This window comes from Streptomyces sp. NPDC000878 (assembly GCF_053599695.1).
The window spans coordinates 1-52,436 of the sequence record NZ_JBSFMT010000073.1; the positions used below are offsets into that span (position 1 = coordinate 1).

At 71.1% G+C, this 52,436-nt stretch carries 53 protein-coding genes; 24 read left to right on the top strand and 29 right to left on the bottom strand.

Translation table 11 applies throughout. From position 1 onward, the window contains the following. Window positions 1–79: 79 nt before the first annotated feature. Window positions 80–613: an ATP-binding protein gene (locus ACWDR4_RS40505; protein ID WP_450415998.1), complete on the bottom strand. Its 534-nt coding sequence runs from the start codon at window positions 611–613 to the stop codon at window positions 80–82. Window positions 614–734: 121 nt separating this feature from the next. Between ACWDR4_RS40505 and ACWDR4_RS40510 the strand changes: the two genes are divergently transcribed. Further along, entirely contained in the window at window positions 735–2,447 is a 1,713-nt protein-coding gene (locus ACWDR4_RS40510) for an FAD-dependent monooxygenase (protein WP_450416000.1), read from the top strand. Here ACWDR4_RS40510 and ACWDR4_RS40515 read toward each other — a convergent pair. Further along, entirely contained in the window at window positions 2,410–3,462 is a 1,053-nt protein-coding gene (locus ACWDR4_RS40515; protein ID WP_450416002.1) for an SGNH/GDSL hydrolase family protein, read from the bottom strand. The two genes, ACWDR4_RS40510 and ACWDR4_RS40515, sit on opposite strands and share 38 nt — an antisense overlap. 150 nt (window positions 3,463–3,612) lie before the next feature. Here ACWDR4_RS40515 and ACWDR4_RS40520 point away from each other — a divergent pair, with 150 nt between their 5' ends. Continuing rightward, entirely contained in the window at window positions 3,613–5,004 is a 1,392-nt protein-coding gene (locus tag ACWDR4_RS40520; RefSeq protein WP_450416003.1) for a cystathionine beta-synthase, read from the top strand. 379 nt (window positions 5,005–5,383) lie between these two features. On the opposite strand, the gene ACWDR4_RS40525 is transcribed toward ACWDR4_RS40520, so the two are convergent. The 5 genes from ACWDR4_RS40525 to ACWDR4_RS40545 form a co-directional block, all read right to left on the bottom strand. Next, window positions 5,384–5,833 (bottom strand): hypothetical protein, encoded by a 450-nt coding sequence (locus tag ACWDR4_RS40525; RefSeq protein ID WP_450416005.1) that lies wholly within the window; start codon window positions 5,831–5,833, stop codon window positions 5,384–5,386. Between the two features lie 110 nt (window positions 5,834–5,943). After that, the gene (locus tag ACWDR4_RS40530; RefSeq protein ID WP_450416057.1) at window positions 5,944–6,879 is read right to left on the bottom strand and encodes an ABC transporter substrate-binding protein; all 936 of its coding nucleotides are present in this window, start codon (window positions 6,877–6,879) and stop codon (window positions 5,944–5,946) included. 37 nt (window positions 6,880–6,916) lie between these two features. After that, window positions 6,917–7,579 carry an ABC transporter permease gene (locus ACWDR4_RS40535; RefSeq protein ID WP_450416006.1) on the bottom strand — a complete coding sequence of 221 codons (663 nt, stop codon included), beginning with the start codon at window positions 7,577–7,579 and terminating at the stop codon, window positions 6,917–6,919. A 1-nt stretch (window position 7,580) separates the two neighbouring features. After that, window positions 7,581–8,222: an ABC transporter permease gene (locus ACWDR4_RS40540; RefSeq protein WP_450416008.1), complete on the bottom strand. Its 642-nt coding sequence runs from the start codon at window positions 8,220–8,222 to the stop codon at window positions 7,581–7,583. Continuing rightward, complete coding sequence (locus ACWDR4_RS40545) at window positions 8,219–9,289, bottom strand: ABC transporter ATP-binding protein (protein ID WP_450416059.1); 1,071 nt, start codon at window positions 9,287–9,289, stop codon at window positions 8,219–8,221. The genes ACWDR4_RS40540 and ACWDR4_RS40545 overlap by 4 nt, the downstream gene beginning before the upstream one ends. A 153-nt stretch (window positions 9,290–9,442) precedes the next feature. Between ACWDR4_RS40545 and ACWDR4_RS40550 the strand changes: the two genes are divergently transcribed. The 3 genes from ACWDR4_RS40550 to ACWDR4_RS40560 all read left to right on the top strand — a co-directional run bounded on the left by ACWDR4_RS40550 (window position 9,443) and on the right by ACWDR4_RS40560 (window position 12,921). Continuing rightward, window positions 9,443–11,020: an aromatic amino acid ammonia-lyase gene (locus ACWDR4_RS40550; protein WP_450416009.1), complete on the top strand. Its 1,578-nt coding sequence runs from the start codon at window positions 9,443–9,445 to the stop codon at window positions 11,018–11,020. Between the two features lie 329 nt (window positions 11,021–11,349). Beyond that, a complete protein-coding gene (locus ACWDR4_RS40555; protein ID WP_450416060.1) occupies window positions 11,350–12,225 on the top strand; it encodes a MurR/RpiR family transcriptional regulator in 876 nt (291 codons plus the stop codon). A 102-nt stretch (window positions 12,226–12,327) separates the two neighbouring features. Beyond that, window positions 12,328–12,921, top strand: coding sequence for a hypothetical protein (locus ACWDR4_RS40560; RefSeq protein WP_450416011.1), 594 nt, complete (start codon window positions 12,328–12,330; stop codon window positions 12,919–12,921). A gap of 30 nt (window positions 12,922–12,951) precedes the next feature. Here ACWDR4_RS40560 and ACWDR4_RS40565 read toward each other — a convergent pair whose 3' ends face one another. The 5 genes from ACWDR4_RS40565 to ACWDR4_RS40585 form a co-directional block, all read right to left on the bottom strand. Then, window positions 12,952–13,326: a hypothetical protein gene (locus tag ACWDR4_RS40565; RefSeq protein WP_235478158.1), complete on the bottom strand. Its 375-nt coding sequence runs from the start codon at window positions 13,324–13,326 to the stop codon at window positions 12,952–12,954. 26 nt (window positions 13,327–13,352) lie between these two features. After that, a complete protein-coding gene (locus ACWDR4_RS40570; protein ID WP_450416012.1) occupies window positions 13,353–13,865 on the bottom strand; it encodes a roadblock/LC7 domain-containing protein in 513 nt (170 codons plus the stop codon). A 34-nt stretch (window positions 13,866–13,899) separates the two neighbouring features. After that, window positions 13,900–14,775 carry a transcriptional regulator gene (locus ACWDR4_RS40575; RefSeq protein ID WP_450416014.1) on the bottom strand — a complete coding sequence of 292 codons (876 nt, stop codon included), beginning with the start codon at window positions 14,773–14,775 and terminating at the stop codon, window positions 13,900–13,902. Next, window positions 14,772–15,197: a hypothetical protein gene (locus ACWDR4_RS40580; RefSeq protein ID WP_450416015.1), complete on the bottom strand. Its 426-nt coding sequence runs from the start codon at window positions 15,195–15,197 to the stop codon at window positions 14,772–14,774. Before ACWDR4_RS40580 ends, ACWDR4_RS40575 begins: the two co-directional genes overlap by 4 nt. A 242-nt stretch (window positions 15,198–15,439) precedes the next feature. Further along, window positions 15,440–16,852 carry a diaminopimelate decarboxylase gene (locus ACWDR4_RS40585; protein WP_450416016.1) on the bottom strand — a complete coding sequence of 471 codons (1,413 nt, stop codon included), beginning with the start codon at window positions 16,850–16,852 and terminating at the stop codon, window positions 15,440–15,442. Between the two features lie 115 nt (window positions 16,853–16,967). Here ACWDR4_RS40585 and hutU point away from each other — a divergent pair, with 115 nt between their 5' ends. The 4 genes from hutU (at window position 16,968) to hutI (ending at window position 22,667) form a co-directional block, all read left to right on the top strand. Beyond that, window positions 16,968–18,632, top strand: coding sequence for a urocanate hydratase (hutU, locus tag ACWDR4_RS40590; RefSeq protein ID WP_450416018.1), 1,665 nt, complete (start codon window positions 16,968–16,970; stop codon window positions 18,630–18,632). A gap of 176 nt (window positions 18,633–18,808) precedes the next feature. Further along, window positions 18,809–20,020 (top strand): allantoate amidohydrolase, encoded by a 1,212-nt coding sequence (locus ACWDR4_RS40595; protein WP_450416019.1) that lies wholly within the window; start codon window positions 18,809–18,811, stop codon window positions 20,018–20,020. Beyond that, a complete protein-coding gene (locus ACWDR4_RS40600; RefSeq protein WP_450416020.1) occupies window positions 20,017–21,363 on the top strand; it encodes a formimidoylglutamate deiminase in 1,347 nt (448 codons plus the stop codon). Before ACWDR4_RS40595 ends, ACWDR4_RS40600 begins: the two co-directional genes overlap by 4 nt. Before the next feature lie 47 nt (window positions 21,364–21,410). Continuing rightward, window positions 21,411–22,667 (top strand): imidazolonepropionase, encoded by a 1,257-nt coding sequence (hutI, locus tag ACWDR4_RS40605; protein WP_450416022.1) that lies wholly within the window; start codon window positions 21,411–21,413, stop codon window positions 22,665–22,667. Between the two features lie 9 nt (window positions 22,668–22,676). On the opposite strand, the gene ACWDR4_RS40610 is transcribed toward hutI, so the two are convergent. The 3 genes from ACWDR4_RS40610 to ACWDR4_RS40620 all read right to left on the bottom strand — a co-directional run bounded on the left by ACWDR4_RS40610 (window position 22,677) and on the right by ACWDR4_RS40620 (window position 26,330). Next, the gene (locus ACWDR4_RS40610) at window positions 22,677–23,558 is read right to left on the bottom strand and encodes a hypothetical protein (RefSeq protein WP_450416023.1); all 882 of its coding nucleotides are present in this window, start codon (window positions 23,556–23,558) and stop codon (window positions 22,677–22,679) included. Between the two features lie 116 nt (window positions 23,559–23,674). Next, window positions 23,675–25,249 (bottom strand): ricin-type beta-trefoil lectin domain protein, encoded by a 1,575-nt coding sequence (locus ACWDR4_RS40615; RefSeq protein ID WP_450416024.1) that lies wholly within the window; start codon window positions 25,247–25,249, stop codon window positions 23,675–23,677. Window positions 25,250–25,424: 175 nt separating this feature from the next. Further along, complete coding sequence (locus ACWDR4_RS40620; RefSeq protein ID WP_450416062.1) at window positions 25,425–26,330, bottom strand: RNA polymerase sigma factor SigF; 906 nt, start codon at window positions 26,328–26,330, stop codon at window positions 25,425–25,427. Between the two features lie 269 nt (window positions 26,331–26,599). Here ACWDR4_RS40620 and ACWDR4_RS40625 point away from each other — a divergent pair, with 269 nt between their 5' ends. The 6 genes from ACWDR4_RS40625 to ACWDR4_RS40650 all read left to right on the top strand — a co-directional run bounded on the left by ACWDR4_RS40625 (window position 26,600) and on the right by ACWDR4_RS40650 (window position 31,956). Beyond that, window positions 26,600–26,986, top strand: a complete 387-nt coding sequence (locus ACWDR4_RS40625) for an STAS domain-containing protein (protein ID WP_450416025.1) — start codon at window positions 26,600–26,602, stop codon at window positions 26,984–26,986. A gap of 147 nt (window positions 26,987–27,133) precedes the next feature. Further along, on the top strand, window positions 27,134–27,619 hold the full coding sequence (locus tag ACWDR4_RS40630; protein WP_389352782.1) for an ATP-binding protein: 486 nt from the start codon (window positions 27,134–27,136) through the stop codon (window positions 27,617–27,619). A 169-nt stretch (window positions 27,620–27,788) separates the two neighbouring features. After that, window positions 27,789–28,535: an LPXTG cell wall anchor domain-containing protein gene (locus ACWDR4_RS40635; RefSeq protein WP_450416026.1), complete on the top strand. Its 747-nt coding sequence runs from the start codon at window positions 27,789–27,791 to the stop codon at window positions 28,533–28,535. Window positions 28,536–28,565: 30 nt separating this feature from the next. After that, complete coding sequence (locus ACWDR4_RS40640) at window positions 28,566–29,417, top strand: hypothetical protein (protein ID WP_450416027.1); 852 nt, start codon at window positions 28,566–28,568, stop codon at window positions 29,415–29,417. Next, the gene (locus ACWDR4_RS40645) at window positions 29,414–30,616 is read left to right on the top strand and encodes a hypothetical protein (RefSeq protein ID WP_450416028.1); all 1,203 of its coding nucleotides are present in this window, start codon (window positions 29,414–29,416) and stop codon (window positions 30,614–30,616) included. The genes ACWDR4_RS40640 and ACWDR4_RS40645 overlap by 4 nt, the downstream gene beginning before the upstream one ends. Window positions 30,617–30,660: 44 nt before the next feature. Beyond that, window positions 30,661–31,956: a hypothetical protein gene (locus ACWDR4_RS40650; RefSeq protein WP_450416064.1), complete on the top strand. Its 1,296-nt coding sequence runs from the start codon at window positions 30,661–30,663 to the stop codon at window positions 31,954–31,956. Between the two features lie 83 nt (window positions 31,957–32,039). Here ACWDR4_RS40650 and ACWDR4_RS40655 read toward each other — a convergent pair whose 3' ends face one another. The 3 genes from ACWDR4_RS40655 to ACWDR4_RS40665 form a co-directional block, all read right to left on the bottom strand. Continuing rightward, window positions 32,040–32,204: a hypothetical protein gene (locus ACWDR4_RS40655; RefSeq protein WP_450416030.1), complete on the bottom strand. Its 165-nt coding sequence runs from the start codon at window positions 32,202–32,204 to the stop codon at window positions 32,040–32,042. Continuing rightward, a complete protein-coding gene (locus ACWDR4_RS40660; RefSeq protein ID WP_450416031.1) occupies window positions 32,201–32,365 on the bottom strand; it encodes a hypothetical protein in 165 nt (54 codons plus the stop codon). Before ACWDR4_RS40660 ends, ACWDR4_RS40655 begins: the two co-directional genes overlap by 4 nt. A 273-nt stretch (window positions 32,366–32,638) precedes the next feature. Next, the gene (locus tag ACWDR4_RS40665) at window positions 32,639–34,135 is read right to left on the bottom strand and encodes an oligopeptide:H+ symporter (RefSeq protein WP_450416033.1); all 1,497 of its coding nucleotides are present in this window, start codon (window positions 34,133–34,135) and stop codon (window positions 32,639–32,641) included. Window positions 34,136–34,471: 336 nt separating this feature from the next. Here ACWDR4_RS40665 and ACWDR4_RS40670 point away from each other — a divergent pair, with 336 nt between their 5' ends. Beyond that, complete coding sequence (locus tag ACWDR4_RS40670) at window positions 34,472–35,149, top strand: response regulator transcription factor (protein ID WP_318320350.1); 678 nt, start codon at window positions 34,472–34,474, stop codon at window positions 35,147–35,149. 143 nt (window positions 35,150–35,292) lie between these two features. After that, window positions 35,293–36,567, top strand: coding sequence for an ATP-binding protein (locus ACWDR4_RS40675; RefSeq protein ID WP_450416034.1), 1,275 nt, complete (start codon window positions 35,293–35,295; stop codon window positions 36,565–36,567). A gap of 144 nt (window positions 36,568–36,711) precedes the next feature. On the opposite strand, the gene ACWDR4_RS40680 is transcribed toward ACWDR4_RS40675, so the two are convergent. Continuing rightward, entirely contained in the window at window positions 36,712–37,281 is a 570-nt protein-coding gene (locus ACWDR4_RS40680) for a GtrA family protein (RefSeq protein ID WP_450416036.1), read from the bottom strand. 144 nt (window positions 37,282–37,425) lie between these two features. Between ACWDR4_RS40680 and ACWDR4_RS40685 the strand changes: the two genes are divergently transcribed. The 4 genes from ACWDR4_RS40685 to ACWDR4_RS40700 all read left to right on the top strand — a co-directional run bounded on the left by ACWDR4_RS40685 (window position 37,426) and on the right by ACWDR4_RS40700 (window position 40,649). After that, window positions 37,426–38,568: a 5-(carboxyamino)imidazole ribonucleotide synthase gene (locus ACWDR4_RS40685; protein ID WP_450416037.1), complete on the top strand. Its 1,143-nt coding sequence runs from the start codon at window positions 37,426–37,428 to the stop codon at window positions 38,566–38,568. Then, window positions 38,565–39,122, top strand: a complete 558-nt coding sequence (purE, locus tag ACWDR4_RS40690) for a 5-(carboxyamino)imidazole ribonucleotide mutase (RefSeq protein ID WP_450416038.1) — start codon at window positions 38,565–38,567, stop codon at window positions 39,120–39,122. Before ACWDR4_RS40685 ends, purE begins: the two co-directional genes overlap by 4 nt. A gap of 5 nt (window positions 39,123–39,127) precedes the next feature. Next, the gene (locus ACWDR4_RS40695) at window positions 39,128–40,306 is read left to right on the top strand and encodes a dipeptidase (RefSeq protein WP_450416065.1); all 1,179 of its coding nucleotides are present in this window, start codon (window positions 39,128–39,130) and stop codon (window positions 40,304–40,306) included. A 127-nt stretch (window positions 40,307–40,433) separates the two neighbouring features. After that, a complete protein-coding gene (locus ACWDR4_RS40700) occupies window positions 40,434–40,649 on the top strand; it encodes a DUF397 domain-containing protein (RefSeq protein ID WP_450416039.1) in 216 nt (71 codons plus the stop codon). A 237-nt stretch (window positions 40,650–40,886) separates the two neighbouring features. On the opposite strand, the gene ACWDR4_RS40705 is transcribed toward ACWDR4_RS40700, so the two are convergent. Both ACWDR4_RS40705 and ACWDR4_RS40710 read right to left on the bottom strand, forming a co-directional pair. Continuing rightward, window positions 40,887–41,279: a hypothetical protein gene (locus ACWDR4_RS40705; protein WP_450416041.1), complete on the bottom strand. Its 393-nt coding sequence runs from the start codon at window positions 41,277–41,279 to the stop codon at window positions 40,887–40,889. A 36-nt stretch (window positions 41,280–41,315) separates the two neighbouring features. After that, window positions 41,316–42,170, bottom strand: a complete 855-nt coding sequence (locus tag ACWDR4_RS40710) for a helix-turn-helix domain-containing protein (RefSeq protein WP_450416042.1) — start codon at window positions 42,168–42,170, stop codon at window positions 41,316–41,318. Window positions 42,171–42,566: 396 nt separating this feature from the next. On the opposite strand from ACWDR4_RS40710, the gene ACWDR4_RS40715 reads away from it, so the two are divergent. Beyond that, a complete protein-coding gene (locus tag ACWDR4_RS40715) occupies window positions 42,567–43,715 on the top strand; it encodes a dipeptidase (protein ID WP_450416043.1) in 1,149 nt (382 codons plus the stop codon). A 22-nt stretch (window positions 43,716–43,737) separates the two neighbouring features. Here ACWDR4_RS40715 and ACWDR4_RS40720 read toward each other — a convergent pair whose 3' ends face one another. Continuing rightward, window positions 43,738–44,142, bottom strand: a complete 405-nt coding sequence (locus tag ACWDR4_RS40720; RefSeq protein WP_450416044.1) for a VOC family protein — start codon at window positions 44,140–44,142, stop codon at window positions 43,738–43,740. 43 nt (window positions 44,143–44,185) lie between these two features. Continuing rightward, on the bottom strand, window positions 44,186–44,545 hold the full coding sequence (locus tag ACWDR4_RS40725) for a VOC family protein (RefSeq protein ID WP_450416045.1): 360 nt from the start codon (window positions 44,543–44,545) through the stop codon (window positions 44,186–44,188). Window positions 44,546–44,655: 110 nt separating this feature from the next. Between ACWDR4_RS40725 and ACWDR4_RS40730 the strand changes: the two genes are divergently transcribed. Together ACWDR4_RS40730 and ACWDR4_RS40735 are read left to right on the top strand one after the other, a co-directional pair. Then, complete coding sequence (locus ACWDR4_RS40730; protein ID WP_450416046.1) at window positions 44,656–45,165, top strand: CGNR zinc finger domain-containing protein; 510 nt, start codon at window positions 44,656–44,658, stop codon at window positions 45,163–45,165. Window positions 45,166–45,229: 64 nt separating this feature from the next. Next, complete coding sequence (locus ACWDR4_RS40735; RefSeq protein WP_450416048.1) at window positions 45,230–45,694, top strand: nuclear transport factor 2 family protein; 465 nt, start codon at window positions 45,230–45,232, stop codon at window positions 45,692–45,694. Window positions 45,695–45,700: 6 nt separating this feature from the next. Here the strand turns inward: ACWDR4_RS40735 and ACWDR4_RS40740 are convergent, their stop codons facing one another. The 6 genes from ACWDR4_RS40740 to ACWDR4_RS40765 all read right to left on the bottom strand — a co-directional run bounded on the left by ACWDR4_RS40740 (window position 45,701) and on the right by ACWDR4_RS40765 (window position 52,089). Further along, window positions 45,701–46,468, bottom strand: a complete 768-nt coding sequence (locus ACWDR4_RS40740; protein ID WP_450416049.1) for a cupredoxin domain-containing protein — start codon at window positions 46,466–46,468, stop codon at window positions 45,701–45,703. After that, on the bottom strand, window positions 46,465–46,974 hold the full coding sequence (locus tag ACWDR4_RS40745; protein WP_450416051.1) for a hypothetical protein: 510 nt from the start codon (window positions 46,972–46,974) through the stop codon (window positions 46,465–46,467). The genes ACWDR4_RS40740 and ACWDR4_RS40745 overlap by 4 nt, the downstream gene beginning before the upstream one ends. 133 nt (window positions 46,975–47,107) lie before the next feature. Continuing rightward, a complete protein-coding gene (locus ACWDR4_RS40750) occupies window positions 47,108–48,208 on the bottom strand; it encodes a cupredoxin domain-containing protein (protein ID WP_450416052.1) in 1,101 nt (366 codons plus the stop codon). A gap of 27 nt (window positions 48,209–48,235) precedes the next feature. Continuing rightward, the gene (locus tag ACWDR4_RS40755) at window positions 48,236–49,603 is read right to left on the bottom strand and encodes a copper resistance CopC/CopD family protein (protein ID WP_450416053.1); all 1,368 of its coding nucleotides are present in this window, start codon (window positions 49,601–49,603) and stop codon (window positions 48,236–48,238) included. Beyond that, entirely contained in the window at window positions 49,600–50,280 is a 681-nt protein-coding gene (locus ACWDR4_RS40760) for a hypothetical protein (RefSeq protein ID WP_450416055.1), read from the bottom strand. Before ACWDR4_RS40760 ends, ACWDR4_RS40755 begins: the two co-directional genes overlap by 4 nt. Before the next feature lie 465 nt (window positions 50,281–50,745). Then, window positions 50,746–52,089 (bottom strand): UDP-glucose dehydrogenase family protein, encoded by a 1,344-nt coding sequence (locus ACWDR4_RS40765; RefSeq protein WP_450416056.1) that lies wholly within the window; start codon window positions 52,087–52,089, stop codon window positions 50,746–50,748. Window positions 52,090–52,436: the final 347 nt, after the last annotated feature.

The window sequence follows — 52,436 nt, forward strand, 5'->3', positions numbered from 1 at the left end:
GCCTGTACTGAGCCCACCCACCCCCGATCCCGGGCCCGGCCGCGACTCTCCCCGCGGCCGGGCCCGATCATGTCCCGCCTCAGTTCTTGACCGCCTCCGCGATCCGCAGCGCGGCCTCGGCGGGCGTGAGATGCGTGGTGTCGACGACCTCGGCCTCGGCGTGCAGCCAGGTGCGGGCCGCCTCGGCGTAGGGCTCGACGTATTGGAGGCGGAACGGGGAGTTGGGGCCGAGGGGGTCGCCCGCGATGCGTCCCCGGAGGGTGTCCTGGTCGGCGTGGAGAACGAAGTGCCGTACCGGGATGGCGTGTTGGGCCAGGCCCGTGCTGATCTCGCGCCAGTACTGCTCGACCAGGACCGTCATGGGGATCACCAGGGTGCCGCCGGTGTAGTCGAGCACGCGGCGGGCGGTCTCGACGACGAGGGGTCGCCACGGCGGCCAGTGCTGGAAGTTGAAGTCGTCCTGCCCGGGCCCGGGCAGCGCCGGCTTGATGTCCATGAGCGTCTCGCCGACCTTCTCGGCGTCGAACACCCGTGAATCCGGGAGCAGTTGCTGCACGAGCGGACTGGTCGTCGTCTTGCCCGCGCCGTGCGTGCCGTTGAGCCATACGATCATGCGCCCTCACGCTAGCGCGCCCTCTGCGGGGCGCGGACCCGGGCCCGGTAGCGCCTCCTGCGCTGCTCGCGCCGGTCGCTCTGCTGTTGCGGCCCGGCGCCGAGCACCGATGATTGATCTCATGACGGTGGATGTGCTGATCGTCGGGGGCGGGCCCGTGGGGCTCACTGCCAGGGCGTTGCTGGAGCGCTGGGGTGTGCGGGTGCTGCTGGTCGAGAAACGGGTCGAGCTGTCGCCCTTTCCACGGTCGCGGCTGGTCAATGTGCGGTCGATGGAGATCTTCCGGCAGCTCGGGCTCGCCGAGGCCGTCGCGGCCCGCGCCTTCCGGCCCGAGTACGGGCGTATCCGCTTCCGTGACACCCTTTTCGAGCACGATTTTGCCTCCGCGGCGATGATCGGGGTCCACGCACCGGTGCCCGAGAGTCCCGTGATCGGCGTGGTCACCTCGCAGGACCGGTTGGAACCCACCCTGCTCGCAGCGGCCGACACGGCTGACGCGGCGGTGCGGTTCGGGGTCGAGGTCGTCGGTCTCGACGAGGAGGAAGGGGCCGAGAGCGTCGTCGCCCGGCTCGTCGACCGGCGCAGTGGTGAGGAGACCCGGGTCCGGGCCCGGTACGTCCTCGCCGCCGACGGTGCCAACTCCACCGTCCGGGAGCTGCTCGGTATCCCCACCGCCGGGCCCGGCGCCCTCGGGCACGTCACCACCGTCGTCTTCGTCGCCGACCTCACCGGCTGGTCCGCCGGTCAGCCCGCCGGTGTCTACGCCACCGCCCACGGCTCGTTCCTGCCGCTCTACCCCGAGGGCGGCTGGGCCTGGGTCGTGCCCACCCCGGACGACCCCGAGCGCGCCGACTGGCTCGGCCTCGTCTCGCGCGCCCTCGGGCCCGACGGACACGGCGTACGGGCCGAGGTGCTGCGGGTCCAGCACTGGACCGTCACCGCGTACGTCGCCGAGCGCTTCCGGCACGGGCGGATCCTGCTGGCCGGAGACGCCGCGCACGCGCTGCCCCCGGCCGGCGGCCTCGGCATGAACGTCGGCATCGCCGATGTGCACAACCTCTGCTGGAAACTGGCCGGTGTGGTGAGGGGATGGGCAGGGGCCGGGCTGCTGGAGAGCTACGAGGCGGAACGGCACCCCGTTGCCCAGCTGAATCTCCGTCAGGCGGTCGCCAACGCCCAGCTCATGTTCCAGGCGCAGGAGCGACGCCGCGAACAACTCCGGGCCGGGGCGGGCGCGTCCGTGCCGGACCAGGTCGAACTGCCCTGGTCGGAGCGGTACTTCGCCCAGCTCGGGCTCGTGCTCGGCGTCTCCTATCACTCCGGCGCCGTCCTCGCCGACGACAGCAGCACCCCGCTCCGGGCCTCACACCAGGCTCCATCCCAAGCCTCACTCCAGGCTCCGTCCCGGGCCTCACGTCAGGCCGTACCCCATGCCCCGGCCGAGGCTCCGCCCCACACCCCGCCCCAGCTCTCCGACCCTGACCCCGACCCCGACTACACCCCCACCGCCGAGCCCGGGCACCGCATGCCCCACCTCTGGCTCACGCCCGGCCGCTCCACCCTGGACGCCTTCGGCGAGTGGTTCACCCTCCTCACCCCGGCTCCCGAGGAGTGGGAGCGGCGGGCCGGCTCGTCCCCGGTGCCTCTGCGGATCGAGGCCCTGACCGGCGAGTACGGCGATCTCTGCGGCCTTGGTCCGCACGGCGCCCTGCTTGTCCGGCCCGACGGGCACATCGGCGCCCGCTGGACCGACCGCCCGGACGGTGACTCCGCCGTCCGGGACGCTCTCGCCGGGATCAGCCGTTCGACACGCCTCCCGACGCGGTCGGCGTAGTCGGCGTGGGCGTCGGGTCCGTCGCCGGTACGCGCCTCCGGCGTCTGCGCTTGAGGAGTGCCCAGGGGCCCCTGGGCCCGGTCGGCATCGCCGCCGTGACCTCCGTGCCCGCCTCCGACGCCGCCTCCGCCGCCGCCCGCGCCACCGGCAGGAAGCCCTCGCGGCGGGACACGTCCGGGCGCTCCTCCTCCGCCGGCCACAGGCCCAGCGCCGCGCACACCGTCGGGAGGACCGCCATCGCCGCCGTCGCGTAGCCCTCCGCCGAGGGGTGGTAGTTGTCCGGGCCGAACAGTTCGCGTGGGTTCGCCTCGAACTCGGGGCCCAGCAGGTCGCCCAGCGACACCGTGCGACCCCCCTGTTCCACGACCCCGATCGTCTGGGCCGCCGCCAGATGCCGGGACGCCCGCCGGGCCAGCCAGCGCAGCGGCTGCTGGACCTGCTCCACGGTGCCCAGGTCGGGACAGGTCCCCACGACCACCTCCGCACCCGCCGTACGGAGACGTCGTACCGCCGATGAGAGATGGCGCACCGAGCGCGTCGGGGGCATACGGTGCGTGACGTCATTCGCGCCGACCATGATCACGCAGATGTCCGGGACCCAGCCGGACGCCGAGACGGTCAGTGCCACCTGGCGGTCCAGGTCGTCGGACTGGGCGCCGGGCAGCGCCACGTTGCGCAGTTCCACCGGGCGTTCCGCCACCGCCGCCAGGCCCGACGCGATCAGCGCGCCCGGTGTCTGGCGGGCCCGGTGGACGCCCTGGCCGGCCGCCGTGGAGTCACCCAGCAGTACGAGTCGCAGCGGGGGTTCGCCGGGGGTGGCGTACCCGCGTCCGTACAGCCCGTCCGCGCTCGGCGCGTGCGGACCGCCGCCGTTGCCCACCTGGCGTTTCGCCATCCGTACCTCGGCCAGCACCAGTCCCACGGCCGCCGCGCTCACCAGGCCGATCCCGCCACCGCCGTACGCAGCGCCGGCTGCGATCCGCCGGGCCACCCTTGCCCTGGACATGCTCGTCATGCGTCGCCGCCACCTCCTCGTAGCCGTACAACCACTCCTTGCCCCGTACCGACCGTCCGCCAATCGCGACGTGAGGTGAATGCCGAGGTGGACCCTTAGGCTGGCCGAACCAATGACGACCACATTTATGTGCGGCAACCGGAGACAACGGTGCAATTCCACGACTCGATGATCAGCCTCGTCGGCAACACCCCGCTGCTGAGGCTCAACAGTGTGACCGCGGGCATTCAGGCGACCGTCCTCGCGAAGGTCGAGTACTTCAACCCCGGCGGGTCCGTGAAGGACCGCATCGCCCTGCGCATGATCGAGGCGGCGGAGAAGAGCGGGGAACTCCGGCCCGGCGGCACGATTGTCGAGCCCACCAGCGGAAACACCGGTGTGGGGCTGGCCATCGTGGCCCAGCAGAAGGGGTACAAGTGCATCTTCGTGTGCCCCGACAAGGTCTCCACCGACAAGATCAACGTGATGCGTGCGTACGGCGCCGACGTGGTGGTCTGCCCCACGGCCGTCGATCCCGAGCACCCGGACTCCTACTACAACGTGTCCGACCGGCTGGTGCGTGAGACGCCCGACGCCTGGAAGCCCGACCAGTACTCCAACCCCAACAACCCCCTCTCGCACTATCACTCCACCGGCCCCGAGCTGTGGGAGCAGACCGAGGGACGGATCACCCACTTCGTCGCGGGCGTCGGCACCGGCGGGACCATCTCCGGCACCGGGCGGTACCTCAAGGACGCCAGTGACGGGCGCGTCCAGGTCGTCGGGGCCGACCCGGAAGGGTCCGTGTACTCCGGGGGGTCCGGGCGCCCGTACCTCGTCGAAGGGGTGGGGGAGGACTTCTGGCCCACTGCCTACGACCGGACCGTCGCCGACGAGATCGTCGCCGTGTCCGACAAGGACTCCTTCCAGATGACCCGGCGGCTCGCCAAGGAGGAGGGCCTGCTGGTGGGCGGCTCCTGCGGGATGGCCGTCGTGGCCGCACTGCGGGTCGCGGAGCGGCTCGGGCCGGACGATGTCGTTGTCGTGCTGCTGCCTGACAGCGGGCGGGGGTACCTTAGTAAAATTTTCAACGATGAATGGATGGCCGACTACGGCTTCCTGGAGGACACCGGCCCCTCCGCCCGTGTCGCCGACGTCCTCGACTACAAGGAGCACGGCCGCATCCCCTCCCTCGTCCATATGCACCCGGACGAAACCGTCGGTCAGGCCATCGAGGTGCTGCGTGAGTACGGCGTCTCGCAGATGCCGATCGTGAAGCCCGGCGCCGGTCACCCGGACGTCATGGCGGCGGAGGTCGTCGGGTCGGTCGTCGAACGCGAGCTGCTCGGCTCGCTGTTCACCCAGCGGGCCTCGCTCGACGACCCGCTGGAGAAGCACATGTCGGCGCCGCTGCCGCAGGTCGGCTCCGGCGAACCGGTCGCCGACCTGATGTCCGTACTGGGCGCCCACGACGCGGCGATCGTGCTGGTCGAGGGCAAACCGAAGGGTGTCGTCAGCCGGCAGGACCTGCTGGCCTTCCTGGCCAAGGGCGGCAAGCAGTAGTAAACGTCCGGTGAACTGGGCGGGGCGGAGCGGAACTTGCGGCCTCCGCCGCGATGTCCCGGTCCGATTCCGTTCGGATTCCCGCTCCGAACGGAACTTCGTGGAAGTGGTACGAGGGCGTCACGTCCGCGCAGCACACGCTTAACACGAGTCCGGCACATTAGTGGATGTCGGCAAGGGCGGGAGCGGCTCCCCGCCCCGGCCGGCAACCGAAACGGCGTCACGGACCTCCGGAGCGGCTCCCGGACCTCCACCGACGCCTAGGACGCGCCAGCCCGGCCCTGACCCGGCCCGCGTCCCTCGCGGGGACCGCCGTCGTCCCGCCCCCCGGCAACGGGGGTGCGGCGGTCCCCGCGCATAGCTTTTTTCGGGGAGTGTGTCAGTCCTCCCACTTGTCGGCGTCCTGACCGGCCCTCCGGTGGTGCCTGCCGAACATCCACGCCGAAGTGCGCGCCGCCTGGACCGCGTTGACGCCCACGATGCCCACCCAGGCGACCAGCAGGCCGGGGAGGCCCGCGCCGCCGACGCCGATGCCGGACAGGGGTATCGCGAGGACCATCGAGACGATGCCGAAGCCGAAGCGCTCGCCGAAGGTGTCGGTGGATTTCGGGCCGCGCGAGTCGCGCGCTGTCACCATCTGCTGCTCGGCGAGCTGCCGCCGTACCCGGCGCTCCACCGAGCCGTCTATCCGCTGGTCGACCTTCTCCAGGAACGAGTCGACCAGCGCGGACTCGTACTCGTCGCCGAGTTCCCTGCGGGCCTGCAGGGTGGCGTTGAGTTCCTTCTTCAGGTCGGCGTCGTGTGCGCCCGTCGCGTCCATACCGGTCATGCACACCACGGTAGAGAAACCGCGCCCGACCGGCACTGGGGATAGCCCCCCAGTTGTCCCTGGGCCGGACCCTAGGGGACGCCGCGCCGTCGCCCCGCAGCCCCCTGCCGCTACTTGGTCAGGCCCTTCTCCTTCGCGTACGCGTTCGCCACGTCCTCCGGGTCCTTCTTGTCCTTGTCCACCTTGCGGTTCAGCTCGGTGAGGTCGGTCGTCGTGAGGACGTTGCCGAGTTCGGCGAGGGCCTTGCGGACCGTCGAGTCGGCCTTGCGGTCGGCTATCAGGGGGACGATGTGCTGGCCGGGGATCAGGTTCCTGGGGTCCGTCAGGACGACCCAGCCGTTGTCCAGGATGTCGGTGTCCGTGGTGAAGAGGTTCGCCACGTCCACGTCGCCCTTCTTCAGGGCGCCCTTGACCAGCGGACCGGACGAGTCGAGCGACTTGAACTCCTTGAACTCGACCCCGTACATCTCCTTGAGGCCCACCACGCCCACCTCGCGCGTCTTCACCTCGGCCGCCGCGCCGATGATCAGCTTGCCGTTCTGTTTCTTCAGGTCGGCCAGCGAGGTGAGGCCGTACTTCGTCGCCGTCTCGCGGGTGACGACGAAGGCGTCGGAGTCCTCGGCCATCCCGTACGGGAGCACCTGGAGGCCGGCCGGGAGGGCGATGGTGAGGGCGTTCTGCATCTCGCCCTCCTCCGTGGCCGTCGCCTTGGGGGCCACGTAGTGCAGCAGGGCGCCCTGGTACTCGGGGAGGAGGTCGATGTCGCCGCTCTTCATCGCGGGGATGAGGATCTCGCGGCTGCCCAGGTTGGGGCGGACCTTGGTCTGCACACCCGCCGCGTCGAGCACGGCCGCGTAGAGGTAGCCGAGCACCTGGTTCTCGGTGAAGTTGGCGGTGCCGATGGTGAGGCCGCCCGCGCTGGAGCCACTGCCCCCGCCCGAGCTGCCGGAACCTTCGTCGAGGGAGGTGATACCGCCGCTGCACGCGGCGAGGGCGGGGACGGCGGCGGCTGCGAAGAGGCCGCCGAGGAGGGCGCGTCGGTTCATCGGAAGGGCCATCGGAAGAACTCCTGGGCGGTTCGGGTTACGCGGGGCGGTGGCGGAAGAGGAAGCGCTGGACGCCGGAGAGCGCCAGGTCCAGGGCGATGGCGACCACGGCGACCAGCACCGCGCCGCCCATCACCTGGACCAGGTCGCGCTGGGCGAGGCCGTCGAAGACGTAGCGGCCCAGGCCCCCGAAGGAGACGTACGCGGCGATGGTGGCCGTGGCCACGACCTGGATCAGGGCCAGGCGCAGGCCGGTCATGATCAGGGGGAGCGCGAGCGGCAGTTCGACCTGGAAGAGGACCTGGTGCCAGCGCATGCCCTGGCCGCGCGCCGCGTCCTTCACGTCCGGGTCGACGGCGGTCATCCCGGCGTACGTGTTCGTGACGATGGACGGGACGGCGAGGGCGACCAGGGCGATGTACACCGGCCACATCGACAGCCCGCTGGCCAGGAACACGAGGACGACCAGGCCGACGGTCGGCAGGGCGCGGCCGAAGGAGGCCAGGTTGATCGCCACGAACGCGCCCCGGCCCGTGTGGCCGATGAGCAGGCCGAGCGGGAGGCCGATGGCCATCGCGATGAGCGTGGCGAGCAGCGAGTACTGGAGGTGCTCGGCGAGGCGGTGCGCGATGCCGTCGTAGCCGGACCACTGGTCGCCGCTGGTCAGCCAGGAGCCGAGATCCTTGAAGAGTTCGTACATGTCAGGCTCGCCGCCTCGTCCACGGGGTGAGTACGTACTGGACGGCGACCAGCAGCGCGTCCGCGACCACCGCGAGGAGGAGAGTGAGAACCACTCCCGCGATCACCGGGGTCGGGAAGTCGCGCTGGAAACCGTCCGTGAAGAGCTGGCCGAGGCCGCCGTCGCCGATGTAGGTCGCGACCGAGACCAGCGAGATCGACATGACCGTCGCGATACGGACGCCCGCCATGATCACCGGGAGGGCGAGCGGCAGTTCGACCGTGAGGAGGGTGCGGAAGGGGCGGGTGCCCATCGCCTTGGCCGCCTCCTTCGTCTTCACCGGCACCGAGTCGAGGCCCTCGACCGTGTTCCGCAGCAGCACGACCAGCGTGTAGACCGTCAGGCCGATCACGGTGGTGGTGCGGGTCAGACCGCTGACCGGGAGCAGGAGCACGAAGATCGCGATCGACGGGATCGTGAAGAGGACGTTGGAGAGGCCGAGCAGGAAGCCGCGCAGCGGGCGGACCCGGTGGGCGACCACGGCCAGCGGGAGCGAGATCAGCAGGCCGAAGAAGACCGCCGAGAGGGCCGCCTGGAGGTGGGAGACGGTGAGGGTGGTGAGGTCGTCGGTGTGGTCGCCGATCCACGACCAGTCGATGGTCATGCCTTGACCTGGGCTTCCGTAGTCACAGGGGCCGCTGCCTGGGCTTCTGTGTGGGCCCGGCCCGCGTGTACGTGGATGTCGTCGCGGGACGAGACACCGGTGAGGGTGCCCGCCGCGTCCACGCGGGCTATCAGCCCGGTCGGGGAGGCGATCGACTCGTTCAGCGCCGCGAGCAGCGAGTCGCTGTCCTTCAGCGGCCGTACGGGGATGTCGGTGCCGTCCGTGCCGTGGTGCCAGTGGGCGGGTTTGCGGGCCTCGTCCAGTACGAGGGTCCAGGCGCCGCCCTCGGGGGCCGGGCCCTGCGGGAGGTCCGCGAGGGTCTTCAGGGAGAGCAGCTTGAGGCCGCGCTCGGCGCCGAGGAAGTCGGCGACGAAGTCGTCGGCCGGGCGGGCGAGCAGCTCGGCGGGGGTCGCGCACTGGACCAGATGGCCGCCGGTGCGGAAGATCGCGATCTGGTCGCCGAGCCGGACGGCCTCGTCCACGTCATGTGTGACGAAGACGATGGTCTTGTTCAGCTCCTTCTGCAGGCGCAGCAGTTCGTCCTGGAGCTGGGTGCGGACCACCGGGTCGACCGCGCCGAACGGCTCGTCCATGAGGAGGACGGGCGGGTCGGCGGCGAGCGCGCGGGCCACGCCGACGCGCTGCTGCTGGCCGCCGGAGAGCTGGTGCGGGTACCGCTTGCCGGCGTCGGCGGCGAGGCCGACGGTCTCCAGGAGTTCGGCCGCGCGGGTGCGGGCCTTCTTCCGGCCCCAGCCAAGGAGCAGCGGTACGGTCGCGATGTTGTCGAGGACCGTGCGGTGCGGGAAGAGTCCGGACTGCTGGATGACGTACCCGATGGATCGCCGCAGGTCGGCGGCGTCCTGCTGGAGGACGTCCTGGCCGTTTACCTTGATCGTGCCGGAGGTCGGATCGACCATCCGGTTGATCATTCGCAGGGTGGTCGTCTTGCCGCAGCCGGAGGATCCGACGAGAACGGTCACGCCGCCTTCCGGCATCCGGAGCGAGAGATCGTGGACTGCGGTGGTGCCGTTCGGGAAGCGCTTGTGAACCGCGTCGAACTGGATCATGAGGTGTCCCTTGCCGGGCCTGTATAACGTCATGCAGAGTTCTCCGTGTCTGAATAGATTGTCAATGCCTCTGTGTTAATCCGAGGTAACGGCCGTCCAGCAAGCAAGATCGAGTGCCCGGTTTACTTCCGGTTTGAGGGGAGTCTGCGCCTTATGTCGTCTCGGATTGTGGATGCATCACTTCCGGTGCCTCCTCCGGTGTCCACCGGCATCGTCGTGCTGGACGGCATCGGTCTCGGCGTCGAGGACGTCGTACGCCTCGCCGACGGGGCCGCGCGGCCTGTCCCCGGCACCGAAGGGATGAAGCGCGTCGAGGAGGCCTGGGACGCCGCCCGCCGCATCGCCGCGACCGGCCGCGTGTACGGCCGCTCCACCGGCGTCGGCGCCAACCGCAACGAGGACGTCCCGACCGAGGCCGCCGCCGACCACGGTCTGCGCCTGCTGCGCAGCCACGCCGGCGCCATCGGCGCGGAACTCCCGGCCCGGCAGGTACGGGCGATGCTCGCCGTCCGCGCCAACCAGCTCCTCGCGGGCGGCGCCGGACTGCGCCCCGGGGTGGTCACGGCCCTGTGCGAGGCGCTGGAGAACGGGGCACATCCCGTCGTCAACGAGTTCGGGTCGGTCGGTACGGGCGACATCGCGGCGCTGGCCCAGATGGGGCTGGCGCTGGCGGGGGAGCACGAGTGGATCGCGCCGGGGACGGGACCGGGGGCGGCTGCGGGTGGCTCGGTTCTCCGTGGCTGGAGCGTCCCCGGCGCCCCCGAGCCGCAGGCCCTCGACAACAACGACGCCCTCGCCCTGATCAGCAGCAACGCCCTCACCCTCGGGCAGTCCGCGCTCGCCCTGCACGAGCTGCGCGGGCTCATCGTCGCCACGCAGGTCGTCGCCGCGCTGTCGCTGCTCGCCGTCGACGGTTCCCACGAGGCGTACGCGGCTCCCGTGCACGCCGCCCGTCCGCACCGGGGGTCGGTCGAGGTCGCGCGCCGCATGCGGGCGTTGATCGGTTCGGCGGACCGGCCCACGCCTCCCCTCGGCCGGATCCAGGACCCGTACGGCTTCCGGTGTCTGCCGCAGATCCACGGGCCCGCGCACGACGCGGCGGACGCGCTGGAGGGGGTGCTCGCGATCGAGATCAACGCCGCCGCCGAGAACCCGCTCATCTCCCCCGAGGACCTCACCGCCTACCACCACGGCGGCTTCTACCAGGCCCAACTCGCCCTCGCCCTCGACCACTTCAGGCTGGCCGTCACTCAGGTCGCGCGCCTGTCCACCTCACGCCTCTCGACCCTCAACGAGCCCGCCTTCACCCGCCTGCGCCCCTTCCTCGCCGACCACGAGCCCGCCGCCTCCGGCGTGATGATCCTGGAGTACGCCGCCGGCGCCGCCCTCGGTGACCTGCGGGCCTTCTCCGCGCCCGCCTCGCTCGGGCACGCTGTACTCTCCCGGGGCGTCGAGGAACAGGCCAGCTTCGCCTCGCTCGCCGCCCGTCAGACACTGCGCGCCTGTGACGCGTACCGTCTCGTCGTCGGCTGCGAACTGGTCGCCGCCGTACGGGCGCTGCACCAGCGCGACCTGCGCCCGGATCCGGAACTGCCGGTCGGCCGGGCGCTGGAGCTGGCCGAGTCGGTCCTCGACGCCGACTCGACCGACCGCCCGCTCACGCACGACGTGACGGTGGCGTCGGCACTGCTGGACCGGTTCACGGAGATCTGGAGGGGGAGCGGGGCATGAGCACGCCGAGTGCGGAGGGCAGCGGGGGCGCGGGTACGGGGGCGCGTGCCGGTGCCGGTACCGGCGTGGGCGGGGACGCGGACGTGGGTGTCGGCGCGGACATGGGCGTAGGTGTGGAGGCGGGCGTGGACGGGGACGTGGGCAAGGGCGCGAGTGCGGAGGGGGGCGTGGAAGGCCGCGGGGTCGCGGGCGCAGGCGGGGCCGCCGCTGGCGCCCCCGACACTGGCCCCGGCCTGGGTGGGGAATCGGGTGCGGGCAGGACCGCCACCGGCGCCGGCCCGGGTGGGGACGCGGGTGCGGGTGGGGCAGAGCAGGCGCCTTCCAAGCGCTTGGCCGCAGGCGATGGGGACGCGGGTGCGGGCGGGACCCCGCCCGACAGTCCCGCCGGGCGGCTTCAGGCACTCTTCGAGGGGCATCGGCTCACCCCGACCCAGCGGCGCATCGCGCACAGCATGGTGCGGCGGGCCGCCGACGTGCCCTTTCTCTCCAGTGTCGAGCTGGCCGAGCTGGCCGGTGTCAGCCAGCCGTCCGTCACCCGCTTCGCCGTCGCCCTCGGCTTCGACGGCTACCCGGCGCTGCGCAAGCACCTGCGCGAGGTCGCCCCCGCCGAACAGAGCGCCGAGCCGGGCTCGTACAACGAGTACCAGCAGGCCGTCGAGGCCGAGATCGAGAACCTGAGGCACCTGGCCGAGGTGCTCGCCGATCCGCGTCCCGTGCACCGGGCCGGGCGGCTGCTCGCCGCCTCCCGCCCGCTGCCCGTCCTCGGGCTGCGCGCCGCCGCCTCCCAGGCGTACGGCTTCGCCTACTTCGCCGCCAAGGTTCACCCGGACGTACGGCTGCTCCACGAGGGCGGCACGATGATCCACGACCGGATCGACGCGGCCGTACGGGCGGGCGCCACCACCCTGCTGTGCTTCGCGCTGCCCCGGCATCCGCGCGAGGTCGTCGACACCCTCGCCTACGCCAAGGCGGCCGGCCTGACCGTGGTCACCGTCGCCGACTCGGCCTTCGCGCCGGTCGCGAAGGTCTCCGACCTGCTGCTGCCCGCCGCCGTCGGCACCGGGCTCGCCTTCGACACCGCCTGCGCGCCGATGCTCCTCGGTCGGGTGCTGCTGGAGGCCATGTGCGACGACCTGCCGGACGCCCAGGCCCGCCTGGAGGAGTTCGACACGCGGGCGGCGACGCGGGGGCTGTTCGTCGAGTAGGCCTCAGCACGGCCTTGTGCGGCTCTCAGACTCGTCTCACGTTCGCTCGTTAGTCTCCCGCTCCGACAGGACTGTGCCGGGAGAACGAACCGGGAGGCGGACGTGGCACGCGGAGTTCGCGGAAGACAAGGCCTGGCCCGGGTGGCCGTGGTGATACGGGCCGGAGTGGCGCCCATGTGGTGGCTCGGGGTGTTCGCGGCGGGCGTCGGCGTCCTGGTGCCGGGGATCACCGGCCGCCGGATCGGCGTCATGGCGGGGGCCGTGCTGTTCATCGTCACGGCCGGACTCGTGGCGTGTCTGCGGCGCCGCCGCTACACCGCGCTCGCCGCCGGTCCCGCCCGGGCCGGCCGGCACGATGTGCTCCAGGACCGCGCGGTGACCGTACGCAACTGGCGCCGTGGCCACCGCTGGTGGCTGCTGCTCGCCTTCGCCGCCGCGCTGGGCAGCTCCTTCGCGGTGCCCGCCGCGGGCGGGATGCTGCTCGCCGGGGCCGGTACCGGGCTGCTGCTGAAGGCCGCCTGGCTGGGTCGGCGCGAACGCGCCGACGACGTCCTGCTGTGGGTACGGGTGGACTGGCTCGGCCCGCGCGCCGGCGCCCCGACCGGCAAGCCGGTCAAGGCCTACCGCTCCACCGGAATCGCCGCGGGCGACGCGACCCCGGGCGGGGCGCGCCGCCGCGGCGACGTCCTGGTCTAGCTCGTCGGTCCCGTCGTGCGGGGGCGGGGCTCAGATCTCGATGTCCGCCTCGATCCGTTTCAGCTGGTGGCGGGCCATCGCCAGGTTGGAACGGTTGATGTCGAGCACCAGGTAGAGGAAGAGGCCGTTGCCGCCGCGCCCCTTCATCATCCGGATCAGGTGGTACTGGCTGGAGAGCGTGATCAGGATGTCCTCGATCTCGCCCTTCAGCCCGAGGTGCTCCATCGTGCGCATCTTGGCGCGCACGACATCGGTGTTGCCGGCGGCGGCGACGTTCAGGTCGAACGTCTTGCTGCCGCCCATCGTGCCCAGGGCCATGCCGCTGGTGTAGTCGACGAGGGCGACTCCGGTGGCGCCCTCGATGGAGGTCAGCGCCTCTTTCAGCGCGGTCTCGGTGTTGGCCATGACGGTGTTCCTCTCCTGCTTCCGGTTCAACTTTCCGTGGTGGTGCGCGCGTTGGGCGTGGTTGACGGTGTGCGTGGCGCGCGCGGTGTTCTGGTTCGGGTGGGCATCGGTGCGGGGACGGGGGGCGGCGCGGGCGTGGGAGCGGCGGCCGGCCTGGGTGCCTGTTCGGCCGCCGCGTCCACCAGCTCCCCGATACGGGTGCCGGCCCGGCGGCCCTCCAGGTGCAGCCGGCCGACGTTGACGCGGTCCTGGGCGAGCAGCGTCAGGACGGCGCTGCGGCCCGCCGCGTACGTCGCCACATAGCCGTACATCCCGCGCACCAGCAGCTCGCGGAAGTCGCCCTGGCCGGTCGCGTCCGTCATCCGCACGGCGACGCTGAGCGCGGTGGCGGTGAGCGCCGCGACCGTCTCCGGTTCGACGCCCGGGGTGTCCTGGACGAGGACGAGACCGTCGACGCTGGCCGCGAGTGCGCCGGTGAGCTGCGGCACGCGGGCACGCAACCGGCGTAGTTCGTCCATGACTTCGGCCTCGGCTGCCATGAGCTGTCTCCTCTCGGCACGCGGGCGCTGCCGTTCAAAGGGCCTCCAGCGCATCCCTGAGCCTCTTCAGCAGCGTGATGTTGGGGTCGGCGAACGAGGGCGGCAGCGATCCGGGCGGTGCCGGGGGAGCGGACGTGGACGGCGGGGCCGGTGGGGCCGGCGGGGCAGGCAAGGGCGGCGGGAGGGCTGGGACGACGACCCCCGCTGCCGCCAGCCGCCGTACGTCCACCAGGGTGTGGAAGGTCGGGCGGGCCAGCGCCAGCGCGATGTCCGCCGCCGTGCGGACACCGTCCACCAGGTCCAGTACGGCGGACTGGCGGGCGCTGATGGTCGGCGCGCCCGGGCTGCCGGAGCGGCGCAGCGGGGCGCTGTCGGGGGCCGGGTCGGGCCAGATGCGGTGGAGCAGGGCGCGGCGGCGCAGGGTCTCGTGCTCCAGCGCCGCCACCGGCACCGGGCGCACCGGGCCGAGCCAGTGCGTGTCCCCGTACCGGAAGTGCCCCGGCGTCCCGCTGGGCGCGAGGGCGAAGTACGCCGCGTCGTACAGCGCCCCCAGGTGGCACACCTCCAGGGCGCCCGCGCCGATCCGGCCGCTCTCGACCAGGAACCGCCCGACCCGGTTGCGCTCCCCGGCCGCGCCGACCGCCTCCCGCCAGCCCTCGGCGTCCAGCGTGCCGCGCGCGGTGAGCAGGACGTCGAGGCCGGGTACGGCCGGGCTCTCGGCGTGCACGACCTGGCCGTCGGCGAGGTAGAGCGAGCCGCGCTCGCACACCAGGGCGCCGGTGGCCCGCTCGGTGGCGAGCCGGCCGAGCATCGGGGAGACCCCGCCCCACGCCCGGTGCCGGGCCGCCGCCTTGTCCCGCACCGGCAGGCGTGGCGGCGGGGTCGTCAGATTCGCGTGCAGTGCCGTCATCCCAGCACCAGCCGTCCGGCCATCTCGCCGAGCCGGATGCGGGCCAGCGCGAGATTGCCCTCCGCGCGGGCCAGCCACAGGTGCAGGAACACACTGCTGTCGAAGCTCGTCGTCACGAACCGCAGGACGTGATAGCTGTCCCGGTTGCTGATGATCAGATCCTCGACCGGCGGATCCTGCCCCCAGCCGCCGGCCGCTCCGCCTTCCTCGGACCCTTCGTCGTCGCCCTCGGGGGCGAACGCGCGGTGCTCGGCGGCCAGCCGGGCCAGCTCCGCCGCCTCGGCCGCCATCGTCTCCGGATCACCGCCCGGGGAGTCCCCGACGGTGCCCAGTGCCAGCCCGCTGGTCCAGTCGACCAGCGCGGCGCCCCTGGCACCGGGCAGCCGCATGGCTTCCAGTAAGCACTCGTCGATTCCGGGCACCCTTGGCCCCTCCCGCCTGTCCCGCTCGCGTCTGTCCGGCTGGTGTTCGATCACCCAGCCTGGAGTTCGCCGACCTGACGTTCGGCCAACCTGGTGTTCGGCTGAGTGACGCAGACGCTACGCAACGTGTGCATGAGGAGTGAGAGATCTGGCATTTTCCAGTGGAACATGCGCTGGATGACTAAGGTGGGTCGACTGGCCCTGTTTTCAGGGCAGTTGACCTGCATGTTCCCCGGAGTCCGTCAAGGGCGTGCGGTGGGGGAGGTGGTTGCGGAGAGGGTGGTGAGCGTGGCGGCGTGCGCCCCACCGGATTCGGCCACGATCTCGTCGACGGTCTGCGGCTCCCGTACGACCGCGAAGGTGACCTCCCCCTCCCCGTTCCCGCTCGGCACGAAGCCGTAGATCCCGGGCCGGGCGAGGGAGTTGTACGCGTAGTGGTGCGCGAAGTAGTACGCGCCCGTGTCCAGCGCCGCCGCGTAGTCGCCCTGTTCGAGCAGCGGCAGCGCGCGCCCCTCGGCGAGCAGGTCGCCCGAGAAACAGGCAGGCCCGGCCACGTCCTGCACCACGTCCGCCCCCGCCTTGGGGCGCCCCTTCCCGTCGTACGCGGCGATCCTCAGCGGCCACGACCCCGGCGCGTACACCGTCCGCGTCGCGACCTGCACGCCCGCGTGCGTGACCGCCACCGGCCGCCCGCCGGCGCTCTTCGCGTACTCGACCCGCGCCACGATCGTGCCGTGCTTGGCCAGCAGTGACCGGCCGAATTCGGTCACCAGCCCGTACCGCCCCCCGAACAGGCCCGGCACCTCCTCGCTCAGCAGCCGCGCGTACTGCGCGTACGTCGGGCTCGTCGCGTCCGACGCGAAGTTGACCGGGAGCCCGCCGCCGATGTCGATCGTGTCGATCTGCCGCCGCCCGACCCGCCGGTTGATCTCCTCGGCGAGCGCGTACGTCTCCGCCACGCCCCGCATCATCAGCGCCAGCGGGATGCCCTGCGACCCGGTGTGCGCGTGCAGCCTGGTCAGCCACGGGCGCTCGGCGTACGCCCCCACGATCCACTCGCGCGCCCCCTCGTCCAGCAACGCGACCCCGAACTTCGAGGTCGCGGTGGCGGTGGACGTGGCCCCGATCGAGCCTCCGCCGATCTGCGGATTCACCCTGATCCCGATCGGGGACCGGCTGGTCGCGGACCGCATCAGCGCGTCGAGCCGGTCCAGCTCCTGCGGGTTGTCGGCGTTCACGGCGATGCCCAGGGCCAGCGCCTCGCGCAGCTCGGCGGGCGTCTTCGCGGGCGAGTCCAGCACCGTCCGGGACGGCGTCACCCCGGCCGCCCGCGCCAGCGCCAGCTCCCCCGGGCTGGCCACCTCGGCCCCGATCCCCTCCTCGCGCAGCAGCCGCAGTACGGGCACCAGCGGGGTCGCCTTCACCGCGAAGGCGTGCAGCACGGGCGTGCCGGGTGCCACGACCGCGTCGAAGGCGGCCCGCAGCTCGGCGGCGGACTCGCGGATGCCGGTGACGTCGAGGAGCCCGACGATGGGTGCGTCGCCGTGGAGCAGTCCCTGCTCCACGGCGGCGCGTACGGCCTCGTCCCGGCGGTTGGTCCGACCGGCCCCGTTGTGGTCCACAGTGTCCCCCGTGGTGTCGATGTCCGTGTCCATGCGTCAAGCGAAACATCCAGGGCGGGCCAATGACGGCGCGAGAATGTATTGACTAGTTCTATTCAGGAAGTCAGGATATGAATATCCACTGCAACAGTCCGCTGGGAGGCAGACCATGTCAGGACCCCGCCCCGTACGAGCCCCGCGCGGTACGGAACTGAGTGCCCTGGGATGGCAGCAGGAGGCCGCCCTCCGGATGCTCCAGAACAACCTGGACCCCGAGGTCGCCGAACACCCCGACAAGCTCGTCGTCTACGGCGGCACCGGCAAGGCCGCCCGTGACTGGCGCTCCTTCGACGCCATGGTCCGCACCCTGCGGACCCTGAAGCAGGACGAGACGATGCTCGTCCAGTCGGGCCGCCCGGTCGGTGTCATGCAGACCCACGAGTGGGCCCCGCGCGTGCTGATCGCCAACTCCAACCTGGTCGGCGACTGGGCCAACTGGGAGGAGTTCCGCCGCCTGGAGGCCCTCGGCCTGACCATGTACGGGCAGATGACGGCCGGTTCCTGGATCTACATCGGCACCCAGGGCATCCTCCAGGGCACCTACGAGACCTTCGCCGCCGTCGCCGCGAAGAAGTTCGGCGGCACCCTCGCCGGGACGATCACCCTGACCGCCGGCCTCGGCGGGATGGGCGGCGCCCAGCCGCTCGCCGTGACGATGAACGACGGCGTCGCGATCTGTATCGACGTCGACCCGCGTGCCATCGAGCGCCGCATCGAACACCGGTACCTCGACGTGAAGGCCGACTCCCTGGAGCACGCCCTCCAGCTCGCGGTCGAGGCCCGTGACGCCCGCCGCCCGCTCTCCATCGGCCTGCTGGGCAACGCGGCCGAGCTGCTCCCCCGCATGCTCGCCGAGAGCGCCCCCATCGACATCGTGACCGACCAGACCTCGGCCCACGATCCGCTCGCCTACCTCCCCGTCGGCGTCGAGTTCGACGACATGGCGTCCGCCGCCGCGAAGGACCCGGCCGGCTTCACGACCCGGGCGCGCGAGTCGATGGCCCGGCACGTGGAGGCGATGGTCGGCTTCATGGACGCCGGTGCCGAGGTCTTCGACTACGGCAACTCGATCCGGGGCGAGGCTCAACTCGCCGGATACGAGCGGGCGTTCGCCTTCCCCGGCTTCGTGCCGGCGTACATCCGCCCCCTCTTCTGCGAGGGCAAGGGCCCCTTCCGCTGGGCGGCCCTGTCGGGCGAGGCGTCCGACATCGCGAAGACGGACAAGGCGATGCTGGAGCTGTTCCCCGAGAACGAGTCCCTGCACCGCTGGATCAAGCTGGCCGGCGAGCGGGTCCACTTCCAGGGCCTCCCGGCCCGGATCTGCTGGCTCGGCTACGGCGAGCGGGACAAGGCCGGCGAGCGCTTCAACGACATGGTGGCGAGCGGTGAGCTGGCGGCGCCGCTGGCGATCGGCCGCGACCACCTGGACTGCGGGTCCGTCGCGTCTCCCTACCGGGAGACCGAGGCGATGCTCGACGGTTCCGACGCGATCGCCGACTGGCCGCTGCTGAACGCGATGGTGAACGTTGCCTCGGGCGCGTCGTGGGTCTCCATCCACCACGGGGGCGGGGTCGGCATGGGCCGGTCCATCCACGCCGGACAGGTGTCGGTCGCGGACGGCACGAAGCTGGCGGGTGAGAAGATCCGCCGGGTGCTGACGAACGACCCCGGGATGGGTGTCATCCGGCATGTGGATGCCGGGTACGACATTGCCGAGACTGTCGCTGACGAGCGGGGTGTGCGGGTGCCTATGCGTGAGGGGGACGACGCGTGAGGGAGGTTTCTGGCGGGCGGGACGGCGACGCTTCGGTGGGGGGCGAGGGCTCGTCGCCGACTGCGGGTGGTGCGTCTGTGCCCACCCTCCCCCACTCTCAACTTCGTTCGAGCGGGGGGACCCCCATCGCCCTGCGGAACGCCTGCCCACAGACGAGTGGCGCCTCCTTCCACGCGATGTGGCGCGAGCTGGCGCCCATTGGCCGTCACCCCGACTCACGCGGCTATCGCCGCTACGCCTGGACCGGGATCGATCTCGAGTGCCGGGCCTGGTTCAGGGAGCAGGCCGAGTCTCGGGGGCTGTCCTACGAGGTTGATCGGAACGGGAACCAGTGGGCCTGGCTCGGGGATCCCGCCGAGGGGGATGCCGTTGTCACCGGGTCGCATCTTGACTCCGTGCCCGATGGCGGGGCCTTCGACGGGCCCCTTGGTGTGGTCTCCTCCTTTGCTGCTCTCGATGAGCTTCGGGGGCGCGGGGCGCAGTTCAGCAAGCCCTTCGCCATCGTCAACTTCGGGGACGAGGAAGGCGCCCGGTTCGGGCTCGCCTGTGTCGGGTCGCGGCTCACCGCCGGGGCCGTCACCGTCGAGCAGGCTCGGCTGCTGACCGACGGGGACGGGATCACGCTGCCGCGGGCCATGGAAGCCGCCGGATACGACCCCGACACCATCGGGCCGGACCCCGAGCGGCTCGCCCGTATCGGTGCCTTCGTCGAGCTGCACGTCGAGCAGGGGCGGGCGCTCGACCTGAGCGGCGACCGCGTCGGCATCGCCAGTGCCATCTGGCCGCACGGACGCTGGCGGTTCGACTTCCGCGGCGAGGCCAATCACGCCGGCACGACACGGCTCGTCGACCGGCGTGACCCCATGCTGTCGTACGCCGAGACCGTCCTCGCCGCCCGCCGCGAGGCCGAACTCGCCGGCGCCGTCGCCACCTTCGGGAAGATCGCCGTCGAGCCCAACGGCGTCAACGCCATCCCCTCCCTCGTACGCGGCTGGCTCGACTCCCGCGCCGCCGACCAGAAGGCCCTCGACACCGTCGTCTCCGGCGTCGAGCAGGCGGCCCGTGAGTACGCCGAGGCGCACGGTGTCGATCTCGACGTCGTCCGGGAGTCGTTCACCCCCGTCGTCGAGTTCGACCACGCCCTGCGCGACGAACTCGCCCGGATCCTGGGCCGGGACGGAGAGGACACAGCCCTCAAGGTCCCCGTCCTCGGTACCGGTGCCGGACACGACGCCGGGATTCTCTCCGGGAGCATTCCGACCGCCATGCTGTTCGTGCGCAACCCCACGGGCATCTCGCACTCCCCGGCGGAGTACGCCGCCGAGGACGACTGCGTGGCCGGGGTGACCGCACTCGCCGACGTACTGGAAGGGCTGGCCTGCACGTGACCCACCCCCAAGCACGGACGTACTGGCTGGAGCACGCCTGGCTCGACACCAACGTCGAGCCGGGGGTGGCTCTCGATGTGCAGGACGGTCGGATCGCGGCTGTTCGTACGGGAGTCGACAGCCCGCCTCCCGGCGCCGAGATCCTTCGCGGGCTCACCCTCCCCGGCCTCGCCAACGCCCACAGCCACGCCTTTCACCGTGCCCTGCGCGGCACCGTCCAGGTCGGCTCCGGCACCTTCTGGACCTGGCGCGAGGTCATGTACTCCTTCGCCGACAAGCTGACCCCGGACACCTACCACGCCCTCGCGCGTGCCGTGTACGCCGAGATGGCCCTGGCCGGCATCACCGCCGTGGGTGAGTTCCACTACGTCCACCACGCCCCGGGCGGCACCCCGTACGCCGACCCGAACGCGATGGGCGAGGCTCTGGTCGAAGCGGCCTCCGACGCCGGTGTCCGCATCACCCTCCTCGACACCGCCTATCTCTCCTCCGGCTTCGGACAGGCCCCCAACCGCCACCAGCTCCGCTTCTCCGACGGCACCGCCGACGCCTGGGCGGAACGCTGTTCAGTTCTCAAGGAACGGGATCACGCGCGGATCGGTGCCGCAATCCACTCCGTACGGGCCGTGCCCGCCGGCCAGTTGGCGACCGTGGCCCGCTGGGCCGAGGAACGCCGGGCCTCCCTCCACGTCCACCTGTCCGAGCAGACGGCCGAGAACGACGCCTGCCTCGCCGCTCACGGACGCACGCCCACTCGACTCCTCGCCGACCACGGAGTCCTCGGCCCCCGCACCACCGGCGTCCACAACACCCACCTCACCGACGAGGACATCGCGCTCCTCGGCCACAGCGGCACCGGCACCTGTATGTGCCCCACCACCGAACGCGACCTCGCCGACGGCATCGGCCCCGCCGTCGCCCTCCAGCGCGCGGGCTCACCGCTCTCCCTGGGCTCCGACAGCCACGCCGTCATCGACCTGCTCGAAGAGGCCCGCGCCATGGAGCTGAACGAGCGCCTGCGCACCCGCACCCGGGGCCACTGGACGGCGGCAGCCCTCCTCCGGGCAGCCTCCGCCGACGGTCACGCGGCCCTCGGCTGGGACGACGCGGGCATCCTTGAGGCGGGCGCCCTCGCCGACTTCACGACGGTCGCGCTCGACTCGGTCAGAACTGCGGGGCCGGTGCCTCGGCTGGGAGCGGAGACCGCGGTATTCGCAGCGTCGGCAGCGGATGTGCGCCATACGGTCGTGGGCGGCCGGCACGTCGTGCGCGACGGGGCCCACACCCTCGTACCAGAGGTGCCGCAGGCGCTTGCGGCGGCTGTCGAAGCCCTGCGCGCCTGACACTCGTACGCATACCGGCCCTCCGCCCCGCCACCCATGAGGACGCCATGAACAGCCCCAGCACGCCGAGCAGTCCGAGCAGCCCGAACCGGACGAACAGTGCTATCGGCAGCACGACCGACACCACCACCGGCACGACGACCGTCATCACGAACATCGGCAGCCTGGTCACCAACGACCCCTCTCTCGGCGATGGTTCTCCCCTGGGACTGATCCAGGACGCGGCCGTCGTCATAGAGGGCGACCGCGTCGTCTGGACCGGTGAATCCAGCAAAGCACCCACCACTGACAATCGGGTCGACGCCGGTGGCCGGGCCGTCCTCCCGGGCTTCGTCGACTCCCACTCCCACCTCGTCTTCGCGGGCGACCGCACCCAGGAGTTCAACGCCCGCATGTCCGGGCGCAGCTACACGGCGGGCGGCATCCGTACGACCGTCGCCGCCACCCGCGCCGCCACGGACGCGGAACTGGAGGCCAACCTCACCCGTTACCTCCGCGAGGCCCTCCACCAGGGCACGACGACCTTCGAGACCAAGTCGGGGTACGGCCTGACGGTCGAGGACGAGGCCCGCGCCCTGCGCATCGCCGCCGCCCACACCGACGAGGTCACCTACCTCGGCGCCCACATCGTGTCCCCGGACTACGCCGACGACCCGGCCGCCTACGTCGCCCTGGTCACCGGCGAGATGCTCGACGCCTGTGCCCCGTACGCCCGTTGGGTCGACGTCTTCTGCGAGAAGGGCGCCTTCGACGGCGACCAGGCCCGCGCGATCCTCACGGCGGGCAAGGCGAAGGGGCTGCACCCGCGCGTCCACGCCAACCAGCTCTCGTACGGCCCCGGCGTGCAGCTGGCCGTCGAACTCGACGCCGCCAGCGCCGACCACTGCACCCACCTCACCGACGCCGACGTCGACGCCCTCGCCAACGGCGACACGGTCGCGACCCTGCTGCCCGGCGCCGAGTTCTCCACCCGCGCCCAGTGGCCGGACGCCCGCCGGCTCCTCGACGCGGGCGTCACGGTCGCGCTCTCCACGGACTGCAACCCCGGCTCCTCCTTCACCTCCTCCGTGCCCTTCTGTATCGCCCTGGCCGTACGGGACATGGGCATGACCCCGGACGAGGCGGTCTGGTCGGCCACGGCGGGGGGCGCGCGGGCCCTCCGCCGCGACGACATCGGCCGCCTCACGCCGGGGGCGTACGCCGACCTCACCCTCCTGGACGCCCCGAGCCACGTACACCTGGCCTACCGGCCGGGCGTCCCGCTGGTCACCGGGGTGTGGCGGCGGGGCGTACAGGTGGTCTGAGACCACTGCTCAGACGCCGTACCTGTACTTCAGGTGACGCCAGAAGTCACGGAACATCCACTTGTCGAACTCCGTGATCTGCGCCGCGCTGCCCGCCTTCATCAGGAAGCAGCACTGGCCGGTCGGGCTCCAGTCGTAGAAGTCGTCGAGCCCGAACGTGTGGCCGACCTCGTGCAGGTAGATGTGGATGTTCTCCTGGTCCAGCGTGCCGGTGAAGTACTCCTGGCCGACCCGCTGGCCCCAGTCCCCGCCCGCGCCGCCCTGGAAGCCCTTCGTCAGCCACAGCGACTGGTCGTAGTGGCGGGCCGCGCCGCCCGGGCAGCGTGAGTAGTTGCCGTCCTGGTGGAAGAAGCGCCCGCAGTCCGGGGAGCACTGCGGGGAGCCGCCGCCGTCGAGGTTCCCGGCGTAGATGTCGACCGAGCTGTCGGTCCACTGGAGGGTCGAGCGGTTCTTCACGGCCCAACCGACGATGTTGACCGGCACGTTGGTGTACGGCCACGCGTTGTGCCCCGCCCCGTTCTCGACCATGGCCGCCATCCACTTGCCGAACTGCTTCTTCAGCGCCGCGTGGATCCGGTCGCGCAGGGCGGTGCTCACAGGCGCGTCCGACTCCCAGCGGACGCAGTAGTTGACGCTTCCCCGGTTGGCCATGACCTGGTCCCAGCCGTAGTTGCGGAAGCCGTAGAGGTCCGGGTAGGTCGACGAGACGTGGTTCCAGACCTCGTTGAGCGGCTGTACGAGGTTCGCGGGCGGGTTCCAGTCCTCGGCGGCGGCCCGCACCTGTGCCGTCGTCCCGGCGGGGGCGGCGAACGCGGCAGGCAGACCGGGGGCGGCGATCAGCGCGGCCAGCGAGGCCAGCACCGCCAACAGACGTGCGATGTGCTTGCGCATGGGTGAACTCCCTTTGTGGGGAACGGGATTCACCCCCGGGTCGCCGCCGGTCGCGTCCGGGGTTGCCCGCGCTGCCCTGGCGGCCGTTCACTCCCGCCCCGCGTCGCGGAGTGAAATCAGGCGGCGCCCGCCCGCCACCGCTGCCCGGTCCCGCCCGTCAGCGCCACGAACTTCACGCCGCCGTCGGCCGCCGGAACCAGCCCCGTCGCGAAGGCGATCGCCGGGCGGATCACCCCGTCGTCGTCCACGGTGAAGCGCAGGTTGTCGCCGTTGTCACTGTCCACCGACGCGCACTCCCAGATCCCGACGCCCCGGTCCACATCACCCCGGCTGTCCAGACACAGGTCCGTGTCGGCGGCCGACTGCAGGACCCCCAAGTCGGCGTCCACACGCCAGCGTTGGGTCTCGGCGGACGCGGAGCAGGGCGCCGTGAGAACATCCGTGCCCTTCTCCAGCACGCCGCCCCGGATGTCCAGACAGCGCCCCGAGGCGACGTTCACCACTTGGGCGTACGAGGCTCCCGGCGCCCGGAACGCAGGAGTGGGCGTAGGTGTGGGCTTGGGTGTGGGGGTCGGCTTCGGCGCCGGAGGTGAGGACGTCGGCGGTCGTGAAGTCGGCGACGGGGACGGGGATTTGGGGGCCGCCGATGAAGCGGGGGCCGTCACCTCGGGGCTGCTCGGCACGGTGGTGACCGGGAGCGTGTTCGACGCGCCCTGGGGGCTCGACGAGCCGTCGCCCGACGACAGCATCACGATCAGCAGCGGGACCAGCGTCACGCCCAGGACCACCGAGGCCAGCGCGAAGCGCCGACGGGACGGTGTCGGCGTCGGCATCGGCGGTGGCTGGGTCCAACTGGCCTCCGAGGCGGAGGCGTTGGTGCGGGTGACCGTCGGCGCGTCTCTCGCGTACGCCGTTCCGCACCACGGCAGCAGGCCCTCGCCCAGAGCCGTGCGCGGGCTGTCGCGCAGGGCCGCGAGTTCCTCGTAGGCCACCGAGCAGTGCGGGCAGATGACCATGTGGGAGTTCAGGTCCGTGCTGTGGCGGGGGTTGGCGGGGCGGACCGACTCCTCGATCAGCCGACGGAAGTCCTGGCAGCGCGGGTCGTCGGAGGCGGCCAGCCGGGACCGCAGACAGGCCTGGGCCAGGGCCTGGAGCGCCGAGTCCGTCTCGTACGCGACGTCCTCCTGCGTCAGGCCGAGGAGAGCGGCGGTCCGGTCCTCGGACTCGCGCTCCACGATGCCGTACCAGATGAGGCCCTGGGTGCGGGCCGGCAGCGACTGGAACGCGCTCAGCATGGGCGGGGGCGCGAACAGGTGCTCTCCGCCTGCCGTGTTCAGCGTGTTCAGGACGAGGAGCAGGCTCGGGTCGAGGCCCGCCGCACGTTCGTCCGTCGCCCAGCCGGCCGCCAGGTCGGCGGTGAGCAGCAGGAGTTGATGGCGCCACGGCACGTTCGGCTCGGTACCGCGTGCCGTGTCCCGGGCGGCCTTCGTGAACGCCTGGGCCGCCAACTGCCCCGCCGTGGAGTCGCTCGTCGTGCACAGCCGGGCATAGGCGAGGACGGGCGCGCGGTGGCGGGCGCGCAGTTCCTGCAACGCCAGGTACGCGGTGGGGGAGTTGGCGCGCAGCAGTTCGGTGAGGCGGGCGTCGGACGCGCCCGCGTACAGCCCGCTGTCGTCGATGTGCTGAGACATCCCGTCCGCCTCCTCGGATCCCCGTCCGTCCTGACGTACCAGCCAGTCTGAAGGCGGTGCCCGTGACGCAGGAGGCCTTTGGGAAAAGAGAGGAGGGGTTTCCGTGGGTAACCGGAAACCCCTCCCGAACGGACGCCCGTACTCGACCGCCGGCACGACTGCCGGTACTCGGCCATCAGCCCTCGATCGTCAGTCCCTTCCGCAGCCGGTGCAGCGTCCGCGACAGCAGCCGCGACACGTGCATCTGCGAGATGCCCAGCTCCTCGCCGATCTCCGACTGGGTCATGTTGGCGACGAACCGCAGCGAGAGGATCTGCCGGTCCCGGGGCGGGAGTTCGGCGATCAGCGGCTTCAACGACTCGACGTACTCGATGCCTTCGATGCCATGGTCCTCGTAACCGATGCGGTCCGCGAGCGCGCCCTCGGAGTCGTCCTCCTCGGGCTGGGCGTCAAGTGAGCTGGCGGTGTAGGCGTTCGATGCCGCCATGCCCTCCACGACCTCGTCCTTGGACAGGTCGAGGCGTTCGGCCAGCTCGCCCACGGTGGGGGCGCGGTCGAGCTGCTGGGCGAGTTCGTCGCCGGCCCGGGCCAGGTCGAGCCGGAGCTCCTGGAGCCTGCGCGGTACGCGCACCGACCACGACGTGTCGCGGAAGAAGCGCTTGATCTCGCCGACGATCGTCGGCATCGCGAAGGTCGGGAACTCCACGCCACGGCTCAGCTCGAAGCGGTCGATCGCCTTGATCAGGCCGATGGTGCCGACCTGGATGATGTCCTCCATGGGTTCGCTGCGCGAACGGAAGCGGGAGGCGGCGAACTTGACCAGGGCGAGGTTGAGTTCGACGAGGGTGTTACGGACGTACGCGTGGTCGTGTGTCCCTTCTTCGAGGGACTCCAGCCGCGCGAAGAGGGTCTTGGACAGGGCCCGTGCGTCGACCGCACCCACCTCGTCGAACGGCGGGATCTCGGGAAGCCCTTCCAGGGCGTCCGACACTCGGGGGTCCGGAATTCGAGGGTCCGTGTGTTCCGGAGGGGGTGTCGACGTCGCCGTCTGGGTATGCGATGCGTCGAGCCGGGGTGACATGGTGTCCTCCATGGTTCTCGGCATAAGGCTGCCGAAGCCGGTGCGTGTGCACGTGCGGTGTGCGGCGCCTCCAATGCCGGCCGTGTCGGGTACGTGTATCTAGCCCTACCCGGTTTCGCGAGCCCACCGCAAGTGCGTTCCCTTGCTATATGTCCGGATATGGGCGTTAGTTCGGGTGTCGGAGAGTGTGAGGAAGGCGTAGTGTTCGAGGACGTCAGCGGGCGCGAGTGGGCGCCGGCGAACAGCCACGACCTCGGGAGAGAGACGGCATGGACCGCGGGACGGTCGGCAGCGCACAGTCTGGCCGGCTTCTGGTCGAGGTACGGCGGGAGGGTTCCAGCGCCGTCGTGACTCCGGCGGGTGAGCTGGATCACCACACCGCCGATCTGTTGCGTGAGCCACTTGAGGACTGCCTCGCGAAGGGTCTCGCGCGGCTGGTCGTCGACTGTGCTCGGCTGGAGTTCTGCGACTCCACCGGCCTCAATGTGCTGCTCGGTGCCCGCCTGAAGGCGGAGGCCGCCGGCGGCGGGGTGCACCTGGCCGGAATGCAGCCGGTTGTCGCACGGGTGTTCGAGATCACGGGCGCGGACGCGGTGTTCACCGTGCACGAGTCGCTCGCCGACGCCCTCGCTGATCAACCTCCAGAGTCCTCCTAGCTTTCCCACGCGCTCCTTTCAGGGGGGTGTTCTGTCGGTTCCACCGGGCAGGAGTCATCCTGAATATGCACACAAGGACGTGCGTAAGGAACTGTGTGGAATGACGACCGTGTACGTGAACTGGTGAATCGGTGAGGTGAAGCGCTGATGAGCACCACCCGGCCCGACTCGCCGGGCTCTGCGGAGTCCCCGGAGTCCCCCGAGCCCAGCGGCGCTTCCGGGGGTCGCCAGACCCGCAGCCTGAGTTTCGACGGCGAGAGCGGTGTCGTTCCGCTCGCCCGTGACTTCGCCCGGCAGGCGCTGTACGCGTGGGGCTGGCTGCCCGCCGCGACCGCCGACCGGCGGGCCGCCGCCGAGGACGTCCTGCTCGTCGTCTCCGAACTCGTCACCAACGCCTGTCTGCACGCCGAGGGCCCGGACGAGATGTGGATCACCTGCGACAACAAGGTGATCCGGGTCGAGGTCGCCGACCGGGGCACGGGCCAGCCCGCCCCGCGCACCCCGCACAGAGCCGGGCGCCCGGGCGGCCACGGCATGTTCATCGTGCAGCGGCTGTGCCTGGACTGGGGGGTCGTACGGACCCCGGGCGTCGCGGGCAAGAAGGTGTGGGCGGAGCTGGGCGCTCCGGCGTAGTTCCCGCCGATGTGGCGGCAAAGCATCGCCGGGATCCGGTCGATTTTCCGCCGATCCGGCGTGCGCTGTGTCTTCCTTCTCCTGGTTCCCGGGCGTACCTTGACGGCCGATCCGCGATCTGATGTGCCGTCAGAAATGCTGACAGGACCGCCAGGAATGGGGGACGACGATGTCGTACCACCGGACATGCCGCCGCACGCACCCGAAACGAAGCGCCGCGCTCGCGTCCGTCGCGGCCCTGGCCGGATCGGCGGTGCTGCTGGCCGCCCCCGCCGCCCGCGCCGACGTCGTGGACGTCAACTACCAGTGCAAGACGCCGATCGGCGACAAGAGCGCGCTCTCGCCCATCGACATCAAGGCGGTGGAGAGCGACGGCGGCTACGAGGTCACGATGTCCTGGCAGAAGGGCGTCTCGTCCAGCCCGGTGGAACTGGGCAAGGGCGCGATGAACCCGAGCGCCACGATCAAACTGGGCGGCGCGGACAGCGGCACGCTGAACGTCAGCGGCCCCGCGAACGCCGAGGCGGTACCCGCCAACACCCCCATCAAGATCAGTGACTTGAGCGGCACGTACAAGCCGTCGAAGAACGGCAAGGTCACCTTCACGGCCGGCGTCCTCACCATCAAGGCCCTCGGTACGACCACCACGTGCACGCCCACCAACAACCCGGGCCCGTCCCTGACACTCGACGTCACGGGCGCCTCGGACGGCGGCAGCACGGGCGGCAGCACCGGAGGTACGAGCAGCACCGGCGGTTCGGACGGCGGCGCCGAACTCCCGCAGACCGGCCCCGAGGACTCGATGATCGCGCTGGGCACCCTCGGCGGCACGGTCCTGCTCGCGGGCGCGGCGGGCACGCTGTGGCTGACGCGCAGGAACCAGACGGCACGGGACAAGCAGGCAGTACGCCGCTGAGGCACGCCCAGTCGACCACGGGAGCCGCCGATGCGTGCCGTCCTCTGTCTCTCCTTCTGCCTCGTCGCCCCGCTGCTGTGGGCCTCGTCGTCCACGGCCACGGCCGACGAGAGGCAGGACGGCTGGTCCGCCGCGCCCCTGGGCACCGGCCGGCCGTACTTCTACGCCGAGGGCACCCCCGGAACGGTCCTCCAGGACACGCTCTCCGTCCGCAACCCGACGGACCGGGTCCTCAACGTACGTCTGTCCGGCGGCAGTTGGATCACGCTCGCCGCCCCCGAGGTCGACGTCCCGGCCCGCACCCGCGCCGACGTGCCCTTCACGGTGCGCATCCCCGACGGCACCCCTCCCGGCGACCGCACCGCCACGATCACCGCCCGCGCCTCGGGCCGGACCGCGACGGTTCGTGTCCAACTCCGGGTCGGGGGACCCCGGTTGCCCGCGCTGACCGTCGAGCACGTGCGGGTGCGCGGTGACCGTATCGCGTACGAGCTGGTCAACCGCGGCACCACCGACCTGACCCCGACGCTCACCGTCCGCGCGGACGGTGTCCTCGGCCCCCTCCTCGACCGGCCGCCACGCACCCTCCCCGTACGTCTGCCCCCGGGCCGGCGTCTCGCCCTCACCGAACCCTGGCCCGGGCGCCCCGAGTTCGACGCGGTCGACGTACGCCTGACGGTCACGGCGGCGGACGGGACGGTACGCGCCGAGGCGGGCACGTCGGCACGGTTCGTGCCGTGGGGCGGGGTGGTCGGAGGCGTGGGGGTGCTGGTGGCGGGGGGCGCCCTGCTGGCCGTACGACGGCTCGGGCGCCGTAGGAGCGACGGACGGCCGGGCGGACGTGCGGAGTTGGCGGAGGAGCTGACGGGGGCGATGACGTGAAGCGGCGGATTCCCGCACTGGTCGCGGCGGCGCTGGCGCTCGCCTTCCTGTTCCCCCTGTCGCTGCTGCCCACGACCGCTGCGGCAGCCGACGGGCCGACCGTCAAGGTCTCCAAGGCGCAGGCGGGGACCGGGGGTTCGATCATCGTGACCGGGACCGGCTGGCGGCCCAGGACGCTGCTGATGATGCTGATCTGCGGCCGGTCCGAGCCGGCCCGGGGAGTGATCGGCGGCACCAACTCCTGTGCCAACGCGGACGGAAGAGCCGTCACCACGGACACGCAGGGGGCCTTCAGCCAGAGTCTGCCGGTGGTCGAACCGCCGGTGCCGTGCCCCTGCGTGGTGCATGTGGCGACGGTGACCGGCTCGGCCGACGCGGCGGCCGACGCGGTGTTCAAGGTGGCGGGCCACCCGGTCGAGCCGCTGCCCGAATCGGACGGCACCGGACGTCTTTCGGTCCTCACGGACCCCCGGCTCGACGGTTCGAGCGGACTGCTGACCTGGTTCGGGGCGCCGCCCACCCGCACCCTCGTCCTCACCCTCGGCAACCTCGGTACGGCGGCCGTCAAGGACCCGGTCTTCCAGGTCGGCACCTCCCACGGGGTGTTCGCCCCGCAGTGGGACGAGCAGCAGTGGCAGGGCACGATCCAGCCCGGCCGGAAGGCACGCGTCGAGCTGCCGGTCGCTCTGGCGGGCGGGGCGCACGGCGACTACTCGGTCTCGCTGAAGTACGACGGCAAGGTGCTCGCCGAGCAGCCCTGGGGCGTGGGCCGGCCATGGGGCGTGAGCCTGTTCTGGGTCCTGGCCGGAGTCGTCGTACCGGCGGCGCTGTTCCGCGTCGGGATGGCGGTGGTGGACCGGGTACGGCCACGCGGGCCGGGCGGACAGCACGCGGTACGTCATGGCCGGGGGCCGCGAAGGCTTCGGCTGCCCGAACTGACCCTGCGTATGCCGAAGGTGGGCGAGCGGGACAGCAACTCCCCACCCGTGGGCGCCTCTTCGACCCTGCCGTGGTTCACCCCGGACGCGGACCCCGGCGCGGTCCCGGACCCGCGCACGGATGCGGACGCGGATGAGGACGCGGACACGCACCTGAATCTCGACGACCTCGACAACCTCGACGATCTCGACCCGGGCACGGACGAGGGCACTCCGGCGACGAACGCGATGAACACGACGAACTCGAAGGGGAACACGTGAGAACGCAACGGAGACGGAGCGCGGGTGCGGCAGGGGCCCTGTTGCTGCTCGGCGGAGCGGGCGGTGTCCTGCTGGGCATGGCCGCGGCGGGGCCCGCCCAGGCGGCCGAGGTGTCGTACGCGACCAGGTGCGTGCCGCCGGCGGCCTCCGGCCTGGACCCCGTCAACGGCACCACGAAGGTGGAGATCACCGCGCCCGCGACGGCGAAGGTGGGCGACGAGGTGGACGTGGTCTGGAAGTTCACCCAGGCCGCGTCCAAGAACCCCGACCTGATCGACCTCCCCGCCAACTCGGTCCAGCCGAGCGGGGTGTTGAAGGCGGGCGGTGCGCAGAGCGCCGACGTCGCGATGGTGGGCCCGCGCGAGAACCCGGCGATCCCCAAGGGCGGGGCGATGGTCCTGTCCGACATGAAGGGCAAGGTGAAACTGACGACGGCGGGAGACGTGACGTTGACGCCGGACGCCTACACGATCAACGCCTTCGGGACGGACACGAAGTGCGCGCCGACGGAGACGGTCCAGCCGTCGGTGACGATCAAAGTGACGGCGGGGGAAGGCAGTTCACCGACCCCGACCCCGACGACATCGACGACACCCTCGTCCTCACCCACGCCGACCGACTCCGAGTCCCCGAGCCCCAGCCCGACCGACTCGGCCGAGGAGAGCGAGTCGCCGAGCGGCTCGGCGAGCCCGACGGACGACGGTCAGACGGACTTCACCGGGAAACTCGTGCAGGTCCCGTACAAGTGCGTCACGCCCATCGGCGACAAGGACGTGACCTCCCCCATCCAGATCAACGCCAAGAAGAACGGCGGGAGTTACGACCTCACGGTCCAGTTCAAGGGCTCGGTGATGGACAGTCCGGCGGACCTCCCGGCGGACTCGGTGAAGCCGTCCATGGAGGTCGTCCTGGGTGGGTCCGACACGGGCACGGTCCATGTCGAGGGCCCGGCCAACACGGAGCCGATCAAGACCGGCGACGCGATGACGATCTCCGACATGACGGGCACCTACAAGCCGGGCGCGACCGGTGAATCGACCCTGTCCCCAGGCGTGTTGACGGTGAACGCCCTCGGCACGACGACCACCTGCACCCCGACCCAGAACATGGTCTCCCTGACCCTGGACACGGAGGAACAGGCGAGCGGAGCGTCCGGCGGCTCGTCGACGTCGGGCGGCACGACGTCCGGCTCCGGCGGTACGTCGACCAGCGGCGGCCTCGCGAACACGGGCGCCGAGAACAACGGCGCCCTGAAGGCGCTCGGGCTGGTGGCCGGTACGGCGGTACTGTTGGGCGTGGCGGTGTTCACGTTCATGCCGGGGCGCCGGCGCCTGCGCTGACCGGCGGCGACGTCAGGACCCCGCTCCGGAGCATGTCACCGGGCGGGGTCCAGCCGGAGGGGTGGACCCCGCCCGGCGCGGTGTCAGGGCGCGCACTCCCGCACATGCCGGCCATGCTCGCTCAACTCCCGTTCACAGTCACCGACTTCACCCGTACGCCCGGCCTCCCGTGCCGCGTCCCGCTGAGCGGCCAGCGCCTCGCACACGTCGCAGGGCGCCACCTCCGCCCCGGCGGGCACCGGCGTCATGCCGACCACCTGGCGAGCGCTGCTTCCAGCGACCGCAGGACCTCGCGGGTGGGCGCGGCCCAGGCGCCGGGCGCGGGAACGGACGTGGGGACGGGGGCGACGCGGTGGGCGGCGGTGGCAGGAACGCGGCGGGGGAGCAGGGGGAGGGTGGTCGTCGTCATGCGGGTTCACTCCTCGGGTGGGCGGTACCGGCGAATGCCTGGGCCACGAGCATGACGCCTGAACCGGGCGAAAACGTCGCGGACAGGGCCGGGTTGACACGTTCGGCGGGGGGCGCATTTCCGGACGCCCTCGCCCGCCGACCGACGTACGGCCAGAACGGCCGGGGCCGCCGCGCCCGTCCGGACACGGCGGCCCCGGCCGCGTACAGCAACCGCTACAACCAACCGACGAACACCGTCAGTTGACCCTTAGGTAACGCTGCCCATCAGCTGCTAGTTGACGCTGCCCATGAGCTGCTTGACCTTGCCGCGGTACGACCACACCGCCGCGCCCGCGACCACCGCGAGCACCGCCTCCAGGGCCACCACGCCCATGCGGTCGAGGTTGACGCCCGCGACCGAGAGCAGGCCTGTCGTCGCGTCGCCCGCCGTGACCGCCAGGAACCAGACGCCCATCATCTGGGAGGCGTACTTCGCCGGGGCCATCTTCGTCGTGACCGACAGGCCGACCGGGGAGAGGGTCAGCTCGCCGACCGTCTGGACGAAGTAGATCGCCACGATCCACATCGCCGCCGCCTTGTGACCGTCCCCGGCGATCGACAGCGGCGCCAGGAAGAGGAAGAACGAGGCGCCGACCAGGACCAGGCCCGACGCGAACTTCACGATCGTGCTCGGTTCCTTGCCCATCCGGTTCAGCGCCAGCCAGAACCAGGCGAAGACCGGGGCCAGCGCCATGATCAGCACCGGGTTCACCGACTGGTACCAGGAGACCGGGAACTCCCAGCCGAGGACGGTGTTCTCGGCCTTGCCGTCGGCGAAGATCGACAGGGTCGTGGCGCCCTGGTCGTAGATCATCCAGAACACGGCGGCGGCGACGAAGAACCAGATGTACGCCGACATCGACGACTGCTCGGCCCTGTTCAGGTCCTTGTCGCGCTTGATGCGGGCCAGCACGACCACCGGGACGATCAGGCCGAGCAGGATCAGCGGGACCATGACCCAGTTCAGCGTGTAGTGGCCGGAGAAGCCGACGAACGCGTAGAACACGGCCGCGATGCCCGCCCAGACCGCCGCCTTGCGCAGCGTCGCGGACTTCTCCGCGGCGGACAGCGGGGTCGGGACGACGCTGGAGCGCGCGTCCAGGTGACGGCTGCCCAGCAGGAACTGGGCGAGGCCGAGGGCCATGCCGAGCGCGGCGAGGGCGAAGCCCAGGTGCCAGTTGACCTTCTCGCCGATCGTGCCGATCACCAGCGGCGCGGCGAACGCGCCCGCGTTGATGCCCATGTAGAAGACGGTGAAGCCGCCGTCACGGCGCGGGTCGTCCGGGCCGTCGTACAGATGGCCGACCATGGTGGAGATGTTGGCCTTCAGCAGACCCGAGCCGATCGCGACGAGTCCGAGGCCCGCGTAGAAGGTGCCCGCCGTGGGCAGGGCCAGCGTCAGATGGCCGAGCATGATGATGCCGCCGGCCACGGCGACGGTCTTGCGGGGGCCCCAGACCCGGTCGCCGAACCAGCCGCCCGGCAGGGCGAGCAGATAGACGAGCGAGACGTAGACGGAGCCGATCGCGGTCGCGGCCGTCGCACTGAGGTGCAGGCCGCTCGGGGCGATCAGGTACAGGGGGAGCAGTGCCCGCATGCCGTAGTAGGAGAACCTCTCCCACATCTCGGTCATGAAGAGCGTGGCCAGTCCGCGGGGGTGGCCGAAGAAGGACCGTTCGAAACCGGGGGTACCCGAGGTAAGGGATTCCTTCGTCAGGCTGGACGCCATGGGTCGTTCCTTGCTGGTCGGGACGCACAAAAAAGACCTTCGGCAGAAAATTCGCCAAAGGTCCCCAGGTGCCGTTAAGAGCAGCTGTCACCATACGGCAGTTCACTGTGGCAAATGGAAGGACTTGAGACGCGGATCACAGGTGATGGGTGATTTCCAGCCACTTATTCGAAGGTAAGAGACAGGATCTCATCACAGAGACACAGGTCCGCGCGGCGGTGTCCGGCGTTCACCGGCCGCTTCGCGCGAGGTGATCTCGTCCTGGCGTCCGAAGGTAAGAATCAAGAACGCCTGGTCACACCCCAGACGGTGTCCAGGGCGGTCTACCATCAGTTCATGACCCGTGTACTGCTCGCTGAGGACGACGCGTCCATCTCGGAGCCGCTGGCCCGCGCCCTGCGCCGGGAAGGTTACGAGGTCGAGGTCCGCGAGGACGGCCCGACCGCGCTCGACGCCGGCATCCAGGGCGGTATCGACCTGGTCGTACTCGACCTGGGACTGCCCGGCATGGACGGCCTCGAAGTGGCCCGCCGGCTGCGTGCCGAGGGACTGACCGTCCCGATCCTCATCCTGACCGCGCGCGCCGACGAGGTGGACACCGTCGTCGGCCTCGACGCGGGCGCCGACGACTACGTCACCAAGCCCTTCCGGCTCGCCGAACTGCTCGCCCGTGTCCGGGCCCTGCTGCGGCGCGGCGCCGCCGAGCCGCAGCAGCCGCCCGCCACGCACGGCGTGCGGATCGACGTCGAGTCGCACCGGGCGTGGATGGGCGAGGAGGAGCTGCAGCTGACGGCGAAGGAGTTCGATCTGCTGCGGGTGCTGGTGCGGGACGCTGGGCGGGTCGTGACCCGCGACCAGCTGATGCGTGAGGTGTGGGACACGACGTGGTGGTCGTCGACCAAGACGCTCGACATGCATATCTCGTGGCTGCGGAAGAAGCTCGGTGACGATGCGGCGAATCCTCGGTACATCGCTACTGTCCGGGGCGTCGGTTTCCGGTTCGAGAAGAGTTAGCCGACTACGCGCGTAACGTCCTGGCGGCTTGTGCGTCGTGCGCGGCTGCCGGCCGGTGGGGGCTTGTCGCGCAGTTCCCCGCGCCCCTGGAACGCCCCTGACGGGGCTGCTCCAGGGCGCACGCCATCGGCCCGGAGGGCACCTTGCGTCGTCGTCTCATCCAATCCACCCTCGCCGTTGTCCTCGTCGTGATTGCCGTGTTCGGGGTGTCTCTCGTCATCGTCGAGACGCGGACGATCAGTGCCAGTGCGCAGGAGCGGGTGGATTCCGAGGCTGTGCGGCTGGCCAGCATTGTGGACAGTCGGATCCTCGGGGACGAGCAGATCAACTCCAAGGTGCTCGGCGGCCTGGTCACCGGGGACCGGTACGCCGTGGTGCGTATTCCCGGGCGGGCGGCGATCGAGGTCGGGGACAAGCCCGTAGGGGACGTCATCTCGGCCGAGGAGGACGGCGAGGAGGGTGAGACCGTCCGGGTCGAGGAACCCCGCTCCTCCGTGACCCGCGAGGTCGGCCGCACCCTGCTGATCATCGGCGCCGTCGCGCTGCTCGCCGTCATCGCCGCCGTCCTGCTCGCCGTACGGCAGGCGAACCGGCTGGCCTCGCCGCTCACCGACCTCGCCGAGACCGCCGAACGCCTCGGCTCGGGCGACCCGCGCCCCCGGCACAAGCGGTACGGCGTCCCGGAGCTGGACCGGGTCGCGGATGTGCTGGACGGCTCGGCGGAACGTATCGCCCGGATGCTCACCGCTGAACGCCGGCTGGCGGCCGACGCCTCGCACCAGCTGCGTACGCCCCTCACAGCGCTCTCCATGCGCCTGGAGGAGATCACCCTCACCGACGACCCGGACACGGTGAAGGAGGAGGCCACGATCGCGCTGACGCAGGTCGAACGCCTCACGGACGTAGTCGAACGGCTCCTGACCAACGCCCGCGACCCGCGCACCGGCTCCGCCGTCTCCTTCGACCTCGACGAGGTCATCCAGCAGCAGCTCGCCGAGTGGCGCCCCGCCTACCGCAGCGCGGGCCGGGCCATAGTCAGCTCGGGCAAGCGGCACCTTCAGGCGGTGGGCACACCGGGCGCGGTCGCCCAGGTACTGGCCGCCCTGATCGAGAACTCCCTCATGCACGGCGGCGGCACGGTCGCCCTGCGCACCCGTGTCATCGGCAACCAGGCCGTGATCGAGGTCACAGACGAGGGCCCCGGCGTCCCGGCCGACCTAGGCGCCCGGATCTTCGAGCGCGCCATCAGCGGCCGCAACTCCACAGGCATCGGCCTAGCGGTAGCCCGCGACCTGGCAGAAGCCGACGCAGGCCGCCTGGAACTACTCCAACAACAGCCCCCGGTCTTCGGCCTCTTCCTGTCCAGAACCCCCCTGAAAAAGCCCCAGGACGGCGAGGAAGAACGCACGGTCAGGTAGACGCCCCAAAGGGGCGCGGGGAACTGCGCGACCAGCCACGACGGCGCCGCACCGAACCAAACCCCTCAACCCACCCGCTGCGGTCCTTAGGGGTGCGAGGAACTGCGCGACCAGCCACAACGCCGCCGCACCGAACCAAACCCCTCAACCCACCCGCTGCCGCTGACCCCGCCGCCCAGGAATCGCCCCACCCTCGGGGAGCTCCTCCAAGAACGCCTCCGCACTGGCCACAGCCTCCCGCGCCGGCAGCGCACGGAACACCCACGTCCGGTACGACCAGAACCGGAACAACGTCGCGACCCCGATCCCCACGAACTTGAACACGTTGCTCTGCAGCGGACTGTCCAGCCCGAAGCCGTACGTCGCCGCGTACAGCACCCCGTTCTCGATGACCAACCCCACCGCACTGAACAGCAGGAACAGCGTCAGTTCCTTCGTACGACCGCTCTTGTCCCGGTCCCGGTAGGTGAAGTACCGGAAGCCGATGTAGTTCGTGCAGATAGCCACCACCGTGGCGACCACACTCGCCCGGACCACCTGGAGGTCGGTCGTGTGGCGGACCAGGTTGAACACGAGCAGGTTGACGAGAAGCCCCGCCGTGCCCACCGCCCCGAACTTCGCGACCTCGGCCGCGAACTGGTCGAAGCGGCGTCGTACGGCGCCCGGGGGCGTCGTACGACGCCCGTCGGAACCACGTTTGGAACCACGTTCCATGGTCTGTCGGCCCCCGTCTGTGGGATCGCCCTGTGGGATTTCGTCAACCCAGCCATGCTAACCACCCCCTCTGGGGCTCGCCTGTGTGTACGGGGTCACAGGCGTGTAATCAGGCCGCGGCGGCCGGGCCGATACTCTTGGAGGGTGACGTTCCCGGTAGTCGGCATGGTCGGCGGGGGGCAGCTCGCTCGTATGACACACGAGGCGGGCATCCCGCTCGGCATCAGGTTCAAGCTCCTCAGTGACACCCCGCAGGACTCCGCTGCGCAGGTCGTCGGCGATGTCGTCATCGGCGACTACCGCGACCTGGAGACACTGCGGGCGTTCGCGCAGGGCTGCGATGTGATCACTTTCGATCACGAGCACGTCCCGACCGAGCATCTTCGGGCCCTGGAGGCGGACGGTATCCCCGTCCGCCCCGGCCCCGACGCGCTCGTGCACGCCCAGGACAAGGGCGTGATGCGGGCGAAGCTCGTCGAGATCGGGGTGCCGTGCCCACGGCACCGGATCGTGACGGACCCCGCAGACGTCGTCGCCTTCGCGGCCGAGAGTGGGGGAGGCTTCCCGGTCGTCCTCAAGACGGTCCGCGGCGGATACGACGGCAAGGGCGTGTGGATCGTCCGGTCCGAGGCGGACGCGGCCGACCCCTTCCGGGCCGGCGTCCCGGTCCTGGCCGAGGAGAAGGTCGACTTCGTACGGGAACTCGCGGCGAACGTCGTCCGCTCCCCGCACGGTCAGGCGGTCGCGTACCCGGTCGTCGAGTCGCAGCAGGTCGACGGCGTGTGCGACACCGTCATCGCGCCGGCGCCCGGCATAGACGAGGAGCTGGCCCTCCAGGCCGGGGAACTGGCCCTGCGCATCGCCAAGGAACTCGGCGTGGTCGGCCATCTGGCGGTCGAGCTGTTCGAGACCCAGGACGGCCGCATCCTCGTCAACGAACTGGCGATGCGCCCGCACAACTCGGGCCACTGGACCCAGGACGGCGCGATCACCAGCCAGTTCGCCAACCACGTCCGCGCGGTCCTCGACCTCCCGCTCGGCGACCCGCGCCCGCGCGCCAAGTGGACGGTCATGGCGAACGTGCTGGGCGGCGACTACCCCGACATGTACTCCGCGTACCTGCACTGCATGGCCCGCGACCCCCAGCTGAAGATCCACATGTACGGCAAGGACGTGAAGCCCGGCCGCAAGGTGGGCCACGTCAACACCTACGGCGACAACCTCGACGACGTGCTGGAGCGCGCCCGTCACGCAGCCGGCTACCTGAGAGGCACGATCACCGAATGAGCCCCGTTGCAGACCCCGGTGCGGGCCCCGTCGTGGGCATCGTCATGGGTTCGGACTCCGACTGGCCCGTCATGGAGGCCGCCGCCCAGGCCCTGGACGAGTTCGAGATCGCGTACGAGGTCGACGTCCTCTCCGCGCACCGCATGCCGCACGAGATGATCGCGTACGGCGAGCAGGCCGCCGAGCGCGGCCTCAAGGCGATCATCGCGGGTGCGGGCGGCGCGGCCCACCTGCCCGGCATGCTCGCGTCGGTGACCCCGCTCCCGGTGATCGGCGTCCCGGTTCCCCTCAAGTACCTCGACGGCATGGACTCGTTGCTGTCGATCGTGCAGATGCCGGCGGGTGTGCCCGTCGCGACGGTCTCGGTCGGAGGCGCCCGCAACGCGGGCCTGCTCGCGGCCCGCATCCTCGCCTCGCACGACGAGGAACTCCTCGGCCGGATGCGGGAGTTCCAGCAGGAGCTGAACGACCAGGCAACCGAGAAGGGCAAGCGGCTGCGCGCCAAGGTCGAGAGCGGCGCGGGCAACGGCGGCGGCTTCGGCTTCGGGAAGTGACGTCCGTGACCTCCCTGGAGGAAGCCCGGGAACTGCTGCGGGAGTTCCCGGTCGTCGACGGCCACAACGACCTCCCGTGGGCGCTGCGCGAACAGGTCCGCTACGACCTCGACGCCCGCGACATCGCCACCGCCCAGAACGCCCACCTGCACACCGACCTCCCGCGCCTTCGCGAGGGCGGGGTCGGCGCGCAGTACTGGTCGGTGTACGTCCGCTCGGACCTGCCGGACGCGGTGCCCGCGACCCTCGAACAGATCGACTGCGTACGTCAGTTGATCGCGCGGTACGGGAACGAGCTGCGGCCCGCTCTGACGGCCGCCGACATGGAGGCGGGCCGCCGTGAAGGCCGTATCGCCTCCCTCATGGGCGCGGAGGGCGGTCACTCGATCGCCAACTCCCTCGGCACCCTGCGGCAGTTGTACGAGCTGGGCGTGCGCTATATGACCCTCACCCACAACGACAACGTGGCGTGGGCGGACTCGGCGACCGACGAGCCGGGCGTCGGCGGTCTGTCGGAGTTCGGCCGCGAGGTGGTCCGGGAGATGAACCGCCTCGGCATGCTGGTCGACCTCTCGCACGTCGCCGCTACGACGATGCGGCACGCGCTGGACACGTCGGTCGCGCCGGTGATCTTCTCCCACTCCTCCTCGCGCGCGGTGTGCGACCACCCGCGCAACATCCCGGACGACGTACTGGAACGCCTGCCCGTCAACGGCGGGATGGCCATGGTGACCTTCGTACCGAAGTTCGTCCTCCAGGCCGCCGTCGACTGGACGGCCGCCGCGGACGACAACATGCGCGCCCACGGCTTCCACCACCTCGCCACGACCCCCGAGGCGATGAAGATCCACCAAGCCTTCGAGGAGCGGAACCCCCGCCCGATCGCCACGGTCTCGACGGTCGCCGACCACCTGGACCACATGCGCGAGGTGGCCGGAATCGACCATCTGGGCATCGGCGGCGACTACGACGGCACGGCGTTCACCCCGGACGGACTGAACGACGTCTCCGGCTACCCGAACCTCATCGCGGAACTCCTCGACCGGCGCTGGTCGAAGAGCGATCTTGCCAAGCTGACCTGGGGGAACGCGGTACGGGTGCTGGGGGCGGCGGAGGATGTGGCACGGGAGGTGCGGGAGAGGCGGGGGCCGTCCAACGCCACGTTGGAGGGGCTGGACGGCTGAGGGGTGGTCCAACCCCTCAGAACGCGCCAGAGAGACGACTGTCTGTTGAACCGTGGCCACAACGGGTAAAGAACCGTAGGCGCGTTCAGCGTTTCTCGGAGCGGGGCGAGAGTTGGAGGGGGCGGCGTTGGCTGGGGATCGGGGTGCCGTCGTCTGGCGGAAGAGCAGCTACAGCGCTAACCCGGAGCCGAACTGCTGCGAGGTTGCCGTGCTCCCTGGGGTGGTGCGGGTGCGTGATTCGAAACGACCGGACAGCACGTCAGTGAGCTTTACAGCGGATACCTGGAGAGCGGCGATAGCGTTGTTCCTCGCCCAGGACACCGCAGACGGGGACCACATGTGACGTGCGGGTGAAGCAGACCGAGTACGGGATGTGAGATGAGCGGCGAACGCCGACAGCAGACGGTGACCAGGTATCACGGGCTGGCCGGGTACTGCGTGGTGACCGGTGTGCTCGCCATGGCTGCCGGGGCGGGCGTCTCACTGCTGGGCGGAAGTCCGTGGATGCGGCTCGTGATGTGGCTGGCGGTGCTGCTCGCGGTGTCCGCGGCGGCGGGCTGGTGGTGGGTGCGCTCACCGGCTACGGCCCGCCACTGGACGGTGGATCTTCTGGTCCGTCCGGCAGCGAGGAACATACCGTCTCGAAGGTCATGACGAACGCCCAGATCGTGAGCGGCCCACCGCCGAAGGCGACAATCAGACAGAACCAGGGCGGTACGCCCATCCCGATGCCGGCGAAGGCCACCAGAGTGAGAGTGGCGGAGGAGAACACGACCAGGGCGGCGAGGTTGCGCAGGAGTCTGATCGTGTCGTCAACGTCGGCCCGCCCGCGTCCGCGCTGGGGACCGGACGAACGGGCAGGCCTTTCGTCGGCAGTGGCTCCCGACTCCAGGAAGATGTTGTAACTGGGCCCGGGGCGGCGAGAGCGGCCGGGATCCAACTCCGGTCCCTTGCACTCGTCGTCGCTGGTCATGGTGTCCCCCGGGCCTAAGCGCACACTGACTGGATGTCAGGAGCGGTGGATGTTTTCGATCAGATCGTCGAAGAGCGCCATCGTGTCCTCCTCGGTGAGTGCCTTGTTCTGCAGATCCTCGAAGCACTCCTGGTAGCGGGCGACCAGTTCCCTGTCGTCCCTGTTGGTGAGCGTGCCGCCGGGGCCGGCGACATACACGACGTCCTCGTCGTCGCGGAAGCCCAGAAGGGTGAAGCTGCTGTCCAGGCTGGCGTGCGCGCCGGCGGTGAGGGGCAGGGTTCGCAGGATGGCGCGCTGATCGGTGACGAGGCTCTTGAGGAAGGCCAGTTGGCGCCGCATGGTCGCCGGGCCGCCGATCTGGCGGCGCAGGGCGGCCTCGTCCAGGATCATCTCGACTCGGGGGCCGTCCTCCTGGAGGGCCCTCTCCTGCCGGGCCAGCCGCAGGTCGATGAGTTGCCTGGCCTTGGCGACGGGCTCACCGACCTCGAAGAGGGCGCTGATGTAGTCCGAGATCTGCAACTGGCCCGGAATGAGACTCGGGTGGTATCCCCGGATGACGTTCGCCGCGCTTTCGTAGCCCAGATATTGGTTGAACGGCTGGCTGATGACGTCGTTGTACGCGGACCACCAGGACTGCCCCTTGCTGCCTCTGGCCGCCTCCTCCAGGTCCGCGACCACCGCGGGGTCATCCACGCCGTACTCGAGGAGCATCGCGCGCAGGTCCGTGACGGACAGACTGACCGTGCCCGCCTCGATGCGGATCAGCTTGGACAGCGACCACTCGAGCGCGTCGGCCGCGTCGCGCTGCGTCAGACCGCGTTTGTCGCGGGCTGTCTTCAGCGCCAGTCGCAGCTTGCGGCGATTGAGACTCGGGTCCACGGCCGTGGGCATGATGCTCCCTAAGAATTTTGACAGCGGCGTTTAGGCACCTGTCGTGCCGAACCTTTCATCGTTGGTAGGTCGACTAGCGTTACGTCAACCAGCGCACTTCGAATCGGCGTCACTCAGATGGATGTAAGCTTGCCGCTGCCATTCTTAATGGGCGTACCCAAACGACACCTGTCTAATCGACGGGAGCTGTTGGCGACTGCCGAAGTTGTGCAGGTCACATGGAGGCCAGCGACGGGTGTGGCGTGTGGTGCGAGTGAGGCAGGTGTGGCGTGGACCGAAGCGAGCGCTGGTCCCGGCGTACCCCCGAACGCCCCGCCCACCAGGAAGCCCCCTCGCCCCCGTGCGACGGTGACCGTATTGCGATCACGAGGTAGATCACGACGTACGGAGCCCGTCATGGCCGACCTACAGGACGAACTGCAAGCCACAGCCGAGGTCGGGGACCTCGACCCGCGTCTTCCCCCGCCCGTCCCCTTGCCGGAGCCCGACGACGACACAGCGGCGGAGGCCGGCTTCCGGCCCGTCTCCGACCCGGACGCCGACCCCCTCGACCGCGCCCACACCATCCTCGCCGCGCACCCCGTCGCCGACGGCTACAGCGGGCTGCCCTGGGCGCTCAGGCACCTGCCCTGGTACGACCTGGAGCTGGGGGAGAGCACCGTGGACACCGATGTGCCCCGGATGCGGCGCGGCCATGTGGGCGCGCTGTTCTGGGCGCTGCACCTGCCGGAGGGGCTCACCGGCGACCGGGCCGTCGGCGCCACCCTGGAGCAGCTGGACCTGGTGAAGACGGTGGCCCGGAGCCACCCCGAGGGGCTACGGCTCGCGGGCACCGCGGGACAGGTCACCGACGCCCGCAACTGCGGCCGGGTCGCCGTCGTGCTCGGGCCCGCCTCGGCCGCCGCCCTCGACGACTCGCTCGGCATCCTGCGCGTCCTGCACTCCCTGGGCCTGCGCGTGCTCACCCTCGCCGGTACGTCCTGGGCGAGCGAGGCCGGGCTCACCCGGTTCGGCGAGGAGGTGGTCCGCGAGATGAACCGGCTCGGCGTGCTGGCCGACCTCTCGGGCGCCTCCGCGGCCACCATCCACCGCGCCGTCAGGATCTCCAAGGCGCCGGCCCTGTGCACCCGCTCCGCCGCCCGCGCCCTGCGCCCCCACCCCGCCAACCTGCCCGACGAGGCGCTCGCCGAGCTGGGCGCGGCCGGGGGCCTGTGCCTGGTGCCGCTGACGGCCGAGCAGACCGGACCGTCCGTCCGTGACGTGGCCGACCATCTCGACCACGTCCGTGCGGTCGCGGGCCCGGAGTGCGTCGGCCTGTCCGGCACGTACGACTCCGGCAGCGCCCACCCGCAGGAACTCGGCGACGCCTCCTGCTACCCGAACCTGATCGCCGAACTCCTGCGCCGCGGCTGGACCGAGCCCGACCTGGCCCTCCTCACCTGGGGAAACGTCCAACGCGTCCTGCGCAACGCCGACTTCACGGCCAAGGCGGCCCAGCAGCGCCGGGAGCCGTCGACGGCACGGATCGCGGAACTGGACGGCTGACCCGCCTCGGCGGCCTACGGGCTCAGGGGCGCTCGATCCGGCAGAGGCAGAACGGATGCCCTGCCGGATCGGCGTACACCCTGAAGTCCCGCTGCCCGTCCTGGTCGTCCAGGTCCAGCGGGCGGGCGCCCAGCGCCAGGACCGCCTCCTGTGCCGCGTCCAGCTCCGCCCGGGTGGACCCGGCGTCCAGGTCGAGATGGAACTGCTGGGAGCTGTGGTCGGCCCGCGGCCACTCGGGCGGGGAGTACCCGGGCGCCCGCTGGAAGGCCAGCCGCGGCCCGCCGGGGACGTGCAGTACGACCCACTCCGGGTCCTCGTCCGCGGGCGTACCGCCGACGACATCCGCGTAGAAACGGGCCAGCGCCCGCGGGTCCGGGCAGTCGACGACGACGGTACGGAAACGGGCCACGGGTGTCCGGGCTGTCATGGGCTCCTCCGGTCCTTACGCCTCTTTACGTCTGTTCGGCTGTTCAGCTCACGCAGAGGCAGAACGGGTGCCCCGCCGGGTCCGCGTAGACACGGAAGGAGCGGGCCCGGTCCTCCGTCTCCAGCGGCTTCGCGCCCAGCGCGAGCACCTCCCGCTCGGCCGTGTCCAGGTCGGCCACGGTCACGTCCAGATGGAACTGCTGCGAGGCGTCGGGCGACGGCCACTTCGGCGGTACGTGGCCGGGGGCGGCCTGGAAGGCCAGCGTCGGCCCGTCAGGGAGCCGCAGGTCGATCCAGTCCTCCTCGACCTCGGGCGTGCCGCCCAGCAGCGCGGAGTAGAACGCGGCGAGTGCACCGGGGTCGGGACAGTCCAGGACGACGGCGCCGAACTTGGCGATGGGCATGACTTCCTCCGTTGGTTGCCTTCTCTGTTACCTGTTGATGCTGCTCATCAGGTAACGGTCACACGCTAGCGGTTACCGCATGCCCATGCCTAGGAGGTAACGTCACCTGTGTGAGTGAGAACGCGTCCGCGCCCGGGGGACTGGCCCTCGTGGAGGCCCTGGTGAACACCCGGGGCCTGGAAACGGGCTGGGACGGGCTGGACACCGTCGCGGGGCGTGTCGCCTTCGGTATCGAGGGGATCGGTGAGCCGGAACTGGCGGTCGTGAAGGAGCTGCGGGAGTCCCTGCGGGCCGTCTGCCTGGCCCACGCCGGACATCCACCGCACGACACCGTCACGCCCCTGGGTCAACTGCTCTCCCGCGCACCGCTGTTGGTCACCGTCGACGACCAGGACGGCTCGGCCCGGCTCGCCGCCGCCGACGAGGGCCCGCTGCTCTCCCGCGTCGCGGCGGCCGTCGCGGAGGCGCTCACCGACGGCACCTGGCTGCGCCTCAAGGCCTGCGAACTCCCCGAGTGCCACTGGGCGTACTACGACCGCAGCCCCGCCGGGAGGCGCCGCTGGTGCTCCATGTCGGTGTGCGGGGCGCGCGCGAAGATGCGGCGGTATCGCGCGAAGTAGGCTTCTGGGCGCAGGAGTTCGATCGCGACGGCGATCACGCGGCGACGGAACGGAGCCCCCTGTCATGCCGAAGCCTGGTAACCCTGATCCCCGTGACGTTCTCGTCCGCTATCAGCAGGCGATGCTCGACTGGTCCGCGGACGACCTGGCCGACCTGTACGCGGTCGACGCCGTCCATGAGTTCCCGTTCCTCTTCCCCGGCATGCCCGAGCGCTACCAGGGCCGCGAAGAGGTCCGCGCGGGATACCGGGCGGCCTGGGGCGCGAGCCCGGCGCGGCCGAAGGAGATCCGTGACGTCGTCGTCCACGACAGCACGGACCCCGAGGTGATCACCGTCGAGCAGGTCGTCACCGGGACCGTGACCACGACCGGCCGCCCCTTCAGCTTCCCCGGCCTGCTGGTGATCCGGGTCCGCGACGGCCTGATCGTGCATGTCCGCGACTACATGGACGGACTCCGCGTCGCGCACACGATGGGCCGTCTGCCGGCTGTGGCCACCAGTCTCGGCGACGGCTCCTCCCGCTCCTAGGCAGGCTCAGCTCTCGGCCCCGCCGCCCTTCCCCCGCGGCGCGGCGGCCCGTGAACCCACCAGCAGCAGGCACAGTACGGCGATCCCGGCGACGATCCCCGTCAGGAGCAGCAACGGGTCCAGCGGCCGTACCGAGGCGACGGTGGCGGTGGAGGTGGCGGGCTGCTGGGCGGGCTGGGCCTGGGGAGCCGTCCCGGCCGGCGGCGCGGTTGTCGGTGCGGTGGGCGTCGGTGAATCCCCGCCGGGGCTCTTCGCCGCCGCCGAGGACGCGGTCGTGCGGTTCGATGCCGTCGACCGGCTCATACCGGTCCCGTTCCCACTCCCGGTGCCTGTCCCGTGGTGCTCCGATTCAGATCCCGAGCCCGAGGTGGGTTCCGTGTGGGTGTGGGAGTGCGTCGGGGCCGCCGAGGTCGCGGGGGCCGGTGCCTGGACCGTGATTCCGGCCGTCATGTTCGGATGGACGGTGCAGTAGTAGGCGTACGAACCGGCCGTCGTGAAGGTGAAGCTCCAGCTCTCGCCCTTGTCCAGCATGGGGGAGTGGATCTGGACCGGGCCCGAGGTGGTCTTCACGTCGTGCGGGGCCGTGTCCTGGTTGGTCCAGGTCACCGTGGAACCGGCGGGGACGGTCAGGGTCGCGGGGGCGAAGGCGTACCCCTGCATGGTGACCCGGTAGGTGGCCGCCGAGGCCTGTCCGGGCAGGGCCAGCAGGAGGGCGACGAGGGTCAGTACGGGGACCAGGGCCGCCCTGCGCAGCGGCCTGCCCGCCGTCCTCACGCGAACTCCGCGGCGACCAGCAGCCGCAGCCGGGTCGCCGGGCGAGGCAGCCGGCCGGGCCGGAACCCGGTCGCGCGGCGCAGGAGACGGTACGGCAGCCGGGCCGTGCCCACGACGAGCAGGCGGTCGTCGGCGCGCTCGACGACCCGGAGGCGCAGCAGGGCGGGGAAGCGGACGCCCCGCAGGATCAGGTCGCCGGTGAGCTGCAACTTCCGTCCGCCGTCCAGGAGTTCGACGGTGTCGGAGGCGAGGACGGTGGTGCCTCTGGCCCGGTCGAGGTCCCCGAACTCGAAGCGGAGCGTGGGGGATTCGGGCTCGGCGAGCAGGTCGGGGTCGGGTTCGGGCACGGTCAGGGAGGCGTCGGTGAGGGTGACGCGTCGGCGGTGGGTGGGCAACGGGCCGTACCAGGTGGTGAGTTCGACGAGCGAGCGGTCGGGGGCCACGGCGTACCGGCCGGGAAGCGGCAGTACGGCGGCGGTGGCGGTGGGCAGGGTGACGGTTGTCATCCCGGGTCTCCTTGGAAAGCGGTTCCCGAAGTGTGGCGGGGTTGTGGAGAATGGGGCAGGCGCCGGTCCGGCCGACTGAGCCTCGGCCGGACCGGCGTCCCTTTTCTCGCGGTGAGCCCTGGGGCGAGCCCTGTCAGCAGCTGCCGGTGAGGAAGTCCTCGGTGGGTGCGAGCAGGTGCTCGGCCCAGACCGTGTGCATCTTCACGTAGCTGTCGACGTCGAGCAGATCGGTGATCTGCTGCCCGAGCGACTCCTCCAGGTGTGCCGAGTTGATGTGGTTCAGCAGCACACTGAGCGTGTCGTCGAGGACCGTGCCGCCGCCTTCGAGGGCGGGCGTCAGGATCGTCTCGAGCCACACCGTGTGCAGCTTGATGTACGAGTCCAGCGCGAGCGCGTCCTGCACCTGCTGACCCGGAGACCGCTCCAGGTGCGCGGCGTTGATGTGCTGGAGGATCGGCAGCAGCACGTCCTGGACGCTGGCGCACTGCTCGTCGCCGCCGTCACCGCCCCCGGGACCGCCGGTCGTACCTCCGGTGCTGCCGCCGGTCGAGCCGCCCGTGGTGGTGCCCCCGGTGGTCGTCCCACCGGTGCTGCCGCCGCCCGAGTCCGAGCCGCCGGTCGTACCTCCGGTGGTGGTGCCGCCGGTGGAACCACCCGTCGTACCGCCGGTGGAACCACCCGTCGAGCCCCCTGTGGACCCACCCGTGGTGCCGCCCGTCGAGCCGCTGTCGGCCGCGACGACCTTCACCGACGCGACCATGTCCGGGTGGACCGCGCAGTAGTACTCGTACGTGCCGGCCGTGGTGAAGGTGTACGACCAGGAGTCGCCCTGCGCCAGCGTGCCCGAGTCGAACTTCTTCGGGCCCTTGGTGGTGGTGACCGTGTGCGGCACGCTGTCGTGGTTGGTCCAGCGCACGGTCTCGCCGACCTCGACGACCAGCTGCTTACCGTCGCCGAACTTGTTGTTCATGATGTCGACCTGTTGGTCGGGCGCCGCTGCGGCGGCCTGCCGTACCTCGGCCGCTGCGGCTGCGGGCGCCTGAGCCGCGCCCGCCGCCGTGTCCGAGGTGGTGGTGGCCGTGGTGCTGCCCGAGGCCGCCTGGAGCAGACCCAGGCTGAGCACGGCGGCGAAGGCCGCGCCGAGCCCCGCGACCAGCAGGGGCCGGTTCCCGGCGGGCGACCCGCGACGCGGTGCGCGCTCGCCGGCCCCACCGGTTTCGTCGGTGCGTTTCAAAGCAACTCCTAGATTTTCAGGGAGAGTTCACTGGCCGGGATCGGCAGTGACCAGCAGACTCGTCACGGCGAGCACGACGAGGACGAGCCCCGTCTCCGCCGCGACCGAGTAACCGAAGGGCCGCACGGTGGCGGCGTCGCCGCGCAGCAGCACGGCGAGATCGAGGCGGGTGCGCACCCACTGGCGGCTGCACTGGGCGGCCAGCAGGACACCCCCGAGCACGGCGGTCTTGACCAGCAGCAACTGCCCGTACGAGGTGTGCAGCAGGGCGTCGTACGACCCCACGACCTGCCACGCGAGCACCAGCCCGGCGACGGCGATCGCGGCGACCGAGAAGGCGGCGAGCCGCGAGTAGCCGGGCACCACCGCCGCCAGTTCGACGGGCTCGCGGCGCGGCAGCACGGCCACCGTCAGCATGACCAGCCCGCCGATCCACAGGGCCGCCCCGAGCAGATGGACGAGGTCGGCGACCGCACCCCAAGTCGGTTCGCCGCCCTCGGAGTTGTGCCCGCGCATACCGGTCGTCCGCAGCAGCCCGAGCGCCACGGCGAGGGCGCCCACCCGCCAGCCGGGCGAGCGGGAAGTGGCGGCCCCGCCCTGCAACAGCGCGCTCAGCACGACGGCCGCGAGCACCCACAACAGCCCGCGCGCGGCGAGCGCGACTCCGGCTTCGGTGGTGAGCACTTCGGTGTACGACGCCGGGCGCAGCGCGTCGCGCAGGCCGCCGAAGGAGACGTACGCGCCCTGGAGCCCGATGGCCGCGACCGTCGACAGCAGCCCGCACACCCAGGCCAGCGTGAGCAGCGCCCGCGCCCGGGCCGCCTCCGCGCCGCGCGGCCACAGCAGCGCGACGAAGGCGAGCCCGCCGACGAACACGGCCAGCGCGAGATACCCGGTCCAGCGAGCGGCGACGAGGCCCTTCCGCACCAGGGGCGAGGGGGAAGGTGCAGATGCGGCTGCGGCCTCGTCGCCGCGGTCCTGGGCGCCCGCCGTACTCGCCGTCGAACCCGCCGCCGTACTCGCCGCCGTACCGAAGGCGAAGGTGAGCCGGCCGGAGGAGGCGTGGCCGTCCTCCATGTCGACGACCGACCAGACGACGAAGAGCGTGCCGTTCGCCGGGCTGCCGGTGGCGATCCGTACGGTGTCGGCGCCGGTGTGCGGAGGGCGCGTGACCGGGAGACGGTCGCCGGCGGGGGTCATGGCGCGTACGTCGGCGAGGTCGACGGGCTCGTCGAACGTGAGGGTGAGGTGGTCGGGGGCCTTGGCGAGCTTCGCGCCGTCCTTCGGGACCGAGCGGACCAGCTCGGTGTGGGCGGCGGCGGGGGTCGCGCCGACGACCAGGCCGCAGAGGAGCGCGGCGAGGAGGAGCGGGAGGAGGCTGCGGAGGCGGGTCACGGGGTGGCCTCCGGCAGCGGGGACGCGGAGGGGGAGGACGAAGCGGAGGGAGAGCCGCCGAGCAGGGAGGAGAGAGGGGCGAGCCCGATGCACGGGGAGGCCGTCGGTTCGGGCGTCTCGTCGGCGTCCGTGCCGTTGAGGAGGCCGAACAACGGCTGGGTGATGCCGGTGAGGAGCGGTGCCACGAGCCGTACCTCGCCGTCGGCGCAGGTGGCGTCGTCGGTGGGCGGCCCGGAGTCGGACGGGGACGGGGAGGGGGAGGAAGCGGGAGGGGAGGTGGGCGTCGAGGGCGGGACGGGGGAGGTGCCGTGCCCGGTATGACCCCCGTGACCGGCGGTGCCGTCGCCGGAGCCGGTGCCCGTGTCGCCGTACACCGGCAACTCCCCGCTACCGACCGGCACTTGGCCCGTCCAGCCGCTGCCGGTGTCTCCGCCCCCGCCCATGTCCATGCCGCTGCCCGGTGCCTGGGCGCCCGAGTCGCCCGGGGCGGTGTTCGGCGGTGCCGTGGCCGCGGGGAGCGGCGACGGGGGAGCGGCGGCCTCGGCGGCGCCGGAGGCCGTGGAGGCGCCGATGCCCGACGCGTAGCCGAGCACGATCACCACCGCCCCGACGAGGGCCCCCGCGACGAACTCGTCACGGTGGTCCCTGGGCCACTCCGCCCTGCGGAACACGGGCATGGTCACACTCCCTGGCATGGTCCGGTCATTCCGGTCGGTGAATGCGGACCATTGGAGGGCGGTGCGGATTCCGCTTGGCTACGCGCCAGTTAACTGCCTGTTGCCCACCTCTCTTTCGGGGGTGTTCCCGCTGTGAGATGGGTCGAGAACGCTGTCAATACGCGCAATGCGATCGTGAAGAATCAGCGCAGACGGAACGGCAATTCCCACACATTGCTCGAATGGAATTCGAATCAGTTCTGGGGATTTCGGGGAGACGGCATATGCCGCCAGGTCGCGGGCCCGTCGCACCTTGGGCCCCGGTCGGCCGCCGGGGCTGAATCGTGCTGGGTCGCCCGGGGGCGCGCTTTATTGCGACCCTCCCGGACACGACGATCACCCCGGAATTTACCAACCGTTGGGAATTCGGCGAAGCCCGGAATTCCGTGCGACCGCGAAAAACCCGATCAGTGAACGTCATGAACGTCAGGCGGTAGGGCGCCCCATAGCCCGGTAAGTCCACCCGGCCCGTCGCCACAGCTCCGGGTCGAGGGCGTTGCGCCCGTCCAGGATCAGCCGGTGGGCCACCGCCTCGCCCAGCGCCGCCGGGTCCAGCTCGCGGAACTCGCGCCACTCGGTCAGGTGGAGTACGGCATCGGCGCCCCGTACGGCCTCCAGGGCCGTGTCGGCGTACGCGAGCGTCGGGAAGACCCTGCGTGCGTTGGCCATGCCTTTCGGGTCGTACACCGTCACCTGGCCGCCCTGGAGGTGGATCTGCCCGGCGACGTTGAGGGCCGGCGAGTCACGGACGTCGTCCGAGTCGGGCTTGAAGGTGGCGCCGAGCACCGCGACCCGCTTGCCGAGGAAGGGGCCGCCGCCCAGCGCCTGCCGGGCCAGCTCCACCATCTGGCCGCGCTGGCGCATGTTGATCGAGTCGATCTCGCGCAGGAAGGTCAGCGCCTGGTCGGCGCCCAGCTCACCGGCGCGCGCCATGAACGCCCGGATGTCCTTGGGCAGACAGCCGCCCCCGAAGCCGATCCCGGCCCGCAGGAACTTCTTGCCGATCCGGTCGTCGTACCCGATCGCCTCGGCGAGCTTGGCCACATCCCCGTCGGCGGCCTCGCAGACCTCCGCCATGGCGTTGATGAACGAGATCTTGGTGGCCAGGAAGGAGTTCGCGGAGGTCTTCACCAGCTCGGCGGTCGGGAAGTCGGTGACGACGAACGGCGTCCCCTCCTCGATCGGCGTGGCGTACACCTCGCGCAGCAGCTTCTCGGCCCGCTCGCTGCGGACGCCCACCACGAGCCGGTCGGGGTGCAGCGTGTCCTGGACGGCGAAGCCCTCGCGCAGGAACTCCGGGTTCCAGGCCAGCTCGGCGTCCGCGCCGGCGGGTGCGAGCCCGGCGATCGTCCGGGCCAGCCGGTCCGCCGAGCCGACGGGCACGGTCGACTTGCCGACGACGAGGGCGGGGGCGGTGAGATGCGGGGCCAGGGACTCGATCGCGGTATCGACGTACGACATGTCACTGGCGTACTCGCCGTGCTTCTGCGGGGTGTTCACGCAGACGAAGTGGATGTCGCCGAAGGCGGCGACCTCGGCCCAGTCCATGGTGAAGCGCAGCCGCCCGGTGGACCCCTCGATTCCGGCGACATGCTTGCGCAGCAGCTCGTCGAGCCCGGGCTCGTACATGGGGGCCTGCCCGCGCCGCAGCAGGTCGATCTTCTCCTCGACGACATCCAGCGCCAGCACCTCGAAGCCGAGTTCGGCCATGGCGGCGGCGTGGGTGGCGCCGAGATAGCCGGTGCCGATCACGGTGATCTTGAGAGCCATGGCTCGCTCCTGGAGTGTGGGCGGGACGTGCGGCACATGTCGAACGTGCGATGGACGAGCATAGTCGGGGCGTTTCGAGGCCCCTCACCGGGCAGATTTCCCCCGTGTTCTCCCCCTGTCGCCAAGCTCACGTATCACTCACGTGGACAGACCCCTAAAATTTGGTTACCGAGCGTGTTACTTAACGGTAGTTAGCGTCAGTCATACAGTTGCAGCGTCTTTGGAGCGTGAGAGACCTTGGCCGGATCGGCTGATTTCGACCTGTACCGCCCGTCCGAGGAGCACGACATGCTCCGCGACGCGATCCGCTCCCTGGCCGAGGCGAAGATCTTGCCGTACGCCGCGGC

What these genes read in the sequence shown, in the direction of transcription:
- ACWDR4_RS40680 (WP_450416036.1), bottom strand. Translation starts at nt 37,281, where the DNA reads ATGGAACGTGGTTCCAAACGTGGTTCCGACGGGCGTCGTACGACGCCC.
- ACWDR4_RS40710 (WP_450416042.1), bottom strand. Translation starts at nt 42,170, where the DNA reads ATGCCCACGGCCGTGGACCCGAGTCTCAATCGCCGCAAGCTGCGACTG.
- ACWDR4_RS40550 (WP_450416009.1), top strand. Translation starts at nt 9,443, where the DNA reads ATGTCGTCTCGGATTGTGGATGCATCACTTCCGGTGCCTCCTCCGGTG.
- ACWDR4_RS40610 (WP_450416023.1), bottom strand. Translation starts at nt 23,558, where the DNA reads ATGCGCAAGCACATCGCACGTCTGTTGGCGGTGCTGGCCTCGCTGGCC.
- ACWDR4_RS40705 (WP_450416041.1), bottom strand. Translation starts at nt 41,279, where the DNA reads ATGACCAGCGACGACGAGTGCAAGGGACCGGAGTTGGATCCCGGCCGC.
- ACWDR4_RS40765 (WP_450416056.1), bottom strand. Translation starts at nt 52,089, where the DNA reads ATGGCTCTCAAGATCACCGTGATCGGCACCGGCTATCTCGGCGCCACC.
- ACWDR4_RS40540 (WP_450416008.1), bottom strand. Translation starts at nt 8,222, where the DNA reads ATGACCATCGACTGGTCGTGGATCGGCGACCACACCGACGACCTCACC.
- ACWDR4_RS40640 (WP_450416027.1), top strand. Translation starts at nt 28,566, where the DNA reads ATGCGTGCCGTCCTCTGTCTCTCCTTCTGCCTCGTCGCCCCGCTGCTG.
- ACWDR4_RS40510 (WP_450416000.1), top strand. Translation starts at nt 735, where the DNA reads ATGACGGTGGATGTGCTGATCGTCGGGGGCGGGCCCGTGGGGCTCACT.
- hutI (WP_450416022.1), top strand. Translation starts at nt 21,411, where the DNA reads ATGAACAGCCCCAGCACGCCGAGCAGTCCGAGCAGCCCGAACCGGACG.
- ACWDR4_RS40745 (WP_450416051.1), bottom strand. Translation starts at nt 46,974, where the DNA reads ATGACAACCGTCACCCTGCCCACCGCCACCGCCGCCGTACTGCCGCTT.
- ACWDR4_RS40655 (WP_450416030.1), bottom strand. Translation starts at nt 32,204, where the DNA reads ATGACGCCGGTGCCCGCCGGGGCGGAGGTGGCGCCCTGCGACGTGTGC.
- ACWDR4_RS40570 (WP_450416012.1), bottom strand. Translation starts at nt 13,865, where the DNA reads ATGGCAGCCGAGGCCGAAGTCATGGACGAACTACGCCGGTTGCGTGCC.
- ACWDR4_RS40715 (WP_450416043.1), top strand. Translation starts at nt 42,567, where the DNA reads ATGGCCGACCTACAGGACGAACTGCAAGCCACAGCCGAGGTCGGGGAC.
- ACWDR4_RS40525 (WP_450416005.1), bottom strand. Translation starts at nt 5,833, where the DNA reads ATGACCGGTATGGACGCGACGGGCGCACACGACGCCGACCTGAAGAAG.
- ACWDR4_RS40620 (WP_450416062.1), bottom strand. Translation starts at nt 26,330, where the DNA reads ATGTCACCCCGGCTCGACGCATCGCATACCCAGACGGCGACGTCGACA.
- ACWDR4_RS40720 (WP_450416044.1), bottom strand. Translation starts at nt 44,142, where the DNA reads ATGACAGCCCGGACACCCGTGGCCCGTTTCCGTACCGTCGTCGTCGAC.
- hutU (WP_450416018.1), top strand. Translation starts at nt 16,968, where the DNA reads ATGTCAGGACCCCGCCCCGTACGAGCCCCGCGCGGTACGGAACTGAGT.
- ACWDR4_RS40665 (WP_450416033.1), bottom strand. Translation starts at nt 34,135, where the DNA reads ATGGCGTCCAGCCTGACGAAGGAATCCCTTACCTCGGGTACCCCCGGT.
- ACWDR4_RS40735 (WP_450416048.1), top strand. Translation starts at nt 45,230, where the DNA reads ATGCCGAAGCCTGGTAACCCTGATCCCCGTGACGTTCTCGTCCGCTAT.
- ACWDR4_RS40625 (WP_450416025.1), top strand. Translation starts at nt 26,600, where the DNA reads ATGGACCGCGGGACGGTCGGCAGCGCACAGTCTGGCCGGCTTCTGGTC.
- ACWDR4_RS40670 (WP_318320350.1), top strand. Translation starts at nt 34,472, where the DNA reads ATGACCCGTGTACTGCTCGCTGAGGACGACGCGTCCATCTCGGAGCCG.
- ACWDR4_RS40515 (WP_450416002.1), bottom strand. Translation starts at nt 3,462, where the DNA reads ATGACGAGCATGTCCAGGGCAAGGGTGGCCCGGCGGATCGCAGCCGGC.
- ACWDR4_RS40595 (WP_450416019.1), top strand. Translation starts at nt 18,809, where the DNA reads ATGTGGCGCGAGCTGGCGCCCATTGGCCGTCACCCCGACTCACGCGGC.
- ACWDR4_RS40585 (WP_450416016.1), bottom strand. Translation starts at nt 16,852, where the DNA reads ATGGACACGGACATCGACACCACGGGGGACACTGTGGACCACAACGGG.
- ACWDR4_RS40505 (WP_450415998.1), bottom strand. Translation starts at nt 613, where the DNA reads ATGATCGTATGGCTCAACGGCACGCACGGCGCGGGCAAGACGACGACC.
- ACWDR4_RS40535 (WP_450416006.1), bottom strand. Translation starts at nt 7,579, where the DNA reads ATGTACGAACTCTTCAAGGATCTCGGCTCCTGGCTGACCAGCGGCGAC.
- ACWDR4_RS40575 (WP_450416014.1), bottom strand. Translation starts at nt 14,775, where the DNA reads ATGACGGCACTGCACGCGAATCTGACGACCCCGCCGCCACGCCTGCCG.
- purE (WP_450416038.1), top strand. Translation starts at nt 38,565, where the DNA reads ATGAGCCCCGTTGCAGACCCCGGTGCGGGCCCCGTCGTGGGCATCGTC.
- ACWDR4_RS40725 (WP_450416045.1), bottom strand. Translation starts at nt 44,545, where the DNA reads ATGCCCATCGCCAAGTTCGGCGCCGTCGTCCTGGACTGTCCCGACCCC.
- ACWDR4_RS40635 (WP_450416026.1), top strand. Translation starts at nt 27,789, where the DNA reads ATGTCGTACCACCGGACATGCCGCCGCACGCACCCGAAACGAAGCGCC.
- ACWDR4_RS40545 (WP_450416059.1), bottom strand. Translation starts at nt 9,289, where the DNA reads ATGATCCAGTTCGACGCGGTTCACAAGCGCTTCCCGAACGGCACCACC.
- ACWDR4_RS40630 (WP_389352782.1), top strand. Translation starts at nt 27,134, where the DNA reads ATGAGCACCACCCGGCCCGACTCGCCGGGCTCTGCGGAGTCCCCGGAG.
- ACWDR4_RS40660 (WP_450416031.1), bottom strand. Translation starts at nt 32,365, where the DNA reads ATGACGACGACCACCCTCCCCCTGCTCCCCCGCCGCGTTCCTGCCACC.
- ACWDR4_RS40565 (WP_235478158.1), bottom strand. Translation starts at nt 13,326, where the DNA reads ATGGCCAACACCGAGACCGCGCTGAAAGAGGCGCTGACCTCCATCGAG.
- ACWDR4_RS40760 (WP_450416055.1), bottom strand. Translation starts at nt 50,280, where the DNA reads ATGCCCGTGTTCCGCAGGGCGGAGTGGCCCAGGGACCACCGTGACGAG.
- ACWDR4_RS40530 (WP_450416057.1), bottom strand. Translation starts at nt 6,879, where the DNA reads ATGAACCGACGCGCCCTCCTCGGCGGCCTCTTCGCAGCCGCCGCCGTC.
- ACWDR4_RS40615 (WP_450416024.1), bottom strand. Translation starts at nt 25,249, where the DNA reads ATGTCTCAGCACATCGACGACAGCGGGCTGTACGCGGGCGCGTCCGAC.